Annotated in this window: 52 protein-coding genes and 2 tRNA genes (1 of these 54 running past the window's edge); 37 read left to right on the top strand and 17 right to left on the bottom strand. The window is 39.4% G+C overall.

Features of this window, described 5'->3' with window-relative positions:
* Positions 1-1375, top strand: partial view of an ABC transporter permease gene (locus ACTHN6_RS12025; protein WP_440436006.1) — the 3' portion only. It extends 1034 nt beyond the left edge of the window; 1375 of the gene's 2409 nt are visible here — the last part of the coding sequence; the start codon falls outside the window, past its left edge; it ends in the stop codon at positions 1373-1375.
* Positions 1376-1526: 151 nt separating this feature from the next.
* Positions 1527-2267: a head GIN domain-containing protein gene (locus tag ACTHN6_RS12020; RefSeq protein ID WP_440436005.1), complete on the top strand. Its 741-nt coding sequence runs from the start codon at positions 1527-1529 to the stop codon at positions 2265-2267.
* Between the two features lie 6 nt (positions 2268-2273).
* Here the strand turns inward: ACTHN6_RS12020 and ACTHN6_RS12015 are convergent, their stop codons facing one another.
* From ACTHN6_RS12015 to ACTHN6_RS12005, 3 genes are read right to left on the bottom strand one after another with little or no spacing between them, the layout of a single operon-like run.
* On the bottom strand, positions 2274-3944 hold the full coding sequence (locus tag ACTHN6_RS12015; RefSeq protein ID WP_440436004.1) for a M1 family metallopeptidase: 1671 nt from the start codon (positions 3942-3944) through the stop codon (positions 2274-2276).
* A 47-nt stretch (positions 3945-3991) separates the two neighbouring features.
* Positions 3992-5074, bottom strand: a complete 1083-nt coding sequence (recF, locus tag ACTHN6_RS12010) for a DNA replication/repair protein RecF (RefSeq protein ID WP_440436003.1) — start codon at positions 5072-5074, stop codon at positions 3992-3994.
* A 15-nt stretch (positions 5075-5089) separates the two neighbouring features.
* Positions 5090-5668, bottom strand: a complete 579-nt coding sequence (locus tag ACTHN6_RS12005; RefSeq protein WP_440436002.1) for a Uma2 family endonuclease — start codon at positions 5666-5668, stop codon at positions 5090-5092.
* A 348-nt stretch (positions 5669-6016) separates the two neighbouring features.
* Here ACTHN6_RS12005 and ACTHN6_RS12000 point away from each other — a divergent pair, with 348 nt between their 5' ends.
* From ACTHN6_RS12000 to ACTHN6_RS11930, 15 genes are all read left to right on the top strand, one after another.
* On the top strand, positions 6017-6697 hold the full coding sequence (locus tag ACTHN6_RS12000) for a MotA/TolQ/ExbB proton channel family protein (RefSeq protein ID WP_090655192.1): 681 nt from the start codon (positions 6017-6019) through the stop codon (positions 6695-6697).
* A gap of 30 nt (positions 6698-6727) precedes the next feature.
* On the top strand, positions 6728-7126 hold the full coding sequence (locus ACTHN6_RS11995) for an ExbD/TolR family protein (protein ID WP_440436001.1): 399 nt from the start codon (positions 6728-6730) through the stop codon (positions 7124-7126).
* Positions 7127-7155: 29 nt separating this feature from the next.
* A complete protein-coding gene (locus tag ACTHN6_RS11990; protein WP_440436000.1) occupies positions 7156-8199 on the top strand; it encodes a hypothetical protein in 1044 nt (347 codons plus the stop codon).
* 12 nt (positions 8200-8211) lie between these two features.
* On the top strand, positions 8212-9375 hold the full coding sequence (locus tag ACTHN6_RS11985) for a hypothetical protein (protein WP_440435999.1): 1164 nt from the start codon (positions 8212-8214) through the stop codon (positions 9373-9375).
* 55 nt (positions 9376-9430) lie between these two features.
* The gene (locus ACTHN6_RS11980; RefSeq protein WP_440435998.1) at positions 9431-10594 is read left to right on the top strand and encodes a sialidase family protein; all 1164 of its coding nucleotides are present in this window, start codon (positions 9431-9433) and stop codon (positions 10592-10594) included.
* Positions 10595-10624: 30 nt separating this feature from the next.
* On the top strand, positions 10625-10819 hold the full coding sequence (locus tag ACTHN6_RS11975; RefSeq protein WP_440435997.1) for a hypothetical protein: 195 nt from the start codon (positions 10625-10627) through the stop codon (positions 10817-10819).
* A 15-nt stretch (positions 10820-10834) separates the two neighbouring features.
* A complete protein-coding gene (locus tag ACTHN6_RS11970) occupies positions 10835-11740 on the top strand; it encodes a DMT family transporter (protein ID WP_440435996.1) in 906 nt (301 codons plus the stop codon).
* 259 nt (positions 11741-11999) lie between these two features.
* Entirely contained in the window at positions 12000-12881 is an 882-nt protein-coding gene (locus tag ACTHN6_RS11965; RefSeq protein WP_440435995.1) for an EboA domain-containing protein, read from the top strand.
* 30 nt (positions 12882-12911) lie between these two features.
* Positions 12912-13898, top strand: coding sequence for a TatD family hydrolase (locus ACTHN6_RS11960; RefSeq protein ID WP_440435994.1), 987 nt, complete (start codon positions 12912-12914; stop codon positions 13896-13898).
* 8 nt (positions 13899-13906) lie between these two features.
* Positions 13907-14803: a UbiA-like protein EboC gene (eboC, locus tag ACTHN6_RS11955; RefSeq protein WP_440435993.1), complete on the top strand. Its 897-nt coding sequence runs from the start codon at positions 13907-13909 to the stop codon at positions 14801-14803.
* A 67-nt stretch (positions 14804-14870) separates the two neighbouring features.
* The gene (locus ACTHN6_RS11950) at positions 14871-16031 is read left to right on the top strand and encodes a 3-dehydroquinate synthase (protein WP_440435992.1); all 1161 of its coding nucleotides are present in this window, start codon (positions 14871-14873) and stop codon (positions 16029-16031) included.
* An 83-nt stretch (positions 16032-16114) separates the two neighbouring features.
* Positions 16115-17326, top strand: a complete 1212-nt coding sequence (gene eboE, locus ACTHN6_RS11945; protein ID WP_440435991.1) for a metabolite traffic protein EboE — start codon at positions 16115-16117, stop codon at positions 17324-17326.
* A gap of 10 nt (positions 17327-17336) precedes the next feature.
* Positions 17337-18695: an alkaline phosphatase family protein gene (locus ACTHN6_RS11940; RefSeq protein WP_440435990.1), complete on the top strand. Its 1359-nt coding sequence runs from the start codon at positions 17337-17339 to the stop codon at positions 18693-18695.
* Between the two features lie 78 nt (positions 18696-18773).
* Positions 18774-19187, top strand: coding sequence for a response regulator (locus ACTHN6_RS11935; protein ID WP_440435989.1), 414 nt, complete (start codon positions 18774-18776; stop codon positions 19185-19187).
* On the top strand, positions 19159-21675 hold the full coding sequence (locus tag ACTHN6_RS11930; RefSeq protein WP_440435988.1) for a PAS domain-containing sensor histidine kinase: 2517 nt from the start codon (positions 19159-19161) through the stop codon (positions 21673-21675). The genes ACTHN6_RS11935 and ACTHN6_RS11930 overlap by 29 nt, the downstream gene beginning before the upstream one ends.
* A 36-nt stretch (positions 21676-21711) precedes the next feature.
* Here the strand turns inward: ACTHN6_RS11930 and ACTHN6_RS11925 are convergent, their stop codons facing one another.
* Entirely contained in the window at positions 21712-22668 is a 957-nt protein-coding gene (locus tag ACTHN6_RS11925) for a nitrilase family protein (RefSeq protein WP_440435987.1), read from the bottom strand.
* Positions 22669-22855: 187 nt separating this feature from the next.
* On the opposite strand from ACTHN6_RS11925, the gene ACTHN6_RS11920 reads away from it, so the two are divergent.
* Together ACTHN6_RS11920 and ACTHN6_RS11915 are read left to right on the top strand one after the other, a co-directional pair.
* Positions 22856-23650, top strand: a complete 795-nt coding sequence (locus ACTHN6_RS11920; protein ID WP_440435986.1) for a methyltransferase domain-containing protein — start codon at positions 22856-22858, stop codon at positions 23648-23650.
* A 63-nt stretch (positions 23651-23713) separates the two neighbouring features.
* Positions 23714-24145, top strand: coding sequence for a GNAT family N-acetyltransferase (locus ACTHN6_RS11915; protein ID WP_440435985.1), 432 nt, complete (start codon positions 23714-23716; stop codon positions 24143-24145).
* A gap of 3 nt (positions 24146-24148) precedes the next feature.
* Here the strand turns inward: ACTHN6_RS11915 and ACTHN6_RS11910 are convergent, their stop codons facing one another.
* Together ACTHN6_RS11910 and ACTHN6_RS11905 are read right to left on the bottom strand one after the other, a co-directional pair.
* Complete coding sequence (locus tag ACTHN6_RS11910; RefSeq protein WP_440435984.1) at positions 24149-24934, bottom strand: SDR family oxidoreductase; 786 nt, start codon at positions 24932-24934, stop codon at positions 24149-24151.
* Between the two features lie 214 nt (positions 24935-25148).
* Positions 25149-25946, bottom strand: a complete 798-nt coding sequence (locus ACTHN6_RS11905) for a helix-turn-helix domain-containing protein (protein ID WP_440435983.1) — start codon at positions 25944-25946, stop codon at positions 25149-25151.
* A gap of 241 nt (positions 25947-26187) precedes the next feature.
* Between ACTHN6_RS11905 and ACTHN6_RS11900 the strand changes: the two genes are divergently transcribed.
* Positions 26188-26685, top strand: a complete 498-nt coding sequence (locus ACTHN6_RS11900) for a cytochrome P460 family protein (RefSeq protein ID WP_440435982.1) — start codon at positions 26188-26190, stop codon at positions 26683-26685.
* Positions 26686-27155: 470 nt separating this feature from the next.
* Here the strand turns inward: ACTHN6_RS11900 and ACTHN6_RS11895 are convergent, their stop codons facing one another.
* From ACTHN6_RS11895 to ACTHN6_RS11870, 6 genes are all read right to left on the bottom strand, one after another.
* Positions 27156-27434 (bottom strand): hypothetical protein, encoded by a 279-nt coding sequence (locus ACTHN6_RS11895; protein WP_440435981.1) that lies wholly within the window; start codon positions 27432-27434, stop codon positions 27156-27158.
* A 127-nt stretch (positions 27435-27561) separates the two neighbouring features.
* Complete coding sequence (locus tag ACTHN6_RS11890) at positions 27562-30024, bottom strand: ABC transporter permease (RefSeq protein ID WP_440435980.1); 2463 nt, start codon at positions 30022-30024, stop codon at positions 27562-27564.
* A gap of 454 nt (positions 30025-30478) precedes the next feature.
* A complete protein-coding gene (locus tag ACTHN6_RS11885) occupies positions 30479-31765 on the bottom strand; it encodes a TolC family protein (RefSeq protein ID WP_440435979.1) in 1287 nt (428 codons plus the stop codon).
* Between the two features lie 208 nt (positions 31766-31973).
* Positions 31974-33548, bottom strand: a complete 1575-nt coding sequence (locus ACTHN6_RS11880; RefSeq protein ID WP_440435978.1) for a DHA2 family efflux MFS transporter permease subunit — start codon at positions 33546-33548, stop codon at positions 31974-31976.
* A 159-nt stretch (positions 33549-33707) separates the two neighbouring features.
* On the bottom strand, positions 33708-34754 hold the full coding sequence (locus ACTHN6_RS11875) for an HlyD family secretion protein (RefSeq protein WP_440435977.1): 1047 nt from the start codon (positions 34752-34754) through the stop codon (positions 33708-33710).
* Positions 34755-34769: 15 nt separating this feature from the next.
* Positions 34770-35387 (bottom strand): TetR/AcrR family transcriptional regulator, encoded by a 618-nt coding sequence (locus ACTHN6_RS11870; protein WP_440435976.1) that lies wholly within the window; start codon positions 35385-35387, stop codon positions 34770-34772.
* A 239-nt stretch (positions 35388-35626) separates the two neighbouring features.
* Here ACTHN6_RS11870 and ACTHN6_RS11865 point away from each other — a divergent pair, with 239 nt between their 5' ends.
* Complete coding sequence (locus ACTHN6_RS11865) at positions 35627-36406, top strand: DUF3298 domain-containing protein (RefSeq protein WP_440435975.1); 780 nt, start codon at positions 35627-35629, stop codon at positions 36404-36406.
* A 102-nt stretch (positions 36407-36508) separates the two neighbouring features.
* Here the strand turns inward: ACTHN6_RS11865 and ACTHN6_RS11860 are convergent, their stop codons facing one another.
* A complete protein-coding gene (locus ACTHN6_RS11860) occupies positions 36509-37336 on the bottom strand; it encodes a hypothetical protein (RefSeq protein ID WP_440435974.1) in 828 nt (275 codons plus the stop codon).
* A gap of 302 nt (positions 37337-37638) precedes the next feature.
* On the opposite strand from ACTHN6_RS11860, the gene mazG reads away from it, so the two are divergent.
* Positions 37639-38412: a nucleoside triphosphate pyrophosphohydrolase gene (gene mazG / locus ACTHN6_RS11855; RefSeq protein WP_440435973.1), complete on the top strand. Its 774-nt coding sequence runs from the start codon at positions 37639-37641 to the stop codon at positions 38410-38412.
* Entirely contained in the window at positions 38409-42176 is a 3768-nt protein-coding gene (locus tag ACTHN6_RS11850; protein ID WP_440435972.1) for an ATP-binding protein, read from the top strand. Before mazG ends, ACTHN6_RS11850 begins: the two co-directional genes overlap by 4 nt.
* An 87-nt stretch (positions 42177-42263) precedes the next feature.
* Here the strand turns inward: ACTHN6_RS11850 and ACTHN6_RS11845 are convergent, their stop codons facing one another.
* Positions 42264-45131: a TonB-dependent receptor gene (locus ACTHN6_RS11845; RefSeq protein WP_440435971.1), complete on the bottom strand. Its 2868-nt coding sequence runs from the start codon at positions 45129-45131 to the stop codon at positions 42264-42266.
* A 151-nt stretch (positions 45132-45282) separates the two neighbouring features.
* On the opposite strand from ACTHN6_RS11845, the gene ACTHN6_RS11840 reads away from it, so the two are divergent.
* The gene (locus ACTHN6_RS11840) at positions 45283-46215 is read left to right on the top strand and encodes a phosphoribosylaminoimidazolesuccinocarboxamide synthase (protein WP_440435969.1); all 933 of its coding nucleotides are present in this window, start codon (positions 45283-45285) and stop codon (positions 46213-46215) included.
* 66 nt (positions 46216-46281) lie between these two features.
* Here ACTHN6_RS11840 and trhO read toward each other — a convergent pair whose 3' ends face one another.
* Complete coding sequence (gene trhO, locus ACTHN6_RS11835) at positions 46282-47316, bottom strand: oxygen-dependent tRNA uridine(34) hydroxylase TrhO (protein ID WP_440435968.1); 1035 nt, start codon at positions 47314-47316, stop codon at positions 46282-46284.
* Positions 47317-47501: 185 nt separating this feature from the next.
* Between trhO and ACTHN6_RS11830 the strand changes: the two genes are divergently transcribed.
* Positions 47502-48014 (top strand): class I SAM-dependent methyltransferase, encoded by a 513-nt coding sequence (locus tag ACTHN6_RS11830; protein ID WP_440435967.1) that lies wholly within the window; start codon positions 47502-47504, stop codon positions 48012-48014.
* Positions 48015-48022: 8 nt separating this feature from the next.
* On the opposite strand, the gene ACTHN6_RS11825 is transcribed toward ACTHN6_RS11830, so the two are convergent.
* Positions 48023-49114, bottom strand: coding sequence for a Gfo/Idh/MocA family protein (locus ACTHN6_RS11825; RefSeq protein ID WP_440435966.1), 1092 nt, complete (start codon positions 49112-49114; stop codon positions 48023-48025).
* 161 nt (positions 49115-49275) lie between these two features.
* Here ACTHN6_RS11825 and ACTHN6_RS11820 point away from each other — a divergent pair, with 161 nt between their 5' ends.
* From ACTHN6_RS11820 to ACTHN6_RS11770, 11 genes are all read left to right on the top strand, one after another.
* Positions 49276-49788, top strand: a complete 513-nt coding sequence (locus tag ACTHN6_RS11820; RefSeq protein WP_440435965.1) for a hypothetical protein — start codon at positions 49276-49278, stop codon at positions 49786-49788.
* A gap of 6 nt (positions 49789-49794) precedes the next feature.
* Positions 49795-49870 (top strand) — tRNA-Gly (locus ACTHN6_RS11815).
* A gap of 80 nt (positions 49871-49950) precedes the next feature.
* Complete coding sequence (gene miaB / locus ACTHN6_RS11810; protein ID WP_440435964.1) at positions 49951-51375, top strand: tRNA (N6-isopentenyl adenosine(37)-C2)-methylthiotransferase MiaB; 1425 nt, start codon at positions 49951-49953, stop codon at positions 51373-51375.
* A gap of 2 nt (positions 51376-51377) precedes the next feature.
* On the top strand, positions 51378-51707 hold the full coding sequence (locus ACTHN6_RS11805) for a nucleotidyltransferase family protein (RefSeq protein WP_440435963.1): 330 nt from the start codon (positions 51378-51380) through the stop codon (positions 51705-51707).
* Positions 51694-52053 (top strand): HepT-like ribonuclease domain-containing protein, encoded by a 360-nt coding sequence (locus ACTHN6_RS11800; RefSeq protein ID WP_440435962.1) that lies wholly within the window; start codon positions 51694-51696, stop codon positions 52051-52053. The genes ACTHN6_RS11805 and ACTHN6_RS11800 overlap by 14 nt, the downstream gene beginning before the upstream one ends.
* A gap of 2 nt (positions 52054-52055) precedes the next feature.
* Positions 52056-53333, top strand: a complete 1278-nt coding sequence (locus tag ACTHN6_RS11795; protein ID WP_440435961.1) for a sigma-54 interaction domain-containing protein — start codon at positions 52056-52058, stop codon at positions 53331-53333.
* Entirely contained in the window at positions 53326-53883 is a 558-nt protein-coding gene (gene lptE, locus ACTHN6_RS11790; RefSeq protein ID WP_440435960.1) for an LPS assembly lipoprotein LptE, read from the top strand. The genes ACTHN6_RS11795 and lptE overlap by 8 nt, the downstream gene beginning before the upstream one ends.
* Before the next feature lie 36 nt (positions 53884-53919).
* A complete protein-coding gene (locus ACTHN6_RS11785; protein WP_440435959.1) occupies positions 53920-54849 on the top strand; it encodes a hypothetical protein in 930 nt (309 codons plus the stop codon).
* Between the two features lie 2 nt (positions 54850-54851).
* Complete coding sequence (secG, locus tag ACTHN6_RS11780) at positions 54852-55208, top strand: preprotein translocase subunit SecG (RefSeq protein ID WP_090654193.1); 357 nt, start codon at positions 54852-54854, stop codon at positions 55206-55208.
* A 15-nt stretch (positions 55209-55223) separates the two neighbouring features.
* Positions 55224-55294, top strand: a tRNA-Gln gene (locus tag ACTHN6_RS11775).
* Positions 55295-55410: 116 nt separating this feature from the next.
* Positions 55411-56082 (top strand): flavodoxin reductase, encoded by a 672-nt coding sequence (locus ACTHN6_RS11770; RefSeq protein ID WP_440435958.1) that lies wholly within the window; start codon positions 55411-55413, stop codon positions 56080-56082.
* Between the two features lie 156 nt (positions 56083-56238).
* On the opposite strand, the gene ACTHN6_RS11765 is transcribed toward ACTHN6_RS11770, so the two are convergent.
* Entirely contained in the window at positions 56239-56613 is a 375-nt protein-coding gene (locus ACTHN6_RS11765) for a YccF domain-containing protein (RefSeq protein WP_440435957.1), read from the bottom strand.
* Positions 56614-56662: 49 nt separating this feature from the next.
* Here ACTHN6_RS11765 and ACTHN6_RS11760 point away from each other — a divergent pair, with 49 nt between their 5' ends.
* Positions 56663-57535, top strand: a complete 873-nt coding sequence (locus ACTHN6_RS11760) for a phosphatidate cytidylyltransferase (RefSeq protein ID WP_440435956.1) — start codon at positions 56663-56665, stop codon at positions 57533-57535.
* Positions 57536-57671: the final 136 nt, after the last annotated feature.

Below are 57671 nucleotides of genomic sequence, written 5' to 3'. Positions count from 1 at the left end.
ATCTGTGTTAATGAGTTTTTGTGCTATGTTGCTTGCTGCTGGCTTTATTATTTTATTACTTCCTTATTTCAACCAGCTTTCTGGTAAGCAAATAACTGTCAGCTCTTTTTTTAATTATAAGGCCATAGCCTTCATGCTTATCCTGGTGTTATTAGTGGGCGTTGTTGCAGGCGTTTATCCGTCCTTCTTTTTATCGTCGTTTAATCCTGTTAAGGTTTTAAAAGGATCAGCAAGTGCTGGCAAACAAAAAAATATTTTACGAAGCGGCCTCATCGTGTTCCAGTTTTTTGTTTCAACTGCATTGATAATTGCCACTATAATTGTTTATCAGCAATTAAATTATATGCAAAACAAAAAGCTTGGTTATGATAAAGAGCAGGTTTTATTCCTGCCTGACGGAAGATTGATGGGTAATAACCAGGATGCATTCAGGCAGCAGGTTTTACAGGATGGCCGTGTGGTTGCAGCAAGCATTTCAAGATATGTTCCGGGAAGTGATATGATGGATGGAACGCAGGTGCATCCTGTAAATGAGAACGGCAATGGCGCAGAAATCCATATGAATATTTATCATGTTGATTATGATTATTTGAAAACATTGGGCATGCAAATGAAGCAGGGAAGATTTTTCTCAAAAGCTTTTTCTACAGATTCACAAGTTGTTGTTATTAACGAAGCGGCTGTGAATGAATTGGGCTGGAATAAAATAGATCCTGTTGGAAAAACGATTGTGCGTTCAGGACAGAAAGCATTTAAAGTTATTGGTGTAATAAAAGATTTTAACTACACATCAGCTAAGCAAAAAATTGCGCCTTTAATGATGATGCTTGGCAATAATTACGGCGGGCTTATCATTAAAATAAAAACGAATGATATTCCCGGTTTTTTAAATGATCTCAAAACAAAATGGAATGCCTTTAATCCGCAGGGTCCTTTAAGCTATACCTTTCTGGATGATAATTTTGCCGCCCTGTATGCAAGTGAATTAAGAACGCAGCAAATATTTTCTGCATTTGCCGTTATTGCTATCATCATTGCGGGGCTTGGCTTATTTGGTTTATCAGCCTTTGTAATTGAACAGCGCACAAAAGAGATCGGTATAAGAAAAGTGCTGGGCGCATCTGTACAAAATGTTTGGCTGCTGGTATCGAAAGAGTTTTTAACGCTTGTTATAATTGCATTCATTATCGCTGTTCCGGTTGCGTATTGGGCGATGCATCAATGGTTGCAAGGCTACGCATACAGAATAGATATTGGTGCGGGTATATTTATAATTGCAGGATTTTCTACCGTTTTAATTGCGGTAATTACTATCAGTTTTCAATCAATAAAAGCAGCAATCGCCAACCCCGTAAAGAGTTTGAGAACGGAATAATGAACTGGGTTATGAACGATGAGTAATCGGGGCTCGCAGCTCGTGGCTCAGCGCTCACAGCTTGTAACCCCTGAATTAATGCATCAAATATTCTGCGTTACGTGTAACAAACAAACAGGTAATCCGTTTACATTATTGTAAAAAAATAATCATGAACTTAGTTAAAGCTTTTCTTTCAGCATTGTTATTGCTTATAGCCAGTACGGTTATTGCGCAAACAAAAAAAGTCAGCCATTTCAGTAAAGTTATTATAAGCCCTTATATACAGGTTTCATTAGTGCAGGGTAATGAAGAAGGCGTAAAGATTGATGATATACAGGTGGATGAAAACAAGCTGCATATTGAGGTAGATAACAATACACTTCGTATTTACCTGGATGGCGCTAAAGATTTTCCGAAGAATGAAAAGGAATATAAAGATGGATATACGGAAACTTATTCATTGTATCCTAAAACATCCGTAACGGCTACTATAACCTATAAAACGCTGGAAGCGCTTTCTGTTCGCGGTGAGGAAACCATACTGTGTGCAGGGCCGGTTGAAAGCGATTTGTTTGTGTTGAGAATGTATGGCGAGCCCGATGTTACCTTTAAAGAAATGAATGCAAACGAGCTTTCAAGTATTATGTATGGCGATGGTTCGCTGCATATAAAATCCGGCACGGTTAAAAACCAGAAATATACCTGTTATGGCGAAGGCAAAATAAATAGCCTTGCTATTAATGGCAACACCAGCCGTGTAATTGCTTATGGCGAAGCCGATTTTAAACTGAATGTTTCAGACAGGATTAAGATCACTGCTTTTGGCAGCGCGCAGGTTCATTATAAAGGCAATCCTGCAATAGATAAAGGCCTGCATTTCGGCGACCTGGTTGTTGATAAAATAGATTAGCTGATTTTACTGCGCCTGCACTTCTTTCAGCTTTATATAATAATGCTTTTCAATCCAGGCTGTATTAAAAAAGGCAGTGTCACTTAAACTTTTCCATTGTTGAGTTGGCTTTATGCGGAGGCTTTTATCATCATGCCATAAAACAAGCTGAAGATCAAAGCCGGTGATACAGCTATCCCAACGGTAATAAACTTTCTTTTTATCGGGTGAATAATAATAACTCAGTTGCGGTATTTGCGTATTGCGCAGGTATTGATCAAACACTTTACTGAAATCTATACCGGCATTGTTGCTTATATAATTTTCTATTTGCTGTGCCGTAACCGTTTGATGATAAAATGTTTTACCGAGGCCGCGTAAAATGTTGCGCCATTTTGCATCGTTGTTTATGGAATGGCGAATAGTTTGCAGCATATTGCCGCCTTTATAATACATGTCGCCGCTGCCTTCTTCATTCACATTATAATGTGCAATAATTGGTTCATGGTTCCTTATCTTTTTGCGGGTGCCATAATTGTAATCATTGCCGGCTTCTTTGCCAAACAAATATTCCGTGTATAAAGTTTCACTGTAATTGGCAAAGCTTTCATGAATCCACATATCTGCCAGGTCTTTTGATGTAATGTTATTGCCAAACCATTCATGGCTGCTTTCGTGTTCAATAATAAAATCCCATTTCAAACCCCAGCCGCTGCCGCTTAAATCTGTGCCAAGATAACCGTTGCGAAAATGATTGCCATAGGCCACTGCGCTTTGATGTTCCATGCCTAAATGCGGCGATTCAACCAGCTTATAACTGTCTTCATAAAAAGGATAAGGGCCCCACCAGTATTCCAAAGCATGTATAACAGATTTGGCCTGCTGAAACTGTACTTTGGCAGAATCAAGGTTGTAATCAAGCACCCAGAAACTCATATCAAGTGTGCCTTTTTCGCCATGCAAAGTATCAGTCCAGTTTACATATTTACCAATGTAGGGAATGATGTTATAGTTGTTGATAGGATTTTTTACTTCCCATCTCCATACAGATGTGCCGTTATTGTTTTTTAGGGTTGATGCAAGCCTGCCGTTGCCAACTGCGACTAAAGTATCAGGCGCAATAATGGTGAGTGAAGCGCCATTATCAGGCTCATCGCTCTGGTGGTCTTTGCAGGGATACCAAACGCTGGCGCCAAGGCCCTGGCAGGCAACACTCATCCAAGGGCGGCCAAGCTTATCTTTCTTCCATATCCAGCCGCCATCCCAGGGCGGGCGAACAGCTTCACGAGGTTTACCATGATAATAAATGGTAACTTTTTGAGTTGAGTTGCCAGGCATTGGTTGAATATGTAAATACCAAACGTTTAAAGCTGTTTCATTATGTTCAAAAGCATTTTTATCCTGCATCTCACCATTCACCGAAAAGCTGTCAATTTCCAGCGGTTGCTGAAGATCAATCTGCATTTTATTATTGTTTCTAATTGCTTTAAACGTAATAGTTGTGGCACCTTGAATCGCTTTGGCCTCATAATCCGGCTTCACTGTAATATCATATCTAAGCACATCCCACCATGCCCGCTCAGGAGTAATGCTGCCGCGTAATGTATCAGCATGTGTAAATGCTTTCGTTTGCTGTGCATTTACTGCAGTAGTGAGCAACGAGCTGAACGCTATGAGCAAAAACAATAATTTTTTCATTGTATAATATTCTTGAATCGTTCTTTCCTGCTTCGGAAACTACAAATTTATAATCCGATCAAATCATAACCTTTACCAATCTTCACAAAAGATTGCTGTAACCTCTCTTTATGTGTATCGGTTATAAAAACCTGGGCTCCGCTTTCCACGCAAACATATTGCAACAGGTTTTGCATGCGCTTTTCATCAAGCTTTTCAAACACATCGTCCAATAAAAGAATGGGTGCAAAACCTTTTTTATTTTTCAACGTTTCAAAAGCAGCCAGCTTAAGCGCGAACAGCAGGCTCTTGCGTTGTCCCTGCGATGCTATGTTTTTAAAAGCGGTTTGCTGCAATTCAATCACCATGTCATCTTTATGAATGCCGGCGCCGGTGCGTTGCAGGTACAAATCGCGTTGCAGGTTTTGGTGTAATAATTCTTCAAACGTGTTATTGTTTAACTGGCTTTCATATGCAAGGGAAAGCTTGTCATCTTTTTCAGCAATCAACATGTATTGGGCTAAAACTTTAGGCAAGAATTCATTTAAAAATTGTTGCCTTCGTTCAAAAATAAAATTGCCTTTTTCAATCAGCTGGCTGTTTAATATTTCAAGCAGTTGTTCATCGTAACTGTTGCGTTCGGCTGCAAACTTTAAAAAGCTGTTGCGCTGCTGCAATATTTTATTATAGGCAATCAGTTGTTCAAGATAATCATGCTGCAGTTGTGATAATAATGTATCTATAAATTTCCTGCGTTCTTCACTGCCTTCGGTAATTAAAGACACATCATCGGGCGCTATCATCACACAGGGAAATTTGCCAATATGTTCTGAAAACCTTGTATAACTTTCTTCATCCGCCAAAAATTCTTTGCGGTTATTTTCGCGCAGTATGCAAACCAGTTGATGTTCTTCGCTGCCATTTTCAAACTTTCCCTCAATGCGAAAACCGGCAAAGCCATCTTTTACGCTTTGTGCATCGGGGCGGTTAAAGCTGCTTTTGGTGAAACATAAATAATAGATAGCATCGAGCAAATTGGTTTTACCGCTTCCGTTTTGGCCATAAATACCAATAATATTTTCGTTGAAGTTGAAAGATTCAAACTGGTAGTTGCGAAACTGTGTGAGCGCAATATGCCTGCATGCCAACATGCTGGCAAGATAATATTAACGCTTTACTTTATCAACGCCATTGTATATATCCCGAATGCCGATGGTGAAATTGATGGAAGGAATTGTTAACGATTGGTCTAAATCTTTTGTTTCTGACAAGGTCCAGGTGTTATCATCATTCTTCACATATAAAACTGCATGAATAGTTGTTGAATCAACGAGGAGATATTCGTGTAAAGATGTTATTTCCCTGTACAGATCAAATTTAGCGCCCCGGTCGTAATTGGCGGTAGATGGTGAAAGAATTTCAATGATAACAGATGGGTTTGTGATGGTGTCAAATTCATCATCCACAAATGCCGGTTCATCACAGAGAACAATAATATCAGGATAAGTATATAATGTATTGGATGGAATGTGAATGCGTAGGTTGCTGCCAAATTCATTGCAATCTTTATCCTGCAGGAAATTGCCTAAAGCCCGCCTTAAATTGGTTTCAATAAGATTATGTTTGAATGATGCACCGCTCATAGCAAATATTTCGCCTTTGTAATACTCATGTTTATCCAAAGCATTGCGTTCAAAGGCCAGGTAATCCTGCTGGGTTATATATTTTGCTGCGGTTTGCTGCATGTATCAAAGATACAAATGTTTTACAGGAATGAAAGCGCCTGAAAGCTTGCACACGGTCAGACGCTTCCATGCGTAAGACCAATAGTGGCAAATAACCAATTGCTGATTGTCTGAATCAATTCTAATGTTGATTCAGGAAGACCATTGCTGCCATGAAAATATATGGATGACAGGAATGCGACGCAACAGGTGATGCCATGAAATGATTGGCCGGTAACCAAAAAACACGTAGCGAAGCATAGCTTTGCTGCAAAATCTTTCTTAAAATAACATTATTAGGTAATTTATCAACAGTGCCACCGTTGTTTTGTGGTTGAACGTATTTTGCATACATCAAAAAGTATAAGCATGCTATTTTTATTACAGGTTGATAGTTCAAAGCTTGTAAACACTATTGCACAACAGCCGCAAACCATGAATTTATGGACGCTGCTAAATAAGGGCGGCTGGATTATGTATCCGCTTTATGTGTTGCTGGCCGTGGCTATTTTTGTTTTTTTTGAAAGATTGATTGCTATTCGCAAGGCTTCGAGAATTGATGCCAACTTCATGCATATCATTCGCGATAATATTATTACAGGTAATATAAATGGGGCAAGAAACCTTGCCCGCAATACCGATAACCCGGTTGCACGAATTATTGATAAAGGCGTTCAACGCATTGGCAAACCCATTGACGCTATTGAAAAAAGCATGGAAAATGTGGGCCGCATTGAAATGTATAAAATGGAACGCAACCTGAATATACTTTCTTTGATTGCCGGCATTGCACCTATGTTTGGGTTTCTGGGAACCATTGTGGGTATGCTGCAATTGTTTTCTGCTATCGCATCAACCGGCGAACTGGAACTGGGTGAAATTGCAGGTGGTATTTATACAAAGATGATTACATCGGCTGCGGGACTTATAATTGGTTTGCTGGCTTATGTGGCCTATAATTTTTTAAATACGCAGGTGGATAAAACAGCCAACAGGATGGAAATTGCCAGCGCAGAATTTATTGATGTGTTGCAGGAGCCAACGCGTTAGTTTGTAGTTTAAAGTTTTGAGTTTATAGTTATGAACATAAGAAGAAGATTTAAAACACAGGCGGAAGTGCATTCGGGAACATTGAATGATATTTTGTTTATCCTGCTGTTTTTCTTTTTAATTATATCAACGCTGGCAAACCCGAATGTTGTAAGGGTAAACAATCCCAAAGGCACAAAAGATACCAAGGCCAAACAGAATATTGTTGTTTCCATTGATAAAGACCAGCACATTTATATTGGTCACCGCCAGATTGAACCCAACAGCCTCGACAGCCTTATAAAATTTGAGGTTGATAAAAATCGCAGCACCGTTGATACGCCTTCGGTTGTAATTAATGCTGATACCTCTTCTTACTATGGCGAAGTTTTTCGCGTAATGCAATCTGCTAAAAGAGCCGGCGCAAAAGTAGTGGCGAATGTGAAGTAAAGTTATAAGTAATAAGTTTTAAGTTATAAGTGGAAACGCTTGCTTATTTTGGGTTTTTACTTTTTACTTTTGAATTATACATGAATTTCTTCCGTTATATCAATATCGCCAGGAAAGTTTACAGTGAAATAAAAGTTCAAAAACAATTCAATAAAACATTTCTTATTCCTTATCTGGATGAGCTTGAAAATAAATATAATGGCAGGTTTGAGGCAGAGCAACGCGGCAAAATCTTAAAATACTACGGTCTTTTTATTACGTCTTTTTTATGCAGCAGTTATAAAAGATTGTATGGGCAAAGTTTAAGTAAAGAAGAACGTAAGCGGGCTACATTGTTCGGCATTCTTACGCCTGTTGGCGATGACTTGTTTGATATTGATAAACTGGATAACGATAGCATACGTCAAATAACTTTTCATCCTGAAACCTTTACTGCCACTACGTTTTCATCGCATGTGGCAAAAGAAATCCAAACCTATTTATTGAAAACCGTTCCGCACAAAGAAGAATATATAAAAGCCTCAAAAGATGTGCTGAATATACAGGTGGAAACCATTGCGCAAACGAAGCCTGGCATTTCAAAGGAAGAAATGCAACGCATTACTTATACAAAGGGCGCTGTAAGCGTAATTATCTACCATCAATGTTTGGATGAAGCGGCCAGCACGCAAATGCTTGAAGTGCTTTTTTTAATCGGTAGTTTATACCAGCTCGGCAATGATATTTTTGATTTGTATAAAGATGTGCGTGATAATATTTATACATTGATAAACACCTGCGATGATTATGTTCAGTTTAAAAAAGAATTTATGGAACGCATACAATTGCAGAATAAAAAAATTTATGCATTGCCTTATGCAAAGAAAGATAAAGAGGACTTTTGCATTGTAATGAATACCATCAATGCAAGAAGCCTTGTGGCTATCGACCAGTTTATTGAAACACAAAAACAACAGAAAGGCAAAGTTAACTGGTGGAAGCTGGAGAGGAAAGATATGATTGTTGATATGGAAAAGCCTGGCAATATTTTAAAATGGCTGAAATACATTTATAAGATCACCCCATCTCCTTAAAGTGCGTAAAGCATGTTTAAACTAATTTTTACCATACTTATTTTTTTATGCTTTTTTGAAGCAGTTTCTGCACAAAATAAAGATTCGCTTATTCGTGCCTTACTTTTGGATATTCAGTCAATGCAGGTTAAAGAAGATGGTTTCTTTTACAGGGGCGGCTTTCCAACGTATCGCGAATGTGGCGGTGCCCCGCATAATCTTCAACCGGATAATACTGTTTTTTATACGGCTATTACTGCTTTTTCCTTGCGTAATATGCTACCTTATTTGAATGTTGCAGATAAAACTATTGCCGAAAATATTATTCATGAAGCCCGGAATTCTTATCCGTTATACCGCAATAAACACGGTTATCCTTATTATGGTTTCTGGGCAACAAAAGACCCGATAATGCCGGGCACGTATTACTTTAAATATTTGAAACAGGTTTTTGGGCAGGGTGAAGATGCAGATGATACAGTGATGATATTAATGACCGACAGCAGCAGCGATAAAGATGTGACAGATTTAAAGCAACGGTTGATCGATGTTGCCAATCTTTCCAAACAAAAGATAATTGCTGCTTATAAAAAGTATAGAAACATTCCCGCTTACAGCACCTACCTTGGAAGCCGCACCGTGCCCGACTTTGACTTTGGCGTGCATTGTAATATTTTATATTTCGTTTTGGATAAAAAGCTGCCGTTTGTAAAGCAGGACAGCGCCACATTACAACTGCTTACAGAAATGGTGCGTAACCGGGAATATATGAGTGCCCCCACCTATCTCTCCCCTTATTATGTGCGGTCTTCTATTTTAATCTATCATGTTGTTCGTTTGATGCGCGCTTTTCATCTTCCTCAATTGGAAGTGTACAGGCAACAGTTAATTGATGATGCCAAAAAAGAATTTGATGCCTGTAATAACGTGATGGATAAAATTATTTTAAGCACTTCTTTGATGCGGCTTGGCGTGAAAGATGCATATTACATGCCGCCATTCACGGATATTGAAGCATTTGAAAAAAGCAACCAGCAGCAATTTATTTTTTTCCAGGCAAGAGCGGCGTTTTCTTATCCCACGCCATTCAAACAAGTATTCCTCCACTGGAGTTATATTAATTATTATTTCTATTGCCCCGCTTATTATAAAACCTTATGGCTGGAAAATCTCGTGGAACAGCGAAAAGAAAATTAATGCAGATCGTGTACGAAAAAACAGTAATCGGGTTACTATTCAAATTAATTAACTAATGAAACATTTATTTGCCTGCCTGTTTTTCTTTTGTTCATGCATACAAATTTTTGCGCAGCAAAAGGTTCCTGTTTTTGTGTCGGGAACAGAAGGGCATAAAAGTTATCGCATCCCGGCAATCATTGGTTTGCCAGATGGAAAACTGCTGGCTTTTTGCGAAGGCCGGGTAAACGGCGCCGGCGATTTTGGCGACATTAATATTGTAATGAAGCAAAGCCATGATGGCGGTAAAACATGGTCGCCGTTGCAAACCATTGTAGATGTTGATTCATTACAGGCAGGCAATCCCGCACCCGTTGTTGATTTAACCGATCAGGCTTATCCCCGTGGCCGTATTTTCCTGTTTTATAATACAGGCAATAATTACGAAGGCGAAGTAAGAATGGGGAATGGCCTGCGCGAAGCTTGGTATAAAACTTCAACTGATAACGGTAACACGTGGAGCGATGCTGTAAATATTACAACGCAGGTGCATCGTCCCAAACAATCAAAAGTAAATCCGGCTTATACTTTTGCGGAAGACTGGAGAAGTTATGCGAATACGCCTGGCCATGCCATGCAGTTTCAAAACGGAAAATATAAAGGAAGAATTTTTGTGGCCGCCAATCATTCTGCAGGCGCACCACAAGAACATTTTACAGACTATGCTGCGCATGGGTTTTATACAGATGATCATGGCAAAACATTTCATTTGGGAGCAACGGTAAATTATCCCGGAAGCAATGAATCTATGGCGGCAGAATTAAGCAGTGACCGATTAATGATGAACAGCCGCAACCAAAGCGGGGATGTGAAGGCAAGGATTATTTCCATCAGCAGCGATGGCGGCGCAACATGGGATACAACATATGTTGATCAAACACTCATCGATCCCGTAAACCAGGGAAGTATTTTAAATATCGGCACAAAAAAAGATAAAAACATTATTGCCTTTTGCAATGCTGCTGATATAAAACAAAGGGATAACCTTACACTGCGCATCAGTTATAATGATGGCAAAACATGGAGTAAAGCCATTGCAGTTGATAAAAGCGCTGACAGCCGTAAAAAGGATTTTACGGCTTATTCCGATCTGGTAAAGCTTAATAAAAAAACAATTGGTGTATTGTATGAAAGGGATGGCTATAAAGAAATTGTTTTTACAGCAGTAAAATGGAAGTAAAAATTTTACAAAGCAAGTTTACAAATACACATGAATGTAATTACAAAAGGATTTATTACCGCTGCTGTTTTGTATTCTGGCTTTTTCATTGCCGCCAGAGAAAATGGTGAATGGTATGGCTATCTTCACCGCGATAGAATTGTTGCACAAATAGCGAAAGGGAATTTATTTAAAGGGGCAGGAATGGTATTGCATGCAGGGCTTGCAGCACACCTGATGAAGTGATGCTGTTCAATTATAATGATGCATATTAATAAAAATTTTAGTTGGTTTATTACAGGAATATTCTTTGCAGTTTTATGGGCATCGGCTTCAACTGCCACTAAGATCGGACTTATGGCCGCGCAGCCTTTGGTAATTGCAGAAGTGCGTTTTGCACTTGCCTCATTCCTTATGTTGTTTATTGCACATTTTATTTTAAAACAACGTTTGCCTGAAAAAAAAGAATGGAAGCAATTGATGGTTTATGGCTTTTTAAACATCAGTGTTTACCTGGGTTTGTATGTCATCGCCATGCAAAACGTTACAGCAGGTATAGGCGCTTTGGCTATTGCTTCCAATCCTGTGTTCATCAGCTTTCTTTCGGTATTCTTTTTAAAAAAGAAACTGCATTACTCCATCATTATTTCTATCATTGTTTGCACACTTGGTGTTGTATGCGCTTCATGGCCTTTAATGGGCGATGCCACTGTAAGTGTTGCAGGCTTGATAACAATATTTTTAAGCATGTTATCTTATTCTATTGGCGCTATTTATTTCTCATCCAGGCAATGGAACGGGCTTTCTCTGCTTACCATTAATGGCTGGCAAACTTTGCTTGGCGGATTATTTTTACTGCCTGTAACACTTTTCTTTTATAGAAATTCCGATAATCATTTCAATAGTAAATTCTGGCTGTCTGTAAGCTGGCTGGCCATACCCGTTTCTATTTTTGCCGTGCAGTTATGGTTGCGTTTATTGCAATTGAATGCTGTTCGCGCAGGCTTGTGGCTGTTTCTTTGCCCGTTATTTGGTTTTATTATAGCCGCGTTGGTAGTAAAAGATGTTATCAGCATTTATACGATTGTTGGAGTTTTCTTTGTGGTAATTGGTTTGTTTTTGTCAAGAATAAAAACGAACCGGGGTGAGGCGCGGCCGGGTGATTAAAGCTGGGTTGAAAGCCTTTTCTGCAAGCGCTTTTCCCACAGGATCGACGTATGAAGGATATCACCTGAACCTGTTTTCACTAAATCGCGGGACTCTCTGTGCAAACATTAAAACTATTGTATAAGTATGTTAAACTTTTTTTGCATGCGGTAAATCATAGCTGGTTTATTGTTTATTGTTTTATTTGCCCGCACGGGGCAGGATAGTTAAAATTAAAATTGAAGTAGTTTTATCCGCCGATCTTTTAAATGATTAATAAATGTATGTTTTTCAAATAGAACGATTGAACGCCTTTCTCACCGGGATTATTGAGCAGCAACTTGCACCGGCAGCCTGGCAGTGGCTGCAGCAGCAATCTTTGCCTGGTGATATTGTACAGTTTAATAAAACCTTTGTTTTAATTCCACGTAAAACGGGCAAGGAATATATACAGGTTTCAGCAGAACAATTAAAGGCCCTGCAGCAAATACGCCCGGGGTTTTCTATAGCCGGATATACTATTGACCGGTTGTGCAGGCTATGGCTCCTGCTGCAATTAGACAATACAAATGAAGATGCCTATATAAAAATCATAGAGAACCTGTTTCTTGCAGCAGAAGTGAATGAACTGGTAACCTTGTATGGCGCATTACCTGTTCTTGCTTACCCGCAAAAATGGGCGGCACGCTGTGCGGAAGGCATAAGAAGCAATATAGGCGCAGTGCTGGAAACGATTATCTGCGATAATCCTTATCCTTCGGAATATTTAAGCGAAGCGGCATGGAACCAGTTAGTGTTGAAAGCTTTTTTTACGGAGAAGGATATTGACCGCATCATCGGTCTTGATAAAAGGGCTAATAAAGCACTCGCTGATACTTTATGCGATTATGCGCATGAACGTTGGGCAGCATCGAGAACAGTGCACCCGCAATTGTGGCGTTGTGTTGCCCCATTTATTAATGCAGCAAATTTCAACGACATACAAAAAGTGCTGGAAAGCAAAAACCCGGTTGAACAAAAGGCCGCATTGCTTGCCTGTTATAACAGTAACTACGAACCGGCCAAAACATTGCTGCATCAATATCCCGAAACAGCGAACGCAATTGAATCGGGTAAATTAAATTGGCATTCGCTTGCAAAAGAAGCAGCGGTTGCTGCATAAAATATTCTTTCAAATTTTAATAGAGTAATTATGTGTTGTAATGGAAACCTGACAGAAAAAGAGCTGCAACCCAATAGTAATGATACCAGTTATCTTGATACAATTAAAGGCATGCGTTTTTTTGATCCGCATGTGCACATGACTTCACGCACCACCGATGATTACCAGGCAATGGCAGATGCCGGCGTGGTAGCGTTAATTGAACCTGCTTTCTGGCTGGGACAACCTCGCACTGCCGTTGGCACATTCAGGGATTATTACAGCAGTTTAATAGGATGGGAACGATTCAGGTCGTCGCAGTTTGGCATTAAACATTATTGTACCATCGGCCTTAATTCAAGGGAGGCCAATAACGAAGCGCTTGCTGAGCAGGTAATGGAAATATTGCCTTGGTTTATATATAAAGAAGGTGTGGTTGGTGTGGGTGAAATTGGTTTTGATGATCAAACCGCGGCAGAGGAAAAATATTATCGCCTGCAACTGGAGCTGGCGAAAGAAGCAAACCTGCCGGTACAGATCCATACGCCGCACCGCGATAAGAAAAAAGGAACCACGCGGAGCATGGATATTGCATTGGAGCATGGGCTTGATCCTTACATGGTAATTGTAGATCATAATAATGAGGAAACCGTAAAAGAAGTATTGGATCGCGGTTTTTGGGCTGCATTCACCATTTACCCGTTCACTAAAATGGGTAATGAGCGCATGGTAGAAGTTATTAAACAATACGGCAGTGAACGCATCATGGTGAATTCAGCGGCCGACTGGGGCATCAGTGATCCGCTGGCTGTGCCTAAAACAGCTGCGTTAATGAAACAGCGCGGTATTAAGGAGGAAGATATTTTCCTGGCAACATATAAAAATGCCATTACGGCTTTTGCACAAAGCGGGCAAATTGATGAAGCAGATTTTAACGGCAGTAAGGAAATAGATCAAAGCCAGAAATTTAACGGCAACACTATTTTGCGCGGCGGCCAGCAACCACGCATAGACAAAAACGCTATCATTATTAAATAAGGTTTTTAGTGAGACGGATAATGGGATTGCTCCGGCTAACAAGGCCGGCTAATGTTATAACTGCGGTTTCGGATATTCTTGCAGGCATCGCTATATCAGGCTATTTTTTAAATGCAGATGAATACTTATTGAAACCGGTGATTTTACTGGTCATTTCAACAATGGGTTTATATGCTGGCGGTGTAGTATTCAATGATGTGTTTGATGCAAAACTCGATGCAGTTGAACGCCCGGAACGCCCTATTCCTTCCGGTATTGTAAATAAAACTGCAGCTGCGCTTTGGGGCGCATTATTATTAATCACAGGAATTATTGCGGCGGCAAATGTTCACGAAGATGTTTTTTCAATCTCTGCTGTTTTATCCGTTGCTATTGCAGCTTGCGCATTGGTTTATGATAAATGGTGCAAACACCATTTTATTGCAGGCCCGTTTACCATGGGCTTATGCAGGGGCTTGAATTTATTGCTTGGTATCAGTATTATTCCGGCAGCCGTAAACACTTACTGGCTTTTGTGTTTAGTGCCTGTTATTTATATAGCAGCCATAACCACGGTGAGCAGGGGAGAAGTGCATGGCGGCAATAAAACCAATTTATACCTTGCTGTTTGTTTATATGTTTTGGTAGTTGCAACATTGCTTGTGTTTAGTGTAATTCAGCAACACTGGCAAACGGCTGTTTTTCTTATTGCCGGTTTTTGTGGTATGATTATACCGCCGTTGATCAAAGCCATTAACCAGCCTTCCGGCCCGTTGATAGGCAAGGCTGTGAAAGCCGGTGTGCTGGCATTGATATTAATGAATGCGGCATGGGCAGCTGCGTTTGGACAGTTTTATCTTGCATGTATTATAGTTTTGTTATTGCCGCTTTCTATTTTGCTGGCGCGGCTCTTTGCAGTAACGTGATAATAGCTGATGACAGCAGCAACCATTGTCGTTTTTAGAATTGTATTGCTTAATTTATTTGTTTGAGATGGATTATATACAACAACGTTTTAGCGTACCATTTGAATACCGCGTTTATTTTACCAGTCATTTATTTCAGCAGCAGAATCCTGTGTTCAGGCAATTTTTACAAACTGATATTTCAGATAATATCAAAAAAATATTTTTTGTAATTGATTCGGGCGTTGCGGCACATCATCCAACACTTATGGATGATATACGGCAGTATTTTGAAGGCAACAGTGAAGTAATATTAATTGATGATATACTAATTGTTCCTGGCGGCGAAGCCTGCAAAAACACAGAGGTTTATGTGAATGAAATTATCGCAGCCGTTGATGAACATAGTATTGACAGGCATTCCTACGTTGCTGCCATTGGCGGCGGGGCCGTGCTGGATATGGCAGGATATGCCGCCGCTATTGCACATCGGGGCATTCATCATATAAGAATTCCAACAACGGTATTGTCACAAAACGATTCTGGTGTGGGTGTAAAAAATGGCATCAATTATAATGGTAAAAAAAATTTCATTGGAACATTTGCGCCGCCTGTGGCTGTTTTTAATGATGATCGTTTTCTTACTACGCTTGATAACAGGGAATGGCGTGCCGGCATTGCAGAAGCCGTTAAAGTAGCATTGATAAAGGATAAACAATTTTATGTGTGGCTCTGCGAAAATGCTTTGGCATTAAACAGGCGTGAAATGGAGCCAATGCAATACCAGATAAAACGATGCGCACAATTACACATAGATCATATAGCAGGCGGCGACCCCTTTGAAAAAGGATCATCACGCCCGCTTGATTTCGGGCACTGGAGCGCTCATAAAGTGGAGCAGCTTTCGAACTTTGAGATCCGTCACGGTGAAGCCGTGGCAATGGGCATAGCATTGGATACGGCTTATTCGCACTTATGCGGCTGGCTTAATGAAGAAGATGCAAGGTCCGTCATTCAATTACTGATTGATCTTGGATTTGATATTACACATCCGCTGATGGAAATTGCAGGGGATAACAGCCCGGTGATACAAGGCCTGCACGAATTCCGGGAACATCTCGGCGGAAGGCTTACTATAATGCTGTTACGGGAAATTGGCAAAGGCGAAGAAGTGCATCAACTGGATATTTCATTATTACAGAAAGCTTCTGAATGGCTGAAACAATATCATCAAATTGAACAACAATGAAACGCCTGTATTAAATTATTATCACAAAGGGAATATATATTTAGGCGTTCCGTGAGACCACTGAAAAATCAAACATTACACGAATGAAAACTTCTTATGGCCACTTAACTTATTGCAGTAATATACATGCAGGCGAAAGCTGGGAAGACCATTTTGCAAAGCTGAAAGAAAATGTGCCTGCAATAAAAAAAGAGTTGGCGCCGGAAGAAGCATTTGGTTTAGGCCTCCGGCTTGCTGATGCCGCCAGCAAAACCTTGCAGCAACAGCAATCATTGAACGATTTTAAACAATGGTTAAGTGATAATGATGTATATGTGTTTACGATGAATGGCTTTCCTTATGGAAATTTTCATCATACGGCAGTAAAAGACCAGGTGCATGCGCCTGACTGGTTAACAAGCGATCGCGTTGCTTACACTATAAGGCTTGCGGAAATATTAGCACAACTATTACCAGATGAAATGGAAGGAAGTATTTCTACATCGCCTTTAACTTATCGTTTCTGGCATAAAGAAGATGAATGGAATGCCGTTATGAAAAAAGCAACTGCTAATCTTTTACTGGTTGTTGATAAGCTGATTGATATCAAGCAACAAGCCGGCAAAACAATACATATAGATATTGAGCCGGAACCAGATGGATTGCTTGATAATGGAACTGAATTTTTAGAATGGTACCTGCAATATTTGTTACCATCAGGCATTGAATATTTGCAGCAAGGCAAAGGCATGAATAGACATGAAGCTGAAGCAGCCATCAAAACACATATCCGGCTTTGCTATGATGTATGCCATTTTGCGGTAGGCTATGAAGATCATGCAGCGATGATTAAAAAATTTGAATCGCATGGGATAAAAACAGGTAAAATACAAATAAGCGCTGCATTAAAGGGCCGCCTTGACGGTTCAACTATTGAGAAAGAAAATGTGATCAATGCCTTTAAAAATTTTAATGAACCTGTTTACCTGCACCAGGTGGTAGCAAGAAAAAAAGATGGCGGGCTTTTGCGTTACCGTGATATGCCGGATGCACTTGCAGACAGTGATCGTGCAGATGTTGAAGAATGGCGGGCGCATTATCATGTGCCGCTTTTCATTGAGCATTATGATATATTGCAATCAACGCAAAACGATATTAAAACCGTGCTTGATATTCAGAAAGAAAATCCTTTCACCAAATATATGGAAGTGGAAACCTATACGTGGGAAGTGTTGCCGGCTACTATGCGTTTACCTATTGATCAATCTATCAGCAGGGAATTAAAATGGGTAAAGGATTTATTGAATAATCCTTAATGAAATCAGCATGCATAAAACAGTTGTTATAGATGTTGTGGGTTTATCATCCAATCTTATCGGAGAGCATACGCCTTTCATAAAAAACTTTACAACGCTGCATGGTTTGCAAACCGTGAAGCCTGTATTGCCTGCGGTAACTACTTCCGTTCAATCTACATATATTACAGGTAAATGGCCTTCAGAAACCGGTATTGTTGGTAACGGATGGTACGATAAAACAGATTGCGAAGTAAAATTCTGGAAGCAATCCAACAAGCTGGTGCAGGGAGAAAAAATATGGGAACGCGCAAAAAAAATTGACCCTTCCTTCACCACTTCCAAAATGTTTTGGTGGTACAACATGTACAGCAGCGCAGATTATGCTGTAACGCCGCGCCCTAATTATCTTGCAGACGGAAGAAAAATGCCCGATTGTTATTCTTACCCTGCAGGCCTTCGGGATGAACTGCAACAGGCACTTGGACAATTTCCCTTATTCAAATTCTGGGGGCCGGGTGCAGATATTACTTCAACGCAATGGATAGCAGATGCCACTTTATTTACAGATAAAAATTATGATCCCACACTAACCTTAATTTATTTACCGCATCTTGATTATTGCCTGCAGAAATATGGTGATGACCTTTCGAAAATCAGCACACATTTAAAAGAGATTGATGATGTGGTAAAACAACTGGTTGAGCATTATGAAGCATCAGGTGCTAGAATCATTTTACTTTCTGAATATGGCATAATGCCGGTTAACAATCCAATTCACATTAACAGGCTTTTGCGCAAGGAAGGATTATTAGGCATACGTGTTGAACGCGGCCTGGAATTGCTGGATGCAGGCGCTTCAAGGGCTTTTGCTGTAGCCGATCACCAGGTGGCGCATATTTATATAAATGATACTTCCGTATTGTCAAAGGTTCGTTCGCTTGTATCAAATATTCCTGGTGTTGCGCTTGTGCTTGATAAGGAGCAGCAGCAGGCATATCATATCAATCATGAACGTTCCGGCGATCTTGTACTGGTGGCTGATACCAATAGCTGGTTTACGTATTATTTCTGGCTGGATGATGCTGTGGCCCCGGATTATGCAAGAGTGGTTGATATACATAAAAAGCCAGGCTACGATCCTGTGGAATTGTTTATGACTTCGAAAGCGAGGGCAGGTTATAAATTGTTGCGCAAAAAACTTGGGTTTCGTTATGTAATGGATGTTATCCCGCTGGATGCAACGTTGGTAAAAGGTTCGCATGGAAGCATTTTTGCAGATCAAAAATACCATGCCGTTTTTTGCAGTAACCATAATAAGGCTGAAACGCCGGCTGATGCCGTGGGGGTATATCAATATATCTGGAACTGCTTGGCGGAAGATCAATAGATTTTATCATAGACAATAAATCATACATTAAAGATTTAAACCGAATTATTTAAATTCGTTTACCTATTTACTGATTCTATGGTACAAGCTCCTACCTTATTGCTTATTGATGATGACGCTGACGACCAGGAAATATTTTCAATCGCCCTTCAGAATATAAATTCCTTAATCAGGTTTGTTATTTCAGATAATTGCAAAGACGCACTGGAAAAGCTTTCAAAAGATAAGATGTTTAAACCTGATTTTATTTTTCTTGATTTAAATATGCCCGGCATGAGTGGCAGCCAATGTCTTACAGAAATAAAAAAACAAAACCGCTTTAAACACGTTCCGGTTATTATTTACACTACCAGCAGCGGGCAGCGCGATAAGGACGAAACAAAAAAACTTGGCGCAGATTATTTTCTTACCAAGCCAACGGATATAAATAAACTGATTACAATACTTAAAAAAATTTTATCAGGTGAAGAAAAGTTTGTCGAAACGCAGTGAAAGGACTGATGAAAAAAAAAGTACCGGTTTTGTTGCGACAGGAAATTCAAAAACAAATAGCTTAAAGAAGACGGCTGATGATTACCCGGCAAAGCCATTACCTTTATTTGATGAAGATGGGAAGGTAAAAAACGCTATCAATATTTCCCAGGATACAACCAATATCAAGCAGGCAGAAATAGCGCTGCTTGAAAGCAACGAACGTTATAAAAATCTCATTGCCTGCCTGCCTGTGGCCTTTTATACAACAGATGAGCAGGGCATAATTACTTTATATAATGAGGCAGCTGCAAAACTTTGGGCGCGTCATCCGCAAATCGGGAAAGATAAGTGGTGCGGTTCATGGAAAATATTTGAAGCCGATGGCGTTACTGAGGTGCCGCTTGATAAATGCCCGATGGCTGTTTGCTTAAAAGAAAAAAGAAAGGTGATTGCCGACACCCATTTCATTGTAGAACGGCCTGATGGTACACGACGGTCTTTTATTCCGTTTGCAGAGCCCATTTACGATGCAAACTGGAAAGTGACAGGGGCAGTTAATACGCTTATTGATGTTACAGAATCTAAAAGAGCGGAAATCGCCAATGCGAAGCTTGCTGCTATCGTGCAATTTTCGGAAGATGCTATTGTCAGCAAAACCACAAAAGGCATTGTTACCAGCTGGAATCCCAGCGCGCAAAAATTATTTGGTTATACGGCTGAAGAAATGATAGGGCAGCCTATTACAAAAATAATTCCTGCAGACCGGATTCATGAGGAATCAATGATACTTGCTAAAATCAAACGTGGTGAAATCGTGGATCATTTTGAAACAAAACGGCTTACCAAGAATGGCAACCAGTTAGATATCTCTCTTACTATTTCGCCCATAAAAAACAGTGAAGGAAAAATTATAGGCGCATCAAAAATTGCCCGCGACATTACAGACTATACGAAGGTCCGTAAACAAATTGAAGAAAGTGAAAAGCGGCTACGCCTGGTTATTGAGGCAGGCGCTATGGGTACTTTTGACTGGAATATTGAAGAAGATGAATTTATTTATTCCGAAAGGTTTGCGCACATTTTTGGATACGATAACGCAGAAAACCTTACCCGGCAAAGTTTTGTTGATGCTATTCATCCTGACGATTTGCCTGTAAGAATAAAAGCGCATGAAGAAGCTTTTATTACAGGTAATTTATTTTATGAAGTGAGGGTTATATGGCAGGACAAATCTTTACACTGGGTTAAAACCGAAGGTAAGCTTGTGTTTGAAAATAATGCGCCGGTGAGAATGTACGGGACTGCCCTGGACATTACGGAGCAAAAAACGTATGCCGATAAACTGGAAAAAGAAGTAAAAGAAAGGACTGCTGAACTCACCGCTCTCAATACTTCATTTGAAAAAGCGGAAGTAATTGGCAAGATGGGAAATTATACCTGGAACCTCGTAACCAACAAAGTTACCTGGAGTAAAAATATGTATGCGGTTTATGGAGTTGATTCAAAAACATTTGAACCGGTCTTGGAAAATATTTTAAAGCTGATTCATCCGGACGATTTGAAACATGTGCGTAGGAATATGGAAGAGGGAATAAAAACCGGAGTATTGTATCCGGTGAATTACCGCATTATTGCCAATGGAAAAATAAAAGATATTGCCGGTTCGGGCAGCCTGGGTACAAACGATCGGGGTGAAAAGATTATGATCGGCCTTGTGCAGGATATTACGGAAAAAAGGAAGAACGAAATTTTAATAATCGAAGCCAATAAAGAACTGGCTGAAAAAAATGCAGCGCTTGAAAAAACCAACAGGGAACTGGAACAATTTGCACGCATAGCCAGCCATGATTTACAGGAACCGTTGCGGAAAATTCAAACGTTCAGCAATATGCTTAAAGGAAAAGTGGGCAATAGAGCGGTAATAGAAAGCTATCTTGAAAGAATAAGTGTTTCTGCCGAGCGCATGCAAACATTAGTCAGGGATGTGCTGAATTATTCCCGAACATCGCATTTGGAGGAAAAATTCGAAGCGGTTGATTTAAATAACATCATCGCAAATGCTAAACACGATTTTGAATTATTAATCGAAGAAAAGCATGCAGTAATTAAATATAAAAATTTGCCAACCGTTAAAGGAATCCCGCTGTTATTCTCTCAACTTTTTTCAAACCTCATCAGCAATGCATTAAAATTCTCCAGTAAAAAACCTGTTATACAAATTAGTTCTTCCAAAGCCACTGATGCAGAAGTAAGGCAGCATTTACAGCTTGATTCGCAAAAGAAATATCATCACATTGTTTTTAAAGATAACGGTATTGGCTTTGAAGAAGAATATGCTGAACAAATTTTCGCTATTTTTCAACGGCTGCATGGCAGGCAGGATTATTCAGGCACAGGCATTGGCCTGGCACTTGTAAAAAAAATAGTGGAAAAACATGAGGGTATTATTACCGCCACAGGCAAACCAAATAAAGGCGCAAGATTTGATATTTATTTGCCTGCATAATTAAGGGTGAAATTTTCCCTCGCCTGTTATTGCGTATTATTGTAGATCAGCGTTAAGCCAAACCACTTTTTGCTCCGGGTTATGATCTTTGCCAATGATATCTTTATACAGTTCAGGCCTTCTTGCTTTTATATACCTGTAGCCGCCGGCACGGGTGAGTTTTTCAGCAGAAATGGTGGCGGTTACAAAACTGTCTTCAAATGAACGGCATTCTGCAATCACGTCGCCAAAAGGATCAATAATCATCGAGCAGCCATTCTTTAACTGGTCGTCATCCATTCCAATGGGATTTGAAAATATGGCGTATACTGCATTATCGTAAGCCCGTGCGGGCAGCCACTTCATAAGCCAGGCCCTGCCTTTCATTCCATCAAATTCCAATCGTAATGATGTAGGATCATTGTCGCGATTTTTCCAAAGCTCAGGATCAACAAAACCTGCGCCCGGCCGCGTTGATGGCGTGCACATGGTTACGTGCGGCATGAAAATAATGTCTGCTCCCAAAAGTTTTGTAGCACGAACGTTTTCAATAATGTTATTATCATAGCAAATTAATATGCCGCATCTCCACCCGTTAATTTCAAAAACGCAGTAGCTGTCGCCCGCTTTTAAATATGGATTTATAAACGGGTGCAGTTTCCTGAATTTGGCCACCAAACCATTCTTATCTACACAAACATAGGTGTTGAATAAATTTTCATGCTCATCTTTCTCAAACAATCCTGCCAGGATAGTAATGTTGTTATGTTTCGCTATTTCCGTAAGCCTTAAAATGCTTTCGCCGGCTGGAATAAACTCTGCCATATGAAGCATTTGCTCTTTTGAAAGATGGCTGGCAAAAGTATAACCGCTAATGCAACATTCATGAAAACTTATAACCTGTGAACCTTCCGCTGCTGCTTTTTGTGTAAGCGATTCAATAACGGAAAGGTTATATGCTTTATCATTACTCCTGTTCTCAAATTGTGCTGTTGATACCCGGATATTGTTCATATTATAAAGCTGTAGGCAACGAATGTATGCAATGTTGACCTTTCGCACAATGTTGAAACAAGCCTGCGTTTATTTTACATAGTTATACCTGGTTTAATAACAGGATAATTATTCATTGTTTGATCGCTTCCGGTTTGTACAATTTGAACTGCTTGCACTAAAATAAGTTTGCGTTAAAGTAATTAACGTGAATGCTGATCATAATTTTTGTTGCCCATATTGTAAAAAACCATTGCTGTTACATAGTGATGGTAATGCGCTGGTCTGCGTAAAATGCCTTCGCAAATTTCCCATTAAAGATGATATACCAGATTTTCTTTTTGATTACGCGGGCAACAATGACAATCCTTTTTTACATGGCTTTGGTAAACTTTTGGCGCCTATTTATGAAAGCCCGTTTTGGTACAATCTCATGATGAAACTTATTGGGGGAAGTAAAGCACCTTCTTTAAAAGTAATTGTAAAAAATGTGGTTGAGAAAATGTCTCTGACACAGGGTTACATTCTTGATGTTGCAACAGGAACTGCAACTTATGGCAGGCATGTTGCCGGTGACTCTCGGAAAGTATATGGAGTTGACATTTCATTTGAAATGCTGAACAAGGGGAAAAAATATATAAAGAAAGAGAAAAGAAAAAATATACAATTGGCAAGATGTGATGCAATGGAGTTGCCATTTGCTGCAAATTTTTTTGATGGCTGCCTGTTCCTTGGAAGCCTGCATATCTTCAACAATACAGAAGGCATCCTGGCTGAAGTAAACAAGGTGTTGAAGCCCGGGGCATTGATGATTGTAACCACATTGGTAAGAGGCGACAAAGGCATATTAAAAAACGCAAAGTCAAAACCTCACCAAAAAATATTTGAGATATCCTATTTGGAATTTGTTACAAAAAGGGCTGGCTTTGATTCATTCCAATACCAGGCATTTGGCTGCCTGATTATGTTTACAGTGAAAAAGCAGCGCCTTATAGCCGATTAAAAAATTTGAAGATAACGTACCAGGTACAACGTGAACAATGAACATAAAGCCATTAAAAAACCAATGAAAGAACAAATTAAATTAGCAACAAAAAGCGACATATATAAAATTCTCCCGGCATTGCTTGAACTGAGGCCTCATCGAAACGAAACAGAACTTCGGGAGCTTTTACAAGACGCATTCGGCGAAGGATACCAGGTAATTTATATAGGTAACGACAATGTAGCTTATGCAATGCTTGGGTTCAGGATTTTGCATTTCACATTTTCTGGAAAAGCATTGAGGGTAGATGACCTGGCAACCCTTTCAAATCATCGAAAAAAAGGTTATGCTTCAAAACTGTTTATTTGGATTAAGAAATACGCCAAAGAACAGAACTGTGATCACATCGCGCTTGACTCAGGTTTTTCAAGACATGATGCTCATCGTTTTTATTTGAATCAAGGTTTGTTTATTGAGTCTCTTCATTTTGGAAGAAAGGTTTCCGAATGCTAAAATTTATTCGTAGTTGTGTTGTAAAAAGTCTTCCCAGGTAATTTTTCCAAAGCTGTTGTTGGGACAAAGATTGATGCGTGAGCGGAATAAATTATGGCGTACATTATCTGTGGGTATAAATTTCAATTCGCGGTTATCACCCATTCTTTGAAAAAAACTATCTGTTAAACTGCTAAATGAACGCACTTCAGGCCCGCCAACGTCCGGGTACAATCCTTTCGGATGATTGAGTGCCAGCGTTGCTGCTAATTCAGCTACTTCGAGCGCATCAATTGGTTGGAAATACATGCCATCAGGTAGATTAATCATTGATTTTTCAGCAGCATTTTCGTGCAAAATTTGTTGTATAAGATTGATGATAAAGCTATGAAATTGTGTGGCTCTTAAAATAGTGTAAGGAAGATGCGAGCCCGCTATTAATTGTTCAACTTTTGATTTCGCAACATAATAAGAATAATCGCTACGGTCCATGCCAACAATGGAGATGTAAAGAAAGTGTTTGATATTCTTCCTTTCGAGTGTATTTAAAAGATTTTTAGTGCCGCGTATATCCACATTGTCAAAATCCCTGGGGTTGCTTGCGCAATGAATTATCGTGTCAACATTTTTTACTGCTGTCTCAAGATTGCTATTCCCTGCCAGGTCACCTTGCAGGTATTCAACAGAATTTTCTGTTTGATGAACGTGCTTTGTGGTTAAAATCCTTACTGGATATTCTTTTTTGTTTAATGACTGTACTATTAAATTTCCCAGGTGTCCTGTGCCCCCGGTGACCAAAATTCTGTTCATACAATATGCTATATTATCGAGATTGATTTTTTATCCTTTCAACCCTATCCTGTCTTCATTAGCAACAGGAGACAGTCAAAGATACAATTACAAGATGCAGGCAATACTTCTGATTTATACAATAACATATATCTCTATGCTGTTAATTTGTTTGCGTAACTAATTTAAATTGATTGAGGTGAAACCCATGAGTCGTTCATGAAACAAACTAACCTTAAGCCGGCATAAAAAATTCTGTGGGTGTCATGCCAGAATAGCGTTTAAATTCCCTGATAAAATGTGCCTGGTCGTAGTAGTAATCCAAATAAATTTTATCATCCATTATCCGATCCTTCTCAATGCTGATATGTGCAAGTAAAGTTTTGAAACGTACAATTGAAGCGTATAATTTCGGGCTGAAACCAAGTTGTTGTTTGAATTTCATATTGAGCCACCTGCTGCTGTACCCGGTGTTTTTTTCCAACTCTTTAATGGTGATATTCCCAAACTTACCTTGTATTTGTTTCACACAATAGTCAAAAATCACATCATCTTTGGAAGCAAAAAATGCTTTTTGAAAATAATGCTGCAAATGAAAAATTTTGCGATCTACATTAGGTTCATTTATGAGAACTTCTTCCAGCTCTCGTATGAATTTTCCGTTACAGTCTTTCAAAACACAAAAACTATTCACATGTTCCCGCTGATCTGCTTTTAGTAAACGATATGCGCCTAAAGGGCTTAGTTCAATGACCAGTAGCCGGGTGAATTTTTTTTCCAGACCGGCAATTTGAAATGGACGTTCAAACATGCCCACATAAGTAAGTTGTCCTTCCCTGGCAAGGAATCTTTCAAGCCCATACTGCCCGGAAACTGAGTTTTCTAAAGGCAAAGTGAGTTTAACGGTTCCATTTGGTTCAATGCTGTTCATGCCATTTCCAAAAATGTTGTCTTCATTTTCAACCAGGAAAATACCTTTCACATATTCCCGGATTGCCGGCAGAACATTAAACTTTTGAATGGACGTACTCATAAAAAATTATGGACGAAGATGTTTTCGCATACAAAAATAAGGTGCAATCTTATTGCATTGCCATGCCTCCATATCAGTACAGGAACAAACCTTATTTAAATAAAAAAAGTTCATACTTCCGATTTGTACAATACAGTGATATCTCGGGCTTTTAAGTTTGTTGTCAATAATTATTGAATGAAATCTTACTGATTAAGCATTCATCCATGTTTTAAATAAATAACTCTCTTAAAAAAGACTTATGGTAAAGCACAGAAAAAAGTTTGCACTTATCACGATTTGTTTTGTTTGTTGTTCCTTTATTTCCCTCAATTATTTTACATCGCAGGACAATGCAGTGCCATATCCTGAAGGCTATCGTGAATGGGCGCATGTAAAAACAGCAGTTGTTGAGCCGGGAAATGCTGCCTTTGACCATTTTGGTGGTTTTCATCATATCTATGCAAATAAATTGGCGATGGAGGGGTATAAGACAGCCAATTTTGCCGACGGATCTGTTATTGTTTTTGACGTCCTCGAAGCAATTGACACTACTAAATTATTACTGGAAGGAAGAAGAAGGCAATTGGACGTAATGGTGCGAAATACCGATCGTTATGCATCAACAGGCGGATGGGGTTTTGAAGAATTTCGTGGTGATAGTAAAACAGAACGAACAGTGATGAATGCTGCATCAACAACTTGTTACTCCTGCCATTCCAGGAAAGCATCGTTGGTATTTAGTGAGTGGCGTCGATAGCAATTAAAACATAGTCAAAGTATCATGATATTTTTTACACAGCTCATTTACATCAGGAATGGGCAGGAAGATGTTTTCAGCCAATTGAGGCTATCGCTATCCCGCTTATCTCAAAACACAACGGACATCTTTTGCTGCGTGTGCGGCCAGATGATGCATCTTACATAGCTTGCAATATGGAGAAGCCTTACGAAATACATTTTGGTAGTTTCAATTCCGAAGATGATTTGGATAATTTTCTTAAGGATGAAGAACGACAAAAATTTATTCATCTTAAAAGGCGATCTATAAAAAGCTCTTTGATTATATATGGAAAACAATTGTGAGCGATTCTTTGTGCAGCATAAATCTTGATGAAACATAATTTAGCGCCTACAACATCGGTTTTACCAAAAGAACTTCTGCGGCGGGTTTACTCAGTAAAATAGAATTAGGATTCAAAAAATTACCACTCGTTTCTGCTGTCATTTTTAGCATGAAGATGTTTGTGAAATTTTTTCAACATGCATTCCCTGCTGTGAGAACTTATTGCCATTAAAGTCAAGAATGTATTTACTGGTTTCCATGGCAAGAGACACATACTTGAATAAATTATCATAATTCAATCCAAGCTCGCCCGTCAGCCGAATGGGAAAATGATTATTGTAGCTGGCTAGGTATGCCCGCCATTCGTAATCTCTTTGCAACCTGGCAATGGTGTTATAGTTGCTGTTGTACGTTATCAAAAAAGAATTCCATCCAAAATCCATGAATCAATCAGCATTGCGATAGCCATGCCGATGGCAAGCCCCGGGATGTTATAAAGGATGAAACTAATTTTTAAATATTGTTTTTGTTTGCGCTAATAGTTATCAGTCATTAGCTTGTTGGCTAATGTTATTCCGTTCTCAAACTCTTTACAGGGTTTGCCAATGCAGCTTTTATTGCCTGGAAACTTATTGTTGCCAAAGCAATGATTATTGCAGCCATTCCGCTTGCAAAAAATATTACCCAGCTTACATCAATGCGATAAGCATAATCCTGCAACCATTGATGCATATAATACCAGGCAACCGGTGTGGCAATGGCAAAGGCAATCACAATAAGTATGATGAATTCTTTTGAGAAGAGATAAACAATGTTTGCTGAAGTTGCACCCAGCACTTTGCGGATGCCAACTTCTTTAATTCTTTGCGCCGCCATAAAAGAAGCTAAGCCATACAATCCAAGACAGCTAAGGAATATAGCGATGGCAGCAAAAATTTTATACAACTGCGACAACTGGTTTTCCTGTTTGTAAAAACCTGCAATCTTATCGTCCAGGAACTTGTATTCATAAACATAATCAGGAAATGTTTGCTGCCATATTTTTTTAATGGATTGCATGGTTGAAGAAATGTTTGCAGCGGTCAATTTTATTGAAGCCTGCCGGTACATTGTACTGTTTGTGGTAATAAGCAATGGAGCAACACTCTGGCGTAAAGACCTGTCATTAAAATCTTTCACAACGCCAACAACCGGGCATTTTATCACATCACCCCATATACTTACTTCTTTGTTTAATATATCTTCCGGGTTTTTAATTCCCAGGCTTTTTACGAATGATTCATTCACCAAAAATTCTCTTGTCATATCGGAAGGTTGCAAATTTCTCCCGGCTGCCAGTTGCAGTTTATAAACGGGTACATATTCGTTATCGGCAAATTTGGTAATAGCCTGAAAATCTTCATCTTTTACTGCATGATCAAATTTAAGTGTAGTAAACTTATTATTATCATCTTCAACAGGTGTGTTGGAACTAAAGCTTACTGCCTGCACGCCGTTTTCCTGCAATAGCTGTTGCCTCAAATAATCCGTAAGCTTGCTGCCGGTACTATCAGGACGGAAAGGAACATTCACAATTGCATCTTTATCGAAACCTAACGGCTGATTCATAAAATAATCCATCTGCTTTACAATAATGAGTGTGCCGATAATGAGCGCCTGTGCAATGATAAATTGAAACACTACCAATCCTCTTCTTAATGAAATGCCTTTAACAGTATTTGCTGTGAGTTTACTCTTTAAAGCATTAACCGGATTGAAACGTGATAACACAATGGAAGGATAAAAACCGGCAAGTGCGGTTACAGCAATTGTTACAATTAAAAGAAATAAAATAATTGCAGGGTTGCTGAATATGTTGAATGAAAGCGAAAGTTCTAACAATTGATTCAGATATGGCAATGCAAGTACTGTAATAACTGCTGCCAGTATTACAGCACTTGTAACTATGAGGAATGTTTCAACAATGAACTGAACCTGCAGTTGCGATTTATTACTGCCCAGTACTTTTCTTACACCAACTTCTTTTGCACGGTTAATGGCCTGTGCAGTGGAGAGGTTGATGAAATTTACGCAGGCTATTAAAAGAATAAATGCTGCAATCAGCCACAATACATTCAACAGTTCATGACTGATTGTTTGGTTACTGTAATTGCCTGCTTGTGCATCATAGTGTATCGCACTTAATGGTTGTATGATATTGCTATTCTTATTATCCTGCGGTAATACCTTTCTTGAATATGCCCGCAATTGCTGATTAAAATTGTCAACAGAAATATGCGGCGGCAATAAAACATAACAACCAAAATCAGCCGATGTTCCATTCCAGTCAGGCTGTGCAAATCCATATTGTTTATCACCTGTAAAATCGGTTCCCCAGGCAATAACCAGCTTAAGCTGAAAGTCTGTATTGGCTGGTATGGTTGCAAGTATGCCCGAAACTTTCAGGGCCACCGGCGGAGACTGAAATAATCCTGCACCGATGCTGTATGTTCCGGTTAATTTAATGGTTTTGCCAATTGCTATTTTCCAATCGCCGAAATATGTTTCTGCAATTTCTTTTGTAAGCAATACATTGTTCGGGTCTTTTAATGATTCATACGAACCTGCGAGCAACGGGAAATCAAACATTTTAAAGAATGATGGCGCTGTATAAAACACACCGCTCTGCTCCTTAAAATTTTTTACAGGTGTTCCATTGTCATCAAGCGGCTGCAGCTCATCGTTGTGGCTTGCATAAACCGGGGCAATTTGCTCTATTTGGGGGAACGTCGCTTTCAATCCTTCAGGCATTGGAAACGGAACGTTTTTCGTGTAGGAAACAGTTGCCGCATCTGCATGATGCGCCTCCGTTAATACACGATAGATGCGATCTTTCTTTGAGTGAAACTCATCGAAACTTGTTTGATATTGAATGATCATAAAGATCATCATACAAACAGCAATGCCAACAGCCAGGCCGGCAATGTTGATAATAGTGTAATTCCTGTTGCGGATTAAACTTCTGAATGCAGTTTTAAAATAATTACGAAGCATTGTTTGAACCTGGATTTATATGATTAATGGATTTACATGAATTTATCATTTAAGCACACTTGTCCGGCAAAAAATCACAATGTCAATGCCAATGCCTAAGTGATTGTTTTTGAAATGTTTAAGAGAGAGCCGCTATATGTAATGTACGATAGCGGACATTTTTTGTGCGCACATGAACGCAGGCGATCTCTCAGTTGCATGGATGACCCAGGTAAAACAAGATGATTTTGAAATCCTCTTCGAAATAACGAATGCCTATGGCTATTTTTTGCCATAGCATGCTTACGATTATTTAAAGTATTTATTGCCGTTTATAAATGCAGCAGTTCAAAATATGGGATTCTTAAAATTCAATGCATGCATATTGTTCATGTTTGCAGAAAACATCATACAAAAAAGGAGGTTCTCTTTAACAGGAACCTCCTTAACATCTTTACATTTTTCTTTCAACTTACTACCAATACTTATATCCTGTAACCCTTGCATATTCCACTTTTGCCAAAGCCAGTTGATATTCATAACGCAGCTCGGTTAATAAAGCGCGTTGCAAATTCACGGCAGCATCTGTAATGTCTGTGTTCAAACCAATACCATTCAAATAACGGCTGGATGCAATCTGCACAGCGGCTTCAGCATTTTCAATCTGGCTTTTCATGTTCTTTAATTTTTCTGCATTGGTTTGAATATCCGTCAACGCCTGCTGAATGTTTTGCTGATATTCATTGTTCAGGCTTTCCTGGGCCAACTGGTTTTGTTTTATCTGCGCTTCTGCAACAGCAATTTGCTTTTTCGTTTTGGCATCAAACAGCGGCACCTTTAAACTTACACCGCCGGCATAATTAAAACGGGCTTCATTTACATTAGGCACATAACCATTCTTTACGCCTGCTGAACCATTTAATGTAATACTGGGTTTATCTGTTTGCCTCACTACTTTCAAATCAGCTTTGGCCTGTTCAATTTTATCCTGTGCCAGCAAAAAATCAGGCGCTGATGTGGATGCTGTTGTAAAAGCATCCTGCGGTGCTTGAACGGGTAAATTAAAATCGAAACCATTGTTGGCGATATTGGTATTGCCCGTTGTGTATTGCAGCAATGTAATTTGTTTTTGCAGGTTGTTTAAAAGGTCTTCTCTTAAATTAATTTCATTATCCACCTGCGACTGAAGGTTTAATACATCAAGCTTAATGGCATCGCCATTTTTTAATTTGTTTTCTGCGATGGTTTTATTGGCGTTCAGGTAATTTAAAACACTGTCTTCAACAGCAATAGCCTTCCTGAAATAAATAATGTTGTAATAAATAGCGGCTACCTGGCTTGCCAGTTGTGTTTGTACATTGCTTACATTATCTGTAGCATATTTAAGATCGGTTTTCGATTTATCAACATTGGCTTTCAGTCTTCCAAAATCAAGCAGCATATATTGTGCGCCCACATTTGCATTGAAATTATGCACAGGCGCAAACTGGAAATTTTGTTTTTCCCCATTCACTTCAAGTGGTAAAGTAATTTTGGGCTGCACATACTCATAACTGCCGTTCAGGTCAACTGTTGGCAGGTTTGTTTTAGCCGCAGCAATGCGCTTTTGTGCAATATTAATTTGGTTTTGCGCTTCCTGCACTTTTGGATAATAAGTGAATGACTGGTTGATAATACTTTTCAATTCACTGTTTACGGGTGTTTGTGCATTGGCTATTACCGAAGCATACAACAATGTGAATGTTATTAAATGCTTTTTCATTTGTATATTTTTTGTTGTTTCAATGGTCTCATGGAACGCCTTAATATACATTCCACTTGTAAAAAGAATTTTATACCGGCGTTTCATTCGTATATTTTTTTTCAGTTTAAATTTTATAAAGGCCGGCACTTTGTGCATGCCGTGCCTTTTTTATTGCTGCTTAATTTTTTGTGCTTTAATCATGTGTCAGATACATAAACAAAATTCTTTAATGTGCTTCAAGCATTGCTTTTGAAGTACCTCCATTATTAACTGTTTTTTTCTTTGTTCTTAAAAACACCACCAGCGGCAATGCCAGGGCAAAGAATATGGCAATAAGATTGAATGTGTCCAGGTAGGCTAAATAATAAGCCTGCCGGTCAACCTGGTTATTTAAAATTGCCAGGGCACCATGCGCTGCAGATGAACTGTCAATATTCATGTGTGCTGATAGTCCCTGGGTAATAGCCATAATACGTTGTGTGTATTCAGGAGAGCCTGGTGTGAGATTGCCTACCAAACTTGTGCGGTGTAAGGCATAATGGTGTGCCACATAATTATTGGCAATAGCAATACCAAATGCGCCACCCAATTGACGTACCATGTTGTTTAATGCAATGCCAGCCGAGTAATCTTTGGGTTGTAAGCCAACCACAGCCTGGTTTATAAGCGGCAGCATTACCATGGAAAGACCGGCTGAGCGAATAACAAATGGAAAAAAGAAATCCCAGCGGCCGGCATCAGGGCTTATTTTGGCAGTCATAAATGTAAAGGCAGAAAACAATATGAACCCTGTTATCACAAACGGAACGGATGATACGCCTTTACTCATTAATTTACCTATAACAGGCATTAATATCACTGAGATTAAAGATGGCGCTAACAGCGCAAGGCCTGTTTCATAAGCCGTAAAACCCATTACACGCTGTGCAAGCACGGGATAAACAAATACGGAAGTGTACAACCCAAAGCCTACAATAAAAGTAAAGATGGTAGTAAAAATTAGATTGCGGTTGTTTAACACTCTTAGGTTTACTGCGGGCTTTTCAATTCTTAATTCCCGGATGATGAAACTGGTTAAGCCGGCAAATGCTAAAGCGGCGCATATACGGATAGAATTGCTGCTGAACCAATCTTCTGTTTCTCCTCTTTCCAGCACATATTGCAAACACCCTATTCCTGCGGCGAGAAAAAGGATGCCTTTATAATCTATATACATTCCTTTTTTGTGCTCGCCTTCCTTATCCTTCTTATCAATGAATGTGTAGGCAAGGAGTATGGCAATAATACCGATGGGAACATTGATCATAAATATTAAAGGCCAGCTAAAATGTTCTATGATGATTCCGCCGATAGTTGGGCCAAATGTTGGCCCGAGCACCATACCCATGCCGAATAAACCCGATGCAACAGGCCTTTCTTCTTCTGAGAATGCATCAAATAATATTGCCTGCGAAGTGGAAAGTAATGCACCGCCGCCAACACCCTGTATAAAACGCCAGATAATTATTTCAACCAATCCTGTTGACTGGCCGCACATATATGAAGCCAGCGTAAAAATGATCATGGAAGCGAGATAATAATTCTTTCTGCCAAAATATTCTGCCAAAAAACTGGTAAGCGGAATGATGATTACATTGGCAATGGCATAAGAAGTAATTACCCAGCTCATGTCTTCAATGCTTACACCGAGACTTCCCGCCATATCGGTGATAGCAACGTTCACAATAGAGGTATCTACCAGTTCCATTACTGCGGCAGATACAGTCGTAATTACAATTATATATTTAGCGAGCTTTTTCATGAGGTTTATTTTGCCGTGAACGGTAACGTGAATTATTAAACGTCAATCGTGAAACTTTTTCCTGTTGTTAAATGCGTTTACTGTTTTTCATTTCTTTTTGAAATGCCTGCATTCAATCGCGCAATTACATTCATGTTTCACTATTCACGCTTCACGATATTAATTTACTTTAATGCTAACATCAGCGCTCAGGCCTGCCCGCAAAATATTGCTGTAATCGCTCACGTGGTTTATGTTTACCTTAACGGGGATTCGTTGTGTAACCTTAACAAAATTGCCGCTTGCATTATCGGGAGGTAATACAGAGAATCTTGCACCTGTTGCTTCGCTTAAGCTGGCAACATTGCCATGCAGCGTAGAATCAGGATAGGCATCAAGCTCAATTTCTACCGGCATGCCCGGATAAAATTTTCTTATCTGTGTTTCTTTAAAGTTAGCCACCACCCAATAAGTGGTATCGTTTACAATTTGAAATAAAGGAGAACCGGCTTGAACAAACTGCCCCGACACAATATTTAATTTCCCAAGCTTGCCCGATTGCGGTGCATATACTTTGGTATAGGAAATTTTCAACTGCTGTTGCTGTATGGCGGCGGCTTTTATGGCCAGGCCGGCTTTTGCTTTTTCAAGGCCGGCCTGCAAAATAGCAATGCGGCTTTGAGCAGTGGAGAGTTCGCTTTTATTGTTTGCTGTTTGCTGTTTTGCCTGTTCAAGATTAAAGCGGCTGTCATCCAATTGCTTTTTTGTAATAGCCTGGTCGGCATACAATTTTTGATTGCGCTCGTAATCTTCTTCTGCCTGCTGTATTTTAATAGATGAAAGCTTTATATCTCCATGATTGGTGCTTAAGCTAATCTGCGCATTCTTTAAAGCAGCCTGCGCATTTAAAATATCCGCCTGTGCTGCTTCATAATCCGCCTTCATCTGCAATAGTTGCGTTTGAAGGTCGGCATCATCTATTTCAATTAGTAACTGGCCTGCCTTAACTGAATCGTAATCTTTTACAGCGATCATTTTCACATAGCCGCTAACCCTTGGCAACACAGGAGAAATTTGTGTTTCCACCTGTGCGTCATCGGTGCTTTCATGCGTAATGGCATACGATATTTTTGTCCATCCAAATATGCCTGCTGCTATTGCAATGATTGCTATAATTACGTAGCGGACTGGTGATTTCTTTTTCGGTTGCTGTTGTTCCTGCTCCATAAATTCCTGGTTTTTTTATTTATTTGAAAGATGGGCATGCATCAGTTGCTTTAAATGCACCGATACACGTTTTTTAAATTTCGCATCTTCATAAGGCACGTAATCGTCGGGTTTACCCATGAGCCTGTTGCACATTTTTTTTGAAAGTAAAATCTGGTTGATGGTTCCTATTAAGGTGGCGATGGTTGTTTCCACATCAACTTTTTTAAATTCACCTTTTTTAATACCTGTTTCTATAACCTGTTTTATGATGGAGGCATTGGGCAAAAGATTATTAACAATAGAACATTGTAATGCTTCGCGCTGGTTTAAAATGAGTTCCTGGTGAATAAGGCGGTGAAATACCCTGTGTGTAAACAGCCTTTCAATAAATGAATCAATAACCATTTCCACTTTTTCAATAGAGGTGAGTGATTTATTGCTGGCTATTTCATCAAGCTGCAGGCGGGTGGTGGAAGACTTGAGTTTTACAATCTCTTCAAACAGTTTCTCCTTGCTTCCAAAATAATAATTTACCATGGCAACATTCACGTTCGCTTTTTCCGCAATATCTCTTATAGAAGTGCCTTCATATCCTTTTTCTGCAAAGAGAAAAAGGGTTGCTTCCATAATCAGTTGCCGTTTGTCTTTCATTCGTATAAGTTTTTTCAATCGTTTCATGAAAACCCCCGCTGCGTACATAGGCGGATTCATGATTCATAAAATTTAAAACGCAAAATTAAACGCTTGTTTAATTTAAACAAACGTTTAATTAACTTTTTTTATTTCTTTTTCACAGAATTTTACGGGTGGTCATTTTACGGGAGGGAATTGTAATTTGCGCTGCGCAAAGGTAATTTCTAATAAAACTTTCTCAAGTCTCAAAAGCATCAATGAAAACATCATCATATATCGCAGCTATTGTTTTTCCTTTTGTATTATTTGCCTGCAATTCGCCCGTAAACAACGCACAGGAAAATGAATCTTCAATACTAACTTTTACCGGCAAAAGCTTTAAGGCCGAATTAACGCCGGGTTGCGATTCATGCACAAAGGCCGCAATAAATATTCCCATTGCCGAAGGTGATACGATTGCTGCCAAAAGAATTAATGATTATGTTTTTATTGTTGCTCAAAAAACATTAGGTGAGGAAGGCAGATCATATACAGGTTACGATTCATTGGTTGCCGGTTTTGTTGATGCATATACGAAAGTAAAAACGCAATTTCCGGACGGCCCGGCAATAAGCTGGGAAGGAAAGTTAAATGGCAGCGTGGTAAAACAAACTGATAGCCTTATAAATATAAAGTTGGAGGCTTTTACATTTACCGGCGGCGCGCATCCAAATTTTAACACTTACTCATTGTTGTTTAATGCTGAAACCGGGAAGAAACTCGCACAGGAAGATGTGATTAAAAATATACCGGGGTTAACGGCTGAGGCCGAAAGGAAATTCAGGGAGCAGCTTAAAATACCTGCAGGAACGCCTGTAAATTCCACTATCTATACATTTGATGATAACAAATTTGTATTGCCGGAAAATATCTTTTTTACCGATAGTGGTTTACAATTGTATTATAATGCTTATGAAATTGCGCCGTATTATGTTGGTGCAACTATAGTTACGCTTCCGTATCCGGATGTGGAGCAATATTTGGCAGTGAAGCCTTAGAACCTGTTTAAAGGAGATTTCTTATTCTTTGTATGATATTAAAAAATACAGAAATTCTATTTTTAGACAGCCTCTTAGTGATTGAAGATTTTATTAAACAGCTTAGCGATATGTATAATTAATTGTACCCAGTAATTGTTTATGCTTATCAAACAAAACATCTTTTGTTTTAAGCCCGCGTTCATCATATATATATTGCCATATAACATAATCTGATGAGCCTTGCGGAATTTGTGTTAGCTGCGAAATGGTTGCATCATCATTATATTCAAACATATAATCCGGCAGCATTTGCTGCGCTTTTGTATTAAAGCGAACAATATCGGTAAGCAAATTTTTATCGTTGTAATAATAAAAGTAATGTTCAATTAACCGTCCTCTCTTAAGCCATAATTCTTCAGCTATATTTTGATTTCCATCTTTTTTAAACTGAATAACAGTTGTATCACCGCCATTTTTTATGCGTAACATAGAGTCCGGAACAGAACCAGTGTAAAACCATTGATGCAACTCTATGCTATGCGTATCCATGGTTGTGTCGTCGGTTTGCGTTTTAACGGTTAATATTTTTCCTTCATTGTCATAAGTATATTCCACTATTGTGGAAACACTGTCTGCAACATCCTGCGATTTTGAAATAAGCCCGTTTGTATAATTGTCATAATCATCAGAAACGCCACCGGTTTCAAGCACTGTATGCGTTATGGCAACAGCACCATTATCCTTCAGTATTTTGGAATAGGCAAATCCCGCTGCCGGCGTATTATCGCTTTCCATGCTGGTTGCGGTAATTTCCTGCACATTATTCTTTACAAGATTGGCGTACGTTTTATTCGATGCTTTTAAATCAACCACATCATTATAATAAAACTGGGCATTTGCAAAATGGAAAACCAAAATAAAAGTTAACAGCAGCACGCTTTTCTTCATAATTATACTTTGATTCATCATTAACGAAAAAATGTGCGGCAAGGTATATATTGCTGCTTAAAATGCCTTGTGTATTTTTAGTGAAAATTAAGTACCTGGCTTTAAAGGAGTATGGAACAATGCTTAACAGCCGGGTTGAGTTATTAAGTTGATATATATAATAATGGCCGGAAGCTTTCCTGGAGAATAGTTCATGTATATAACCACCTGGAGCGTTTGACCGTAGATGATGACATTTTTTATTAACGCAGGCAACTTCTTTGCTGAATTAATTCGATTATGACTTCTGATAAATATTTAAAATGGAATACAAAGAAAATTTTGAAAGACTGGTAAACATAATGGATGACCTGCGTGAAAAATGCCCCTGGGATAAAAAGCAGACCATTCAAACACTAAGGCAAATGACGATTGAAGAAACGTATGAACTGGCCGATGCGATTACAGAAGAAAACTGGAATGGTATTAAAGAAGAACTGGGCGATATATTATTGCATGTGCTGTTTTATGCACGCATTGCAAAAGAGCAAGACCAGTTTACGCTGAATGATGTGCTGGAAACAATTTGCAATAAGCTGATTGTGCGGCACCCGCATATTTATGGCGATGTAAAAGTGAATGATGATGAAGATGTAAAAAAGAACTGGGAAAAAATTAAACTGAAGGAAGGGAAAACATCTGTGTTAAGCGGTGTGCCTGGTTCGCTGCCAGCAGTTGTAAAAGCAGCCCGCATACAGGAAAAAGCCAGGCAGGTGGGTTTTGAATGGAAGCATAAAGAAGATGTTTGGCTAAAAGTGGAAGAAGAAATGCAGGAACTGCAGCAGGCCGTAAATAATAACAATCCTGCAGAAGTAGAAGAGGAGCTGGGTGATGTGCTTTTTAGCCTGGTTAATTATGCACGGTTTTTGAATACAGATGCTGAAAATGCATTGGAAAAAACCAATAAAAAATTTATTAACCGGTTTACCAAAATGGAGGCTGCTGCAAAAGCGGAAGGCAAAAATTTATATGATATGAGCCTTGAAGAGATGGACGCTATCTGGAATATTGTGAAAAAAGAAAATCCTGTTGCTTGATAAAAATCATTAAACATGCCGTTAATAAGAATGCCTGGCTATTTTTTGTAGCTGCCTGGATTTATACGCTTTCATTCATTTTTACCAACTATTTTTCTTATAGTTCGTCTTCAGAAAAAGTTGCCGGCATTTTAACGGAATATATACAGGGCCGTGAAAATTCATTTGAAAATATTTTGAACGATAGTGCCATTGTTGATGCAATAATAACCGACAAGCTTTCATCAGTAAAAGAACAGCTTATAAGCGATGCCCAGGGCATATTTGCCTACCAGCTTAACGACCTGGGAAACCCGGTTCAGGTTTTTTGGAATACCAACAAAATGTCGCCTGCAGAAAATGATCTGCAACGCCCTGATGGCAGCTATCTTGTTAATTATCCAAACGGGTTTTTTGAGTTGGCGAAAACATCATTCACAAGAAATAAAGCCAATTATTTTTTTATAATGATGATACCGGTGCGCTGGGAATATTTTATGGAGAATGACTACCTGCGCTCACATTTTGCCATTAATGAAAATATTGATAAGTCTTACGAAATAGCGCCTGTTGGCAAGGGGTCCCCGGTTGTAAACAAGGCTGGCAAAGCGCTGTTCAGTATAAAAGAAATTAATCAGGCTTATAACGATTCACCCACCGGGTTATCCATCCTGCTGCGCATTGCCGCCATGCTTTTATTGTTTGTATTTGTAAATAATATTGCTAATGAAATTGCATTAAAAAATAATTTCAGAAGTGCACTTATTTTTTTAGTAGCGTGTTTCCTGCTGCTGAGGGTTTTTATATTTTTTCTGCCCGTGCCGTTTAATTACAGGGCTATGCCCTTGTTTAACCCAGCCATTTACCACGGTGGGTTTATAAACAAATCGCTGGGCGATTTACTGGTAAATGCATTGCTGGCATTATGGGTTATTATCTTCTTCAGAAAGCGGATAAAAACGAATGCCAGGGCGGCTTTGCAAAAAATGCCTTTTGCCTATACAGCCCTCACATATTCATCTTTCCTGCTTATACCTTTAATGAGCTTTTATGTTGCAGAAATAATCTCGGGCCTTGTTGAACATTCAACCATAAGTTTTAATGCAGCCGATTTTTTCTCGCTCAGCTTTTTTTCATTTACCGGCTTTGTTGTTATTTGTATATTACTATATATATGGCTGTATTTTACCGGAATGCTGGTGCAGCTTGCATCACAAACCAAATTGCTCTTATTCTGGCAATTTATTATCATGCTTTCGGTAAGCTTCCTGCTTATCTCATTGCCTGTTTTTACAATAGATGCAAAGATGCTCTTAACCGTTACCGGTTTTATGCTGGCGCTTGTAGTTTTCATTCGTTACAACGATAATCCTTCTTTTACTTCGCTGGCAAGCTCTCCCTATTTCATTATATGGGCGCTTATATTAACGGCGCTGGCTTCTTCTGTTATTGTTTATCAGAATAAGGCTACAGAGAAAGAAAAACGCTTACTTGTAGCCAGGAACCTGCAGGAGCAAACAGATTCTTCCGGCGCCTTTCTTGTACGCATAACACTGAACAGCTTTTCCGATGAATTTCTGAAGAATAATTTTTACAGGTTTAAAAACGAAAGCGATAACCAGTATATAAAAGACAGCCTTATTAATAAAAACCTTTCAGCCTATCTTGCCAAATACAATACAAAAATTTATACATTCGATTCCAGCAATCATCCTTTATTCAACAATGATTCTGCAAGCTATACTGTAATAAATTCGGTGTTGGAAAACCGCGCCAGGCCTACGTCTTATGAAGGCCTTTATGTTTACAGGAATAATCAGAATAACTATAATTATATTTTTCAGAAAAAGGTAAGCAGTGATTCTGTTTTTCTCGGCTCTTTGTTTGTTTTAATACAACCGAAACTATTTGAAAGCACCAGCCTGGTGCCTGAATTGTTCAGGCGAACGAATAATATATTAGCGGGAAGCACCGATTATGTGCTTGGCGTGTATGATAACCGTAAACTGGTAAGCCCTTTCACCGGTTTTAATTTTTCGGATTCTGTTACTGCTGGCCAGATCCCTAAAACGGGATACGCTTTTAAAGATTCGCTTGGATATAACCAGCTTTGGTATAATGCCGGTAACAACAAGCTGCTTGTAATTGCCCGCAAGAATGATGCGTTCTTTAATTTCATTACCCTTTTCTCTTACCTGTTTATCATATTCATACTGCTTTCTTTTTTGGTGCATAACAGCCGGTATTTAATACAAAACCGCGGCGCTAAATTCAGCTTCAGAAATTTGTTCCGTTTTAATATACGAACGCAGATTCAAACCACTATTATCGGTGTAAGTTTTATATCATTCCTTATTATCGGCACGGGCACTATATCGTTTTTTATTTTAAGGTTTAAAAGAAATACCACCACTGAATTGTATAATACGTCTCAGATTATATCAAACGAAATTCAGCAGGCACTAAAGTTTACAATTGTTAATGCTGATTCTGATATAGAAGATTTTAATGATAACGGTGAATTTGAAAAAAAGATAGCCGATATAGCTTCTATTCATAATACCGATATTAATCTTTATCGTAAAGACGGAACGATGAGCGTTTCGTCCCAGCCTTATATTTATACACAGCAAATCTTAAGCAAGCGCATAGACCCCGAAGCCTACTATGAGCTTCATTATAATCAAAGCACAAGGTTTGTGCATACAGAACAGATTGGCAGCTTTTCTTTTCAAAGCATATACACACCTATCAAAGGCGAGCATGACGAAACGATAGCTTATTTAAACATTCCTTCATTAAGCTCGCAGGATGAGTTGAAAGATGAGATTTCAGGATTTCTTATCACGCTTATTATTTTAAATGCGCTCATCTTTATTTTCTCCGGGGCTATTTCGGTAACGCTCACAGGCCGCATTACTTCGTCGCTTGAGCTGATAGGCAGCAAGATGAAAGAAATAAAAATAGGAACGGCCAACGAGGCAATTTCATGGAAAAGAAATGATGAAATAGGCATGCTGGTAAAAGAATATAATAAGATGGTAAAACAGCTTGGTAAAAGCGCCGAAGCCCTTGCCAAAAGCGAACGGGAGGGCGCATGGCGTGAAATGGCAAGACAGGTGGCGCATGAGATAAAAAATCCTTTAACGCCAATGAAGCTGAGCATACAATACCTGCAGCGGGCTATGGAAGAAAATTCCCCCAATGCCGTTGACCTTTCCAAAAAATTAGCATCTACCCTGATAGAGCAGATTGACCAGCTTTCAAAAATTGCGGGTGATTTTTCGCAGTTTGCCAATATTGAAAATACAAACCCTGAACATTTTGATATAAATGCGCTCATTCAAAACCTGGTGAATTTATATAAGGCCGACCCTAAACTTGTTATCACCTTTACGGCTGAAGAGGGCAATGCGGAAGTGTTTGCCGATAAAGCGCAGATAAACCGGCTCTTCACCAATCTTATAAAAAATGCAATAGAGGCTTACGGAGAAAACGAAGGTGCCCATATACAAATAAAACAATACATGCAGCAAAGCGATGTGATTGTGTCGGTGACGGATTTTGGTGCTGGTATCAGCGAGGATATGCGCTCCAAAATATTCAATCCAAATTTTACCACGAAATCATCGGGCACAGGCCTGGGCCTTGCAATATGCAAAGCCATTGTAGAAAAGGCCGGCGGGCATATTTGGTTCACTACTGCTACGGGCGAAGGCACTTCTTTTTATGTAAAGATCCCTCTTGCCAATAAAGTGCAGCCGGCGTTTATGCAACCTGTCTAGTATCATCTGTTATTATAAGGAGCCAATTGATAAGAACTAAACAAAAAAGCCCCGCTTTAAACGGGGCTCCTGCTAAACATTTAATAACTAAAAAACATTGTAACCGATGCTTGCATAATACAAGGCTCCGATATACGGGTTACCAAATGCATTGCGATAATAATGATTTGTTATGTTAGTGCCGCCAATTTTAACAAGAACTTTTTGTTTGGTAAAGTTATAACTCACCTGTGCATCCAGTGTTCCGAAGGCTGGTATGGTGCCGGAACCAAAAGTCCCTTCCCAGCTAACCTTGTCCTGCCATTTATAAATTACGTTAAATCCTACGCCCTTATAGGCATTTGAACTGGAGAAGCCGAGATTAAAACGTGTTTTGGGCGTATTGAAAAATGTGATTTGATCTTTTTCAACACCTTTTAACTGATCACCATAAAGATTGCCGGTAACCGCATAAGTTTTGCCAATGCGGTATTGCAGGCTTACGCCCCAGCCGTTGGCTTTAACAGGTTTTTCTGTATTAACTACAAATGCATAGTTAGTGCTGGTAAAAGGGCTGGCCAGTTCTGCAACAGACGTTTCAGGGTTGCCGCTGGCGCCTCTTGCTACAGCTTGGCGTGCGATAAAGTCTTTATACCTGCTGAAATAATAGTAGGCATCAATTAAAAAAACATTGTTTATTATGCCGCGGTAACCAAGTTCATAAGACTCCATGGTTTCCGGCTTTGCTTTTTTAAACTCTGCTTTTTTAAGCGAATCAACCTGGCCCGTGGCCCTGTATGTGGCAACGCTGGTTGCCGTGTAAACCGGGTTGCCGCTAAAATTGTAAAGCGTATTAAATACAGGCAAGCATCCTATTAAAACGCTGCCCGGCGTTTGAAGGTTTATCCACTGATCCTGGTTATTGGGAAAGCGGTAAGCCTGCTGATAAGAAAGGCGGATAGCATGATCTTTTGCCGGTGTTACAGTTGCTGTAAACCTTGGCGTAAAACGTCCTTTGAAATTTTCATTTTTATCATAGCGCCCTGAAGCGGTTAATTTCAAAACATCTTTTACTATTTCTTTTTGCAGTTGAACGTATGCGCCATATTCGCTGATATTGATGGGGCCATCGGGTTCATAAAAAATTGTATTGTTGGAATTGAGATGATACCAGCGGTAACTTGCACCGGCCAGCACATCAATAACCTTTACAAACCGTGAAAAATTATACTGGCCTGAAAACTGGTAGAGGCTTGATTTATCAGCAAATTGCGAGCCGCCCTCACTAATTGAAGTTGTAGTTGAGTTTTTAAAAGCCGTGTTGAATTCGGCGGAACCCGGCACATATCTTCCCGCATCAGCATAGGCCCTCGCTGCAGCATCTGCCTGTTGCATGGTAGCGCCCTTTAAAGTTGCATCAGAATACACAAAGCCGTATTGACCAAACCAATCACCATCGGCTTTCCATGCCCGGTTTACACCAAGGGCTGCCAGGGTACTGGCGTAAGAATCGCCGGAATTTTCCTGCGTGGTATAAGCTCTTATAAACCAGTTTGGATTATTTACTTCAAGTTTATACTGGCCGATGCTAAAGTTCTTTAATGAATACCTGTCAGCGCCGGTATATACAGTTGTTCCCAATCCCCAGTTCCCGGTTAAAGAAGCCTCGGTGCTGCTGTTAATTTTATAATATAACCCACCCGAAACTTTAAAATTGTGAGCATTATAATTCACCAAATCTTCTTCATTATATCCCGTCCGGCTGGCTTGTTGCGTGCCATATATGTCTGTTTTATACCCCATGTAAAAAGGTAGTATTTGATTAAGAGGAGCGGTTGAAGGATCTGCTGCAAGAGTTTGCTGTATCTGTTCATAACTTTGGCCGGTCCCGATTAAATAATCCATGTAATCTGTTGCAGATTGAGGTAAATTGGCCTGGGCTATTGCCACTTGTGCGAGGCTTTTTAAACCTGCGCTTGCTTCATCGCCATATACATTCACACCATCATAATTAGGATCAGTTGCCCTTGTACCGGATTTTATTTTGCTCAGCACATTATTACGTTCGAGATTGGTGGAATCATCTGCACGCCAGTCGTCGGCCTTCATATATTCAGCGCTGATCTTGAAGGCAAATTTATCAGACACTTTCTTGCCCCATCTTATAGCAATATCATGAAAAGGCGAAGCTTTATGCCGGTAATCATTTATATGCATGATGCCTTCTTTTACTTCGGCGCTGAACCCCTGGTATTTGAATGGGTCTTTACTTGAAATAAGTAATGTGCCGTTCATGCCGCCGGAACCGTATAATGCAGAAGACGCGCCGGAAAGCAATTCCATATTATCAACATCCAAATCGGTAAGGCCTATTACATTACCAACAGAAAAATTTAAAGCAGGCGCTGAATTGTCCATTCCATCTACCAATTGATTAAGCCTGAGGTTACCGCTGCCATTAAAACCGCGTGTTGAAATTGTTTTGAATGTATAACTTGATGTCGTTACATCAACGCCTTTTAAATTATTTAATGCATCATAATAATTGGGGCCGGGTGCATTGCGGATAGCCGTGGCGCTCACACGTTCAATCGTTACCGGCGATTCAAGTATGCGTTCGGGCAGTCTTGAAGCAGCCACTACAATTTCCTGCCCCAGGGTAAAACTTGGTTCAAGCTCCGCATTTATAACCTGGTTGTTGGTTTCAACATTCACGTCTTTTTCGGCATAGCCAATAGAAGATATTGTTATTACAAAAGGTGGCTTTTGTGCAGTTACAAGCCTGAAATTCCCTTTTTCATCGGTATAAGTACCGTCGCCGGTGCCTTTAACAATAATTGATATGGCAGCCAGGTTTTCTTTTGTGGTGCTGTTCTTAATATTTCCTGTAATTATGGTTGGCTGTTGAGCAAAAACCTGGTTAGCATTTATAATACAGAAAATGATAAAGAGCAAGAGAGGCAGTTTCTTTTGCATAGAAAAGTTTTAGCAATACAATAATAACACTTGTTGCAAACAATCGAAATATTAATACACCAAATTATAGGTATTATTCAGTTAATGAAGTTAGATTATTTTTTCTGAATCATTTTGTGCGCTTCCACATCTCTTGTAGGTTTGTATTTATATGAAAAAACAACAATTTGAATTTGAAGGCCAGACCGGTTTTTATAGCGGCAAGGTGCGGGATGTTTACACAATAAATAGTGATATACTGGTAATGATTGCCAGTAACCGCATTTCCGCTTTTGATGTTATTCTGCCCAGGCCAATTCCCTATAAAGGACAGGTTTTAAACCAGATTGCGGCTTATATGCTTAATGCCACAAAAGACATTTGCCCCAACTGGCTTTTGAAAGTGCCCGCGCCCAATGTTTCCATTGGTAAAAAATGCCAGCCGTTCAAAGTTGAAATGGTAGTACGCGGTAACCTGGTTGGCCATGCCTGGCGTACTTATAAAAGCGATAAACGCATCTTATGCGGTGCATTAATGCCGGAGGGTTTGAAAGAAAATGATTTCTTTCCCGAACCCATAATTACGCCAAGCACCAAGGCCGATGCCGGGCATGATGAAGATATTGATCCGGATGGCATTGTTGCCGGCGGCATTGCCACAAAAGATGAATGGAAAATATTGAGCAATTATGCATTAAAACTGTTTGCACGCGGCAAAGAAATTGCAGCCAAACATGGTTTAATTCTCGCTGATACCAAATATGAATTTGGCAAGCTTGGCAATGAAATCTATTTAATGGATGAAGTGCACACGCCGGACAGTTCAAGGTATTTTTATGCTGATGGTTTTGAGGAGCGTCAGCGCAAAGGGGAACGGCAGAAACAGCTTAGCAAAGAGTTTGTGCGTGAATGGCTGATTGAAAATAATTTTATGGGCAAGGAAGGACAAACCGTACCTGAAATGAGTGAAGACTGGGTGAATACCATTTCGCAACGCTATATTGAATTATACGAAACGGTAATTGGTGAAAAGTTTGTACCGCAGGAACTGGGTGATGAAGAAACGTACGGGCGGATTGCCGAAGCGCTCAAAGAAGTTGAGTAGTTGATTGGGTTAATAAGTTGATCGGATGGAAATGATTAACGTACCATCATATAGCTAATCAACTTTTCAACCATTCAGCCTCGGTCTTAGACGAACTTTACTTTTATTAAAAATATTACGCCCTTTATCAATGCCTTTGCGTATTTGTTTTTGTCTTTCCAAAGGAAGATGGATGGTTTCTTTACATTCGGTGCTGCAGCAGCCATCATATTTTTGTTTGCATGTTTCACATTGAATAAATAAAAGATGGCAGCCATTATTGGCGCAGTTGGTATGTGTGTCGCAGGGCTTGCCGCATTGATGACATTTAGCAATAACATCTTCAGTAATGCGTTCTCCCAAACGGTTGTCGAATACAAAGTTTTTACCAATGAATTTTGATGACTGGTTATTTTCCTTTACCTGTTTTGCATAATTAATAATGCCGCCTTCAAGGTGAAAAACATTTTTAAAACCATTATGCAGCATATAAGCGCTTGCTTTTTCACAGCGTATGCCGCCGGTGCAATACATAATGATGTTTTTTTCTTCATTGCCTTTCATCATGTTCACGGCCATGGGTAATTGTTCGCGAAACGTATCTGAAGGCACTTCAATGGCCTTTTCAAAATGGCCCACTTCATATTCATAATGATTGCGCATGTCGATTACAATCGTATCCTCTTTTTGCAGCAGCTCATTCATCTGTTCCGCATTTACATAGCGGCCTTTATTTTCCATGCTGAAGCCGGGATCAGTAATTCCATCAGCAACTATTTTCTCCCGCACTTTTACAGATAAAACCCAGAAGCTTTTACCATCATCATCTACTGCAATATTTAAGCGCAGGTTACTTAATTCGTTGATGGAATACAGGAATGTTTTAAGCGCTTCAAAATTGGATTTCGGCACACTAACCTGCGCATTGATACCTTCTTTGGCAACGTAAATTCTGCCGAATACATTTAAATTATGTAAGTGCTTATATAAATAGTCCCTGAACTCCTGTGGGTTTTGAACAGGAAAATATTGATAGAAACTGATAGTTATTCTGGGTTCAGTTTCTTCATAAAGGCGACGTTTTAATTCTTCGCCGGAAATGCGGTTATGTAATACAGCCATTGTGTAAAAATTTCAGACCCCACTTAAAGTAAGGTTCCATTAACAATATGGATTCCGTTGCAGGCGGAACAAAATTGGCTGCAAATATAATGTACCATTTTTATTATGGTTTTTTTCGGGGGGAAAGATTAAGAAGTGTTTCCGAAAATTGAATATAGTTTTGACACTTTAATAAACGATAGGTTATGCAGCTAAAAGAGGCTATATCCCTTATTCAACATGAACTTCCGGAACATGCAACTGTTTGGGCGGATTTAGGTTGTGGCGATGGATTATTTACAAATGCGCTTTCTCAATTACTGGCAGATGATAGTTTGATTTATGCCGTTGATAAAAGCAACAACGCATTAAAGCATGTTGCTGTGCGTGAAGAAATTAAACTTGAAAAACTTGCTTTGGATTTTGTGAAGGATGTGCTTCCGTTTAAAAATTTATCCGGTATTTTAATGGCTAATGCTTTTCATTTTGTGAAAGATAAAGATGCATTCATCCAAAAAGTTTTTAGTTGCCTTAACGAAAATGGCTACCTGTTAATGGTTGAATATAATTCGGATATTGCCAATATGTGGGTGCCTTATCCCATTAGTTTTAAAAACCTTAAAAGCTTTTTTGAAACCTATGAATGGAAAACAAGAAAGCTAAACGAATTACCATCACGCTTTGGTAGCAGCATGTATTCGGCTATTATTTCCAAATAGATATTTTATTATGGTGAGAGCGTAACCCGCTTCCCTGTTTTTGCTGACTCCCGTGCGGCTTCTAATATCTTTACTACAATCAAATTGGTTTCCAGCGACGAAGGGTCATATGTATCACGAATTTCTCCCTTTAATGCTGCGGCGAGGTAAGACAAATTATCTTTATAAATAAGCGGCTTTGTTTGCACAGCATGATAATTCATTGTGTCCCTCCTTTCAAGATCATTATTATTCAGGGCATGCAAATAAGCTTTATCACCAAACACTTCAAAATCTTTAATACCGAAAGGCCAGTTCCATGAAGCTTCTATAATACCAGTGGCTTTTGGGTATTCAAGCAGGATAGTTGCGTCATCATCAACCTTTGGATAAATGTTTGGTTTTATATGATGCGTAATAGCTGTTACTGCAACAGGCGCCTGGCCTTTCATCAGCCATGTCATAAGATCGGCGCCATAGCAGCCAAAATCAATTATAGCGCCGCCGCCATTTTTCACAGGATCGGTGAGCCATTCCAGGAAATATTTGCTGCAGCCAATTTCAACCGGGCCCGGGTGCCCGTCGTGCACAATCATTTTTCTTACCTCGCCAATGGTTTGTTCTTTGTTTACAATATCATAAACCTGCTGGTTGCTTGGATACCATGTGGTTTCATAATTAGTTAGTAATTGTATATGATATTTTCTTGCGAGCATTGCCATGCGCTCGGCCTGAGCAACGGTTGTTGCCAAAGGTTTTTCAACCATAACGGAAACACCTTTTGGTGCGCAGGCTTCCACAACGGCAAGATGGTCTGCAATAGCATTATAGGCCAATACAGCATCTGGTTTAATGTGCTTCAGCATTTCGCTAACCGATGTATAAAAAATGGAGTCGGGAAGTTTATATCTTTCTTTATAGCGTTGCACTAATTCATTATTTGGCTCGGCAATCCCAATTATTTCCACTTCACCATTTTTATATTGGTTCATTAAGCCATAAGCATGATCGTGATTAAGGCCTGCTACGCCCACTTTAAGTGGCTGGGCTAATGAAGCCGTGTAAAACAATAAGCATATAAACATTAAATAACCGGCTCTGTTAATCTTCTTGTTTTCCATAATAACAATTAAATGTAAAAAAATGGTAATGAAGCAAATTAAAAACGAATATAACTACAAGGTTATATTCGTTTGAGAAAAGCCTCCTGGCGTTGTCATAGCATAAAGCAAAGGTTTTGTAAAAAGATCAAACATTTATTAATGAATATTAATTTTGCCACATGAATTTTGAATACAAACATTTATTGCCTGGAGATTTTAATGATAACTCACGTGTTTGGATTTACCAGGCAAGCCGTTTATTCACCATAAGTGAAGCATTGCAAATTGAAGATATATTAAACGATTTGGTTAAAAACTGGAAAGCACACGGAACACCGGTAAAAGGCTATGCTAATTTATTTTTTGGCCAGTTTATCATTTTAATGGCCGATGAAACGGCAACCGGCGTTAGCGGGTGCAGCATTGATAGTTCGGTGCGTATTATTCAGCAGATAGAAAAACAGTTTGGTGTTGAAATGTTTAACTGGCAAAACCTGGCTTTTGTGGTGAAGGATAAAGTGCAGGTTATTCCACGACAGCAGTTCAGTTATGCGCTGGAAAATAATTTTATTTCGTCCGATACATTATTTTTTAATAATGTTGTGGCCACGAAAAAAGAATTGGAAAATAACTGGATGATTCCAGTAAAAGATAGCTGGCTTAAAACAAAAATTAAATCAGCAGTTCATTAAAACCAGGCGGAAGTAGCTCATCCGGTAGAGTATTAGTTTCCCAAACTAAAGGTGGCGGGTTCGAGTCCCGTCTTCCGCTCCATTTCCCTCTCTAACGTTTTTAACTTACCATCGCTGCCATTCTGTCTTAAATCATTAGCTTTGCAAGCTAATTTTTTATACATGCAGGATCTGGTTGCAAATAAAGTACACGATGAGGCAAGACAGGGTGAGGCGTTTGCGCCTTTTACCAACGATGAAAATCAATACAATAAAAGATTTTATATAGAAAGTTATGGCTGCCAGATGAATTTCAGCGACAGCGAAATTGTGGCTTCCATTTTACAGAATGAAGGCTTTGGCGCCACCCGTAATTATGAAGAAGCGGACCTGGTACTGCTAAATACATGTTCCATTCGTGAAAAGGCAGAACAAACAGTTCGTAAACGCTTGACTGAATTCCGAAAGATTAAAGATGCAAAACCGGGGCTGTTGGTAGGCGTGCTGGGATGCATGGCGGAGAGATTAAAATCAAAATTTCTCGAAGAAGAAAAACTGGTTGATCTTGTGGTTGGCCCGGATGCCTACAGAACGTTACCGGTTTTAATTGAAGAAGCCGAAACCGGTCAAAAATCGGTAAACGTTTTACTTAGCCGCGAAGAAACCTATGCCGATATTTCCCCGGTAAGATTAGACAGTAATGGCGTTACTGCATTCATTTCTATCATGCGTGGTTGTAATAACATGTGCAGTTTTTGCGTAGTGCCATTTACCCGCGGCCGCGAACGCAGCCGCGATGTATATTCCATCATTGCAGAAGCGCAAAATTTATTTGACAGGGGCTATAAAGAAGTAACCTTGCTTGGACAGAACGTTGATAGTTATTATTGGATTGATGAAGCCAATGATGAGATTGTAACCTTTGGAAAACTGCTGGAAAAAGTAGCGCTGGTCAGCCCTGAGTTAAGGGTTCGCTTCAGCACATCGCACCCGAAAGATATTACGGATGAAGTGTTGTTTACTATGGCTAAGTATGATAATATCTGCAATTATATTCACCTGCCTTTGCAAAGTGGCAGCACGCGTGTATTGCAGTTGATGAACCGCACTTACACAAGGGAGTGGTACATAGCCAAAGTAAAACGCATACGCGAAATAATTCCCGATTGCGGCATAAGCTCAGATATTATCGCCGGTTTTTGCACTGAAACGGAAGATGACCATGCGGATACTTTAAGCATGATGCAAAGCAGCGCTTACGATATGAGTTATATGTTCTTTTATTCTGAACGCCCGGGCACACTGGCTGCAAGAAGGTATAAAGATGATGTGCCGGAAGAAGTAAAGAAACGCAGGCTGAAAGAAATTGTGGAATTGCAAAACAGGCTTTCTTACCAAAGTAATAAACAGGATGTAGGCAAAACATTTAAAGTATTAATAGAAGGCAACAGTAAAAAAAGCGATGCCGACTGGATGGGCAGGAATTCTCAGAATAAAGTAATTGTTTTTCCGAAAGAAAATTACAATTATAAAAAGGGCGATTATGCTTTTGTGAGAGTGAATGATTTTACGCAGGCAACGTTAATTGGCGAAGCGGTAAAGGAATAGTTATGAATCAGATAATAGAAGATAACAAACAACAGATTATTGATTTGTGCAAACAATATCATGTAAAGGAGTTGTATGTTTTCGGTAGCGCGACGAGGGAAGATTTTAATGCTGAAAGCGATGTTGATTTACTTGTAGAATTTAAAAGCTATCCGTCATTGACCAACAATAATGAGCTTTATGCTTATTTTGAAAACATGGATAATTTATCAGATCGATTTTCGTCATTATTTAAAAGAGAAGTCGATTTGTTAACTGAAAAAAACATCAGGAATAAATACCTGAAGAAAATTATTAATGATGAAAAGAAATTGATTTATGCCGAGGCGTGATTTAAAAGTCTATTATGAAGACATTTTAAAAGCTGGTGATGAAATAATCCAATTACGAAAAGATGCCATTAATATTAATAACTTTTTAGGAAAAAATTATTTCTACAGAACCGCTGAAAGATGCTTTCAGATTATTGGTGAAGCCATATTTCAAATAGACAAGATTAACCCTCAAATAAATATTACAGGCAAACGGCAAGTCATTGGATTAAGACATGTCTTAACTCACGATTATGATTTGGTTGATTATTCACGATTATGGCTTTATTCAGAAGATGTTTTGCCTTTGCTTTTAAATGAAATAGAAATTTTATTGCAAGACGAATTAAGAAATAAAGGGATTTAACGATGGCGGAAATACAATCAATAAAGAACAGGTTTGGAATTACAGGCAATTCACCGGCGCTCAATTACGCAATACAGGTTGCCATGCAGGTGGCATCAACAGACCTCAGCGTTTTAATTGTGGGCGAAAGCGGTGTAGGTAAAGAATCTTTCTCTCAAATTATACATGCTTTATCGGCAAGAAAACATAATGCTTTTATTGCCGTTAACTGCGGTGCTATTCCCGAAGGCACTATAGATTCAGAACTTTTTGGCCATGAAAAAGGCTCTTTCACCGGTGCCGTTGACAGCCGTAAAGGTTATTTTGAAACCGTAAGCGGCGGCACCATTTTTTTAGATGAAATTGGTGAAATGCCGCTGGGCACACAGGCCCGTTTGCTGCGGGTACTGGAAACAGGAGAGTTCATCCGCGTGGGTTCATCCAAAGTGCAGAAAACAGATGTGCGTGTAATTGCTGCCACGAATAAAGACTTATATGTTGCGGCGCACAACGGTAAATTCAGGGAAGATTTATATTACCGCTTAAGCACAGTGCCCATTCGCGTCCCGGCTTTGAGGGATAGAAAAGAAGATATTGTTTTATTGTTCAGAAAGTTTGTGGTTGATTTTGCGGAACGTTATAAGACGACGCCGGTGCAACTGGATGACGGGGCGAAAAACATGTTAATTAACTACAACTGGCCCGGCAATGTGCGGGAATTGAAGAATATTGCGGAACAGTTATCAGTTTTAAGTACAAACCAGGTAATAACCGCAGCCGACCTGCAGCGTTTTTTGCCTGAAAAGAATATAAACCGCCTGCCGGTTTTAGCGCAAACGCAGCAGGCAAATGGTGAGTTTAATAATGAGCGAGAGATTTTGTACAAGCTGTTTTTCGATATGAAGAAGGATGTTACGGAACTCAAGAAAATGTTTCTTGAAATCCTGAAAAACCCTTCACTGGCGGGCAGTGCGGCAAATTATACCGCAGAATCTTTACAGCGGGATTTTTCTCTGAACGGTAATGAATACGCAGCGCCGGTATTGGCTGGTAATAACCCGGCAGCCGCTTTGCCGGTAAATGTGCAACAGCCTAACCAGGCCGTAATTCTTCCGCATAAAGGTGAAATTCATGAGCATGAAGAGGTGGAGGAATCGCTGAATATTATGGATAAGGAAAAAGAACTGATAATAAAGGCGCTTAAAAAACATCGTGGTAAAAGAAAAGATGCCGCATTGGATTTAGGCATTAGTGAAAGAACACTTTACAGAAAGCTGAAAGAATATGATATTAATGAATAAACGGTTAACGGTTAATGGTCTACTGTCAACCTTTAACAGGCGGCGATTTTTAAGCTATGGGCTATTGACTGTGGTCTGTAGTCTTTTATTCCTCACTTCCTGCGGCGTTTATACTTTCCGGGATGTATCTATCGACTATTCAAAATTTAAAACGGTTAAGGTTGGGTTTTTAGAAAACAAAGCCCGTTATGTAAACCCGCAGTTAAGCCCTAAGCTTACTGATAATCTTAAGCAGAAAATAAATAATTATACAAAGCTCGCACTTGTAAACGGTGATAATGCCAGCTATATAATTACGGGTTATGTTAGCCGGTACGATGTTTCCTTATCGGCCATCAGTAACCAGACTTCTGCGGGCAACAGGTTAACGGTTGCAGCTAATATTACCGTATTCAATACAGTAGATAATAAAACGGATAATTTTACCGTAAGCCGTGATTTCGATTTCTCGGCCACACAATCTTTACAACAGGCTGAAGGCCAGTTGCTGGATGATGTAATTACACAGTTGACCGACCAGATATTCAACCATATTTTTTCAAACTGGTAGAGAATAGTATTTTCACCGTACAAACAAAAATGCTGAATGGTTTTACCGGCAGAAAATATTTCGCAGGCTTTATTTAACAAAGCCGCAATTGATGTTACCGAAGATCAGTTGAAGCAATTGATGGCCGATGAACCTTACTATGGCGCAGCCTATTTTCTGCTTGCAGATAAACTGTATCGTTCAAAACAGCACGGCTATGAGCAGGCTTTGCAAAAGGCAGCACTGCATTTTGCTGATGAATTATTGTTGCACTATAACCTGAATCTTACTGAAGAGCAGGTTTCAAAAACAGCACAGCCTGTAATTGAAGAAAAGCAGGAATTACCTGTTGTAAAGAAAGATGAATTAATTACAGGGCAGCCTTTGGCAATCGTGCAACCGGAAATTATAAAAGAAGCGATACCTGTTACGGAGGAGAATGATGCAAACATTGAAGAAGCAGAAGAATTTACCCAATTGCCCGGTGAAGTGGATTTTCCGGAAGATGAGCCTGTAAGTGATCTGTCAGAAGATGAAATTATTAATGATAAATTAAGCAGCCTTTTGCAGGAGCAGGCGGCAGCTTTTGAAAAACCGGTGGAAGAATCTGTAACCGAAGTGCCGATAGAAACCTTGCCGCTGCACCGGGTAGATTATTTTGAATCGCAGGGCATAAAGCTGGACGAGGAAAAACCAAATGATAAGCTCGGCAAGCAATTGAGGCGCTTTACAGACTGGCTGAAACAAATGAAAAGCATTAACCCTTCCCCCACAGAACTTCGAAGTGATGAAGCAGGCGAGCAGCAGGTGCAGCATATTGCGCAGCACTCCAATGATGCTGAGGAGGTTGTAACCGAAACTATGGCAGAAGTTCTCTTAAAGCAGGGCAAGCCTGAACAGGCAATAAATATTTATGAAAAATTAAGTTTTATTAATCCCTCCAAATCCGCTTACTTTGCGGCAAAAATTAAGGAACTAAAAGATTAGTAATGGCGCTCATTCTGTTTATTCTTATTGTTTTGGTGTGTATAGTGCTGGGATTGATCATATTGATCCAGAATCCCAAAGGCGGTGGTTTAAGCGGTTCTATAGCCGGGTTTAACAGCCAGTTTATGGGTGTGAAACAAACCAACGATATATTAGATAAAGGCACATGGATATTTGCTTCCGCACTTGCCGTATTGAGCATTGTATCTGTTTTATTGGTTTCTAATGTTTCCGGTTCCGGCAGCAACTCATTGCAGGATATAAATACTTCAACTGTTCCAACACAGCAGGCGCCTGCCAATTCACAGCAACAACAGGCACCTTCAACCCTGCAATTACCTGCGGACAGCAATAAATAATTAAATTAAAATAATTGCCCGATAGTATAAGGGTAGTACATCAGATTTTGGTTCTGAGAGTCTTGGTTCGAATCCAGGTCGGGCAACAAACGCCTCGCATAAAATGCGGGGCCGTTTTATTTTATAGCAATCGCTGGCATATGGGCTATGGCAATGCCGGTAGGACTTGGTTAATTTTGGTACATTAGCAGGAAATGATTTTATGGAAAATAATTACATAGTTACGGTAACAGAAATTATCCCGAGAACACATAATGTAAAAACTTTCAGGGTTACAAAGCCCGAAGGTTTTGTGTTTGTTCCGGGCCAGGCTGTTGATTTAAGCTTGAATGAAGAAGGCTGGAAAGAGAATAAACATCCGTTTACGTTTACCTGTTTACCGGACGATGATTTTTTAGAGTTTACTATAAAATTATACGATAACCCGGAGGGGTTAACGAATAAGCTTAAATCTATAACACCCGGTGCTGAGTTTGAAATAAGCAGTGCCTGGGGCGCTATTGAATATAAAGGTGAAGGTGTTTTTATAGCCGGTGGCGCCGGTGTTACGCCTTTTATTTCCATATTCAGGCATCTGAAACAACAATATAAGCTGGGAAACAATGTGCTGATATTTTCAAACAAAACAGAAGCTGATATTATTTTAAAAGATGAATTTAGTGAGATGCTGGATGGAAAGTTTATAAATGTTATTACCAGCCAGCCCGGTACAAAATATTATGATAAGCGGATTGACAAATCTTTTCTGCGGAACACAATCCAAAACTTTAATCAGCATTTTTATGTGTGCGGGCCCGATGAATTTATCAAAAGCATACTGGACGCATTGACTGCACTTGGGGCTAATGCAGAAACATTGGTTTTTGAAAAATAGATTTACGTTAAGAAGTTTTCTTTGTTTAAATTTTAAACAGTTTTTATAAGACTGAGCATCTGCATTATGCTGCTATAAATATACAGTACAAGTGCTGCGACGCAAGGGACGATGCCACAAGGTATCAACTGCCGGTTCCCTAAAAATTATTAATTGTTACGTAGTAACAATGTCTTTTCCAAACGGCATAAGCGTTAATTCAACCAGTTTTAAATGCTGCCTGCCAAAAGGTATGCCTATAACGGTTATAAAAAGTAATATTGCAAAAACAAGGTGCACGCAGGCTGTGTAAAGGCCACCGCTTACGATCCAGATGATATTGAATAAGAGCGAAAGGCAACCGCCTGAAGATGAGGTTGTAACCACTTTTTTTCCAAACGGCATAAGCGTGAAGATGCCTATTTTGAAACATTGAATGCCAAACGGAATGCCAATGATGGTAATGCAGAAAACAAAACCCATAACAAAATATCCGAGCGCGGAAAGAAAACCGCCGAAGATTAACCAGATTAAATTTCCTAAAAGATTCATGGCTTAAAAATAAAAACAGATTAATTTATATTCACCGATTATTACACGTATGGCATTTAACGTGCAAACATTTAAAACCAGGGCGCTTACTTCTCTTGTATTTGTGGCAGTAATGCTATGCGGGCTGCTAATAAACCACTGGACATTTTTTATTCTTTTTTCAATCATACATTTTGGCTGCTGGACAGAGTTTAAAGCAATAACCGGCAAAATTGAGCCTGAATATAAATCCATTTCATTCATGCATCATTATGGTGTAATGCTGGCAGGCTGGGGCTTTATGCTATGGATGACGAATTATGCTTACGCGATAGGAACATTGCAGCTTAGTGAAATAGGCTGGTATTTAATGTTGCTGACCGTAATAACCCTGCCTGTGATTGAAATTTTGTTAAGCCGCAATTTTAACCTGAAGCCGTTGCTTATTTCGATGGGAGGATTGCTCTATATTTCTTTTAGCTGCGGCTGTATGATAGACCTGCGTTCTGAAGGCATGATATTCGGCAGTTTTTTTGGCCTTGATATGGGCCTTGTTTTGCCGCTGGTATTGATTATTACATTATGGATAAACGATACCATGGCTTATCTTGTTGGTTCTGCAGTTGGCAAAACGCCGCTCACGTCTATTTCCCCCAAAAAAACATGGGAAGGCACGATAGGCGGTGTTGTGTTGGCTGTTGTAACCATTACTGCTTTTGGTCAAATTTTTTTGAACGCTGATATTGTGCAGTTGGCTATTATTTCTACATTAATTTGTGTAACCGGCATTTTTGGAGATTTATTTGAAAGTAGTTTAAAACGGAAAGCCGGTATAAAAGACAGCGGCAATATACTGCCCGGCCACGGAGGCTTTCTCGACAGGTTTGATTCGCTTTTATTTGCAACAGTTTTCGTGTGGCTGTATGTAAAAATATTTCTATGATCTGAAAGGTTTGGCAATAGCCAAAGGTCCGCTAATCAACAGTCAACAACACTTGTTTATATTTGCAGCCAATTTTTGTTATGACCATTCATCGTGAAGGATACAGGATTATCGGCGTAAGTGCTTTATTACTTGT

The sequence above is a fragment of the Parafilimonas sp. genome (genome assembly GCF_051953455.1).
GTDB lineage: Bacteria > Bacteroidota > Bacteroidia > Chitinophagales > Chitinophagaceae > Parafilimonas.
The sequence above is the reverse complement of the archived record's forward strand: the minus strand, read 5'-3'. Positions and strand labels throughout refer to the sequence as shown.

Coding starts and splice junctions, on each gene's coding strand:
- secG (WP_090654193.1), top strand. CDS start 54,852: ATGGCGCTCATTCTGTTTATTCTTATTGTTTTGGTGTGTATAGTGCTG.
- ACTHN6_RS11885 (WP_440435979.1), bottom strand. CDS start 31,765: ATGAAAAAGCATTTAATAACATTCACATTGTTGTATGCTTCGGTAATA.
- ACTHN6_RS11895 (WP_440435981.1), bottom strand. CDS start 27,434: ATGGATTTTGGATGGAATTCTTTTTTGATAACGTACAACAGCAACTAT.
- ACTHN6_RS11805 (WP_440435963.1), top strand. CDS start 51,378: ATGAATCAGATAATAGAAGATAACAAACAACAGATTATTGATTTGTGC.
- ACTHN6_RS12015 (WP_440436004.1), bottom strand. CDS start 3,944: ATGAAAAAATTATTGTTTTTGCTCATAGCGTTCAGCTCGTTGCTCACT.
- ACTHN6_RS11940 (WP_440435990.1), top strand. CDS start 17,337: ATGCATAAAACAGTTGTTATAGATGTTGTGGGTTTATCATCCAATCTT.
- ACTHN6_RS11760 (WP_440435956.1), top strand. CDS start 56,663: ATGGCATTTAACGTGCAAACATTTAAAACCAGGGCGCTTACTTCTCTT.
- ACTHN6_RS11910 (WP_440435984.1), bottom strand. CDS start 24,934: ATGAACAGAATTTTGGTCACCGGGGGCACAGGACACCTGGGAAATTTA.
- eboE (WP_440435991.1), top strand. CDS start 16,115: ATGAAAACTTCTTATGGCCACTTAACTTATTGCAGTAATATACATGCA.
- miaB (WP_440435964.1), top strand. CDS start 49,951: ATGCAGGATCTGGTTGCAAATAAAGTACACGATGAGGCAAGACAGGGT.
- ACTHN6_RS11820 (WP_440435965.1), top strand. CDS start 49,276: ATGAATTTTGAATACAAACATTTATTGCCTGGAGATTTTAATGATAAC.
- ACTHN6_RS11870 (WP_440435976.1), bottom strand. CDS start 35,387: ATGAAAGACAAACGGCAACTGATTATGGAAGCAACCCTTTTTCTCTTT.
- ACTHN6_RS11875 (WP_440435977.1), bottom strand. CDS start 34,754: ATGGAGCAGGAACAACAGCAACCGAAAAAGAAATCACCAGTCCGCTAC.
- ACTHN6_RS11830 (WP_440435967.1), top strand. CDS start 47,502: ATGCAGCTAAAAGAGGCTATATCCCTTATTCAACATGAACTTCCGGAA.
- ACTHN6_RS11840 (WP_440435969.1), top strand. CDS start 45,283: ATGAAAAAACAACAATTTGAATTTGAAGGCCAGACCGGTTTTTATAGC.
- mazG (WP_440435973.1), top strand. CDS start 37,639: ATGGAATACAAAGAAAATTTTGAAAGACTGGTAAACATAATGGATGAC.
- ACTHN6_RS11865 (WP_440435975.1), top strand. CDS start 35,627: ATGAAAACATCATCATATATCGCAGCTATTGTTTTTCCTTTTGTATTA.
- ACTHN6_RS11770 (WP_440435958.1), top strand. CDS start 55,411: ATGGAAAATAATTACATAGTTACGGTAACAGAAATTATCCCGAGAACA.
- ACTHN6_RS11880 (WP_440435978.1), bottom strand. CDS start 33,548: ATGAAAAAGCTCGCTAAATATATAATTGTAATTACGACTGTATCTGCC.
- ACTHN6_RS11960 (WP_440435994.1), top strand. CDS start 12,912: ATGTGTTGTAATGGAAACCTGACAGAAAAAGAGCTGCAACCCAATAGT.
- ACTHN6_RS11975 (WP_440435997.1), top strand. CDS start 10,625: ATGAATGTAATTACAAAAGGATTTATTACCGCTGCTGTTTTGTATTCT.
- ACTHN6_RS11950 (WP_440435992.1), top strand. CDS start 14,871: ATGGATTATATACAACAACGTTTTAGCGTACCATTTGAATACCGCGTT.
- ACTHN6_RS11965 (WP_440435995.1), top strand. CDS start 12,000: ATGTATGTTTTTCAAATAGAACGATTGAACGCCTTTCTCACCGGGATT.
- ACTHN6_RS12000 (WP_090655192.1), top strand. CDS start 6,017: ATGCTATTTTTATTACAGGTTGATAGTTCAAAGCTTGTAAACACTATT.
- ACTHN6_RS11800 (WP_440435962.1), top strand. CDS start 51,694: ATGCCGAGGCGTGATTTAAAAGTCTATTATGAAGACATTTTAAAAGCT.
- ACTHN6_RS11900 (WP_440435982.1), top strand. CDS start 26,188: ATGGTAAAGCACAGAAAAAAGTTTGCACTTATCACGATTTGTTTTGTT.
- trhO (WP_440435968.1), bottom strand. CDS start 47,316: ATGGCTGTATTACATAACCGCATTTCCGGCGAAGAATTAAAACGTCGC.
- ACTHN6_RS11925 (WP_440435987.1), bottom strand. CDS start 22,668: ATGAACAATATCCGGGTATCAACAGCACAATTTGAGAACAGGAGTAAT.
- ACTHN6_RS12005 (WP_440436002.1), bottom strand. CDS start 5,668: ATGCAGCAAACCGCAGCAAAATATATAACCCAGCAGGATTACCTGGCC.
- ACTHN6_RS11995 (WP_440436001.1), top strand. CDS start 6,728: ATGAACATAAGAAGAAGATTTAAAACACAGGCGGAAGTGCATTCGGGA.
- recF (WP_440436003.1), bottom strand. CDS start 5,074: ATGTTGGCATGCAGGCATATTGCGCTCACACAGTTTCGCAACTACCAG.
- ACTHN6_RS11765 (WP_440435957.1), bottom strand. CDS start 56,613: ATGAATCTTTTAGGAAATTTAATCTGGTTAATCTTCGGCGGTTTTCTT.
- ACTHN6_RS12020 (WP_440436005.1), top strand. CDS start 1,527: ATGAACTTAGTTAAAGCTTTTCTTTCAGCATTGTTATTGCTTATAGCC.
- ACTHN6_RS11825 (WP_440435966.1), bottom strand. CDS start 49,114: ATGGAAAACAAGAAGATTAACAGAGCCGGTTATTTAATGTTTATATGC.
- ACTHN6_RS11915 (WP_440435985.1), top strand. CDS start 23,714: ATGAAAGAACAAATTAAATTAGCAACAAAAAGCGACATATATAAAATT.
- ACTHN6_RS11785 (WP_440435959.1), top strand. CDS start 53,920: ATGGTTTTACCGGCAGAAAATATTTCGCAGGCTTTATTTAACAAAGCC.
- ACTHN6_RS11935 (WP_440435989.1), top strand. CDS start 18,774: ATGGTACAAGCTCCTACCTTATTGCTTATTGATGATGACGCTGACGAC.
- ACTHN6_RS11860 (WP_440435974.1), bottom strand. CDS start 37,336: ATGAAGAAAAGCGTGCTGCTGTTAACTTTTATTTTGGTTTTCCATTTT.
- ACTHN6_RS11905 (WP_440435983.1), bottom strand. CDS start 25,946: ATGAGTACGTCCATTCAAAAGTTTAATGTTCTGCCGGCAATCCGGGAA.
- ACTHN6_RS11985 (WP_440435999.1), top strand. CDS start 8,212: ATGTTTAAACTAATTTTTACCATACTTATTTTTTTATGCTTTTTTGAA.
- ACTHN6_RS11980 (WP_440435998.1), top strand. CDS start 9,431: ATGAAACATTTATTTGCCTGCCTGTTTTTCTTTTGTTCATGCATACAA.
- ACTHN6_RS11795 (WP_440435961.1), top strand. CDS start 52,056: ATGGCGGAAATACAATCAATAAAGAACAGGTTTGGAATTACAGGCAAT.
- ACTHN6_RS11845 (WP_440435971.1), bottom strand. CDS start 45,131: ATGCAAAAGAAACTGCCTCTCTTGCTCTTTATCATTTTCTGTATTATA.
- ACTHN6_RS11970 (WP_440435996.1), top strand. CDS start 10,835: ATGATGCATATTAATAAAAATTTTAGTTGGTTTATTACAGGAATATTC.
- lptE (WP_440435960.1), top strand. CDS start 53,326: ATGAATAAACGGTTAACGGTTAATGGTCTACTGTCAACCTTTAACAGG.
- ACTHN6_RS11890 (WP_440435980.1), bottom strand. CDS start 30,024: ATGCTTCGTAATTATTTTAAAACTGCATTCAGAAGTTTAATCCGCAAC.